General features: G+C 43.8%; 44 protein-coding genes (1 of these 44 running past the window's edge). 22 read left to right on the top strand and 22 right to left on the bottom strand.

Features of this window, described 5'->3' with window-relative positions:
- Positions 1–2,402: the 3' portion of an alpha-mannosidase gene (locus NG798_RS17075; RefSeq protein WP_261224896.1), read on the top strand. The gene continues 1,183 nt to the left of window position 1, outside the view; the window shows 2,402 of its 3,585 coding nt (coding positions 1,184–3,585); its start codon lies off the left edge, out of view; it ends in the stop codon at positions 2,400–2,402.
- 320 nt (positions 2,403–2,722) lie between these two features.
- Here the strand turns inward: NG798_RS17075 and psbN are convergent, their stop codons facing one another.
- A complete protein-coding gene (gene psbN, locus NG798_RS17070; RefSeq protein ID WP_261224895.1) occupies positions 2,723–2,854 on the bottom strand; it encodes a photosystem II reaction center protein PsbN in 132 nt (43 codons plus the stop codon).
- Between the two features lie 83 nt (positions 2,855–2,937).
- On the opposite strand from psbN, the gene psbH reads away from it, so the two are divergent.
- From psbH to NG798_RS17050, 4 genes are all read left to right on the top strand, one after another.
- Positions 2,938–3,141 carry a photosystem II reaction center phosphoprotein PsbH gene (gene psbH, locus NG798_RS17065; RefSeq protein WP_261224894.1) on the top strand — a complete coding sequence of 68 codons (204 nt, stop codon included), beginning with the start codon at positions 2,938–2,940 and terminating at the stop codon, positions 3,139–3,141.
- A 106-nt stretch (positions 3,142–3,247) separates the two neighbouring features.
- Positions 3,248–3,505 carry a TatA/E family twin arginine-targeting protein translocase gene (locus NG798_RS17060; RefSeq protein ID WP_261224893.1) on the top strand — a complete coding sequence of 86 codons (258 nt, stop codon included), beginning with the start codon at positions 3,248–3,250 and terminating at the stop codon, positions 3,503–3,505.
- A gap of 35 nt (positions 3,506–3,540) precedes the next feature.
- Positions 3,541–4,179, top strand: a complete 639-nt coding sequence (pth, locus tag NG798_RS17055) for an aminoacyl-tRNA hydrolase (protein ID WP_261224892.1) — start codon at positions 3,541–3,543, stop codon at positions 4,177–4,179.
- 144 nt (positions 4,180–4,323) lie between these two features.
- Complete coding sequence (locus NG798_RS17050; RefSeq protein ID WP_261224891.1) at positions 4,324–4,581, top strand: DUF3146 family protein; 258 nt, start codon at positions 4,324–4,326, stop codon at positions 4,579–4,581.
- A 27-nt stretch (positions 4,582–4,608) separates the two neighbouring features.
- Here the strand turns inward: NG798_RS17050 and ruvX are convergent, their stop codons facing one another.
- The 3 genes from ruvX to ntcA form a co-directional block, all read right to left on the bottom strand.
- A complete protein-coding gene (gene ruvX / locus NG798_RS17045; RefSeq protein WP_261224890.1) occupies positions 4,609–5,043 on the bottom strand; it encodes a Holliday junction resolvase RuvX in 435 nt (144 codons plus the stop codon).
- Between the two features lie 22 nt (positions 5,044–5,065).
- Positions 5,066–6,649 (bottom strand): DUF3084 domain-containing protein, encoded by a 1,584-nt coding sequence (locus NG798_RS17040; RefSeq protein ID WP_261224889.1) that lies wholly within the window; start codon positions 6,647–6,649, stop codon positions 5,066–5,068.
- Positions 6,650–7,207: 558 nt separating this feature from the next.
- Positions 7,208–7,879 (bottom strand): global nitrogen regulator NtcA, encoded by a 672-nt coding sequence (gene ntcA, locus NG798_RS17035; protein WP_261225038.1) that lies wholly within the window; start codon positions 7,877–7,879, stop codon positions 7,208–7,210.
- A gap of 304 nt (positions 7,880–8,183) precedes the next feature.
- Between ntcA and fabI the strand changes: the two genes are divergently transcribed.
- Positions 8,184–8,960 (top strand): enoyl-ACP reductase FabI, encoded by a 777-nt coding sequence (fabI, locus tag NG798_RS17030; protein ID WP_261224888.1) that lies wholly within the window; start codon positions 8,184–8,186, stop codon positions 8,958–8,960.
- Between the two features lie 247 nt (positions 8,961–9,207).
- Positions 9,208–10,731 carry a thioredoxin-like domain-containing protein gene (locus NG798_RS17025; protein WP_261224887.1) on the top strand — a complete coding sequence of 508 codons (1,524 nt, stop codon included), beginning with the start codon at positions 9,208–9,210 and terminating at the stop codon, positions 10,729–10,731.
- An 18-nt stretch (positions 10,732–10,749) separates the two neighbouring features.
- On the opposite strand, the gene NG798_RS17020 is transcribed toward NG798_RS17025, so the two are convergent.
- From NG798_RS17020 to NG798_RS17010, 3 genes are all read right to left on the bottom strand, one after another.
- On the bottom strand, positions 10,750–11,556 hold the full coding sequence (locus NG798_RS17020) for a circadian clock KaiB family protein (protein ID WP_261224886.1): 807 nt from the start codon (positions 11,554–11,556) through the stop codon (positions 10,750–10,752).
- A gap of 139 nt (positions 11,557–11,695) precedes the next feature.
- Positions 11,696–13,159: a type IV pilus twitching motility protein PilT gene (locus NG798_RS17015; RefSeq protein ID WP_317619610.1), complete on the bottom strand. Its 1,464-nt coding sequence runs from the start codon at positions 13,157–13,159 to the stop codon at positions 11,696–11,698.
- A gap of 6 nt (positions 13,160–13,165) precedes the next feature.
- Positions 13,166–13,444: a hypothetical protein gene (locus tag NG798_RS17010; protein ID WP_261224885.1), complete on the bottom strand. Its 279-nt coding sequence runs from the start codon at positions 13,442–13,444 to the stop codon at positions 13,166–13,168.
- Between the two features lie 622 nt (positions 13,445–14,066).
- Between NG798_RS17010 and wecB the strand changes: the two genes are divergently transcribed.
- Entirely contained in the window at positions 14,067–15,179 is a 1,113-nt protein-coding gene (gene wecB, locus NG798_RS17005) for a non-hydrolyzing UDP-N-acetylglucosamine 2-epimerase (RefSeq protein ID WP_261224884.1), read from the top strand.
- Between the two features lie 57 nt (positions 15,180–15,236).
- Here the strand turns inward: wecB and NG798_RS17000 are convergent, their stop codons facing one another.
- The 3 genes from NG798_RS17000 to NG798_RS16990 form a co-directional block, all read right to left on the bottom strand.
- Positions 15,237–15,734, bottom strand: a complete 498-nt coding sequence (locus NG798_RS17000) for a hypothetical protein (protein ID WP_261224883.1) — start codon at positions 15,732–15,734, stop codon at positions 15,237–15,239.
- Positions 15,721–16,221, bottom strand: a complete 501-nt coding sequence (locus NG798_RS16995; protein WP_261224882.1) for a TIGR00725 family protein — start codon at positions 16,219–16,221, stop codon at positions 15,721–15,723. The genes NG798_RS17000 and NG798_RS16995 overlap by 14 nt, the downstream gene beginning before the upstream one ends.
- A gap of 147 nt (positions 16,222–16,368) precedes the next feature.
- A complete protein-coding gene (locus NG798_RS16990; protein ID WP_261224881.1) occupies positions 16,369–17,253 on the bottom strand; it encodes a 4-hydroxybenzoate solanesyltransferase in 885 nt (294 codons plus the stop codon).
- Between the two features lie 143 nt (positions 17,254–17,396).
- Between NG798_RS16990 and NG798_RS16985 the strand changes: the two genes are divergently transcribed.
- Positions 17,397–19,043, top strand: coding sequence for a Ppx/GppA phosphatase family protein (locus NG798_RS16985; RefSeq protein ID WP_261224880.1), 1,647 nt, complete (start codon positions 17,397–17,399; stop codon positions 19,041–19,043).
- Between the two features lie 118 nt (positions 19,044–19,161).
- Here the strand turns inward: NG798_RS16985 and NG798_RS16980 are convergent, their stop codons facing one another.
- From NG798_RS16980 to NG798_RS16955, 6 genes are all read right to left on the bottom strand, one after another.
- Positions 19,162–20,331, bottom strand: coding sequence for a ferrochelatase (locus NG798_RS16980; protein WP_261224879.1), 1,170 nt, complete (start codon positions 20,329–20,331; stop codon positions 19,162–19,164).
- A gap of 99 nt (positions 20,332–20,430) precedes the next feature.
- Positions 20,431–21,945, bottom strand: a complete 1,515-nt coding sequence (locus NG798_RS16975; RefSeq protein ID WP_261224878.1) for a diguanylate cyclase — start codon at positions 21,943–21,945, stop codon at positions 20,431–20,433.
- Positions 21,942–22,550 carry a chemotaxis protein CheC gene (locus tag NG798_RS16970; protein ID WP_261224877.1) on the bottom strand — a complete coding sequence of 203 codons (609 nt, stop codon included), beginning with the start codon at positions 22,548–22,550 and terminating at the stop codon, positions 21,942–21,944. The genes NG798_RS16975 and NG798_RS16970 overlap by 4 nt, the downstream gene beginning before the upstream one ends.
- Entirely contained in the window at positions 22,550–22,996 is a 447-nt protein-coding gene (locus NG798_RS16965; protein ID WP_261224876.1) for a response regulator, read from the bottom strand. Before NG798_RS16965 ends, NG798_RS16970 begins: the two co-directional genes overlap by 1 nt.
- Positions 22,997–23,116: 120 nt before the next feature.
- Positions 23,117–27,037 carry a PAS domain S-box protein gene (locus NG798_RS16960; RefSeq protein ID WP_261224875.1) on the bottom strand — a complete coding sequence of 1,307 codons (3,921 nt, stop codon included), beginning with the start codon at positions 27,035–27,037 and terminating at the stop codon, positions 23,117–23,119.
- 221 nt (positions 27,038–27,258) lie between these two features.
- The gene (locus NG798_RS16955; protein WP_261224874.1) at positions 27,259–29,364 is read right to left on the bottom strand and encodes a diguanylate cyclase; all 2,106 of its coding nucleotides are present in this window, start codon (positions 29,362–29,364) and stop codon (positions 27,259–27,261) included.
- A 284-nt stretch (positions 29,365–29,648) separates the two neighbouring features.
- Here NG798_RS16955 and NG798_RS16950 point away from each other — a divergent pair, with 284 nt between their 5' ends.
- From NG798_RS16950 to NG798_RS16930, 5 genes are all read left to right on the top strand, one after another.
- Positions 29,649–30,254 carry a hypothetical protein gene (locus NG798_RS16950; protein ID WP_261224873.1) on the top strand — a complete coding sequence of 202 codons (606 nt, stop codon included), beginning with the start codon at positions 29,649–29,651 and terminating at the stop codon, positions 30,252–30,254.
- Positions 30,255–30,293: 39 nt separating this feature from the next.
- On the top strand, positions 30,294–31,553 hold the full coding sequence (locus NG798_RS16945; RefSeq protein WP_261224872.1) for an MFS transporter: 1,260 nt from the start codon (positions 30,294–30,296) through the stop codon (positions 31,551–31,553).
- Positions 31,554–32,049: 496 nt separating this feature from the next.
- A complete protein-coding gene (gene ilvB, locus NG798_RS16940; protein WP_261224871.1) occupies positions 32,050–33,963 on the top strand; it encodes a biosynthetic-type acetolactate synthase large subunit in 1,914 nt (637 codons plus the stop codon).
- Between the two features lie 369 nt (positions 33,964–34,332).
- Positions 34,333–37,959 (top strand): chromosome segregation protein SMC, encoded by a 3,627-nt coding sequence (gene smc, locus NG798_RS16935; protein ID WP_261224870.1) that lies wholly within the window; start codon positions 34,333–34,335, stop codon positions 37,957–37,959.
- Between the two features lie 133 nt (positions 37,960–38,092).
- The gene (locus NG798_RS16930) at positions 38,093–39,097 is read left to right on the top strand and encodes a PRC-barrel domain-containing protein (RefSeq protein ID WP_261224869.1); all 1,005 of its coding nucleotides are present in this window, start codon (positions 38,093–38,095) and stop codon (positions 39,095–39,097) included.
- A 106-nt stretch (positions 39,098–39,203) separates the two neighbouring features.
- On the opposite strand, the gene NG798_RS16925 is transcribed toward NG798_RS16930, so the two are convergent.
- From NG798_RS16925 to dacB, 3 genes are all read right to left on the bottom strand, one after another.
- Positions 39,204–39,401 (bottom strand): selenocysteinyl-tRNA(Sec) synthase, encoded by a 198-nt coding sequence (locus tag NG798_RS16925; RefSeq protein WP_261224868.1) that lies wholly within the window; start codon positions 39,399–39,401, stop codon positions 39,204–39,206.
- On the bottom strand, positions 39,401–39,577 hold the full coding sequence (locus NG798_RS28180; RefSeq protein ID WP_375338974.1) for a hypothetical protein: 177 nt from the start codon (positions 39,575–39,577) through the stop codon (positions 39,401–39,403). The genes NG798_RS16925 and NG798_RS28180 overlap by 1 nt, the downstream gene beginning before the upstream one ends.
- 112 nt (positions 39,578–39,689) lie before the next feature.
- Positions 39,690–41,177: a D-alanyl-D-alanine carboxypeptidase/D-alanyl-D-alanine-endopeptidase gene (gene dacB, locus NG798_RS16920; protein ID WP_261224867.1), complete on the bottom strand. Its 1,488-nt coding sequence runs from the start codon at positions 41,175–41,177 to the stop codon at positions 39,690–39,692.
- Positions 41,178–41,372: 195 nt separating this feature from the next.
- On the opposite strand from dacB, the gene NG798_RS16915 reads away from it, so the two are divergent.
- From NG798_RS16915 to NG798_RS16905, 3 genes are all read left to right on the top strand, one after another.
- Positions 41,373–42,437: a hypothetical protein gene (locus NG798_RS16915; protein ID WP_261224866.1), complete on the top strand. Its 1,065-nt coding sequence runs from the start codon at positions 41,373–41,375 to the stop codon at positions 42,435–42,437.
- A gap of 331 nt (positions 42,438–42,768) precedes the next feature.
- The gene (locus NG798_RS16910; RefSeq protein WP_261224865.1) at positions 42,769–43,353 is read left to right on the top strand and encodes an HPP family protein; all 585 of its coding nucleotides are present in this window, start codon (positions 42,769–42,771) and stop codon (positions 43,351–43,353) included.
- A 645-nt stretch (positions 43,354–43,998) separates the two neighbouring features.
- Positions 43,999–45,987: a CAP domain-containing protein gene (locus NG798_RS16905; RefSeq protein ID WP_261224864.1), complete on the top strand. Its 1,989-nt coding sequence runs from the start codon at positions 43,999–44,001 to the stop codon at positions 45,985–45,987.
- A 44-nt stretch (positions 45,988–46,031) separates the two neighbouring features.
- Here the strand turns inward: NG798_RS16905 and NG798_RS16900 are convergent, their stop codons facing one another.
- Both NG798_RS16900 and NG798_RS16895 read right to left on the bottom strand, forming a co-directional pair.
- Complete coding sequence (locus NG798_RS16900) at positions 46,032–46,178, bottom strand: hypothetical protein (RefSeq protein ID WP_261224863.1); 147 nt, start codon at positions 46,176–46,178, stop codon at positions 46,032–46,034.
- Positions 46,179–46,344: 166 nt separating this feature from the next.
- Positions 46,345–48,000 carry a transglutaminase family protein gene (locus tag NG798_RS16895; RefSeq protein WP_261224862.1) on the bottom strand — a complete coding sequence of 552 codons (1,656 nt, stop codon included), beginning with the start codon at positions 47,998–48,000 and terminating at the stop codon, positions 46,345–46,347.
- Positions 48,001–48,166: 166 nt separating this feature from the next.
- Between NG798_RS16895 and NG798_RS16890 the strand changes: the two genes are divergently transcribed.
- The 4 genes from NG798_RS16890 to NG798_RS16875 all read left to right on the top strand — a co-directional run bounded on the left by NG798_RS16890 (position 48,167) and on the right by NG798_RS16875 (position 52,284).
- Positions 48,167–48,340, top strand: a complete 174-nt coding sequence (locus NG798_RS16890; RefSeq protein WP_261224861.1) for a hypothetical protein — start codon at positions 48,167–48,169, stop codon at positions 48,338–48,340.
- Positions 48,341–48,473: 133 nt separating this feature from the next.
- Complete coding sequence (locus NG798_RS16885) at positions 48,474–49,280, top strand: DUF928 domain-containing protein (protein ID WP_261224860.1); 807 nt, start codon at positions 48,474–48,476, stop codon at positions 49,278–49,280.
- Between the two features lie 201 nt (positions 49,281–49,481).
- Positions 49,482–51,341, top strand: coding sequence for a ShlB/FhaC/HecB family hemolysin secretion/activation protein (locus tag NG798_RS16880; protein ID WP_261224859.1), 1,860 nt, complete (start codon positions 49,482–49,484; stop codon positions 51,339–51,341).
- 163 nt (positions 51,342–51,504) lie between these two features.
- Positions 51,505–52,284 (top strand): tryptophan-rich sensory protein, encoded by a 780-nt coding sequence (locus NG798_RS16875; protein WP_261224858.1) that lies wholly within the window; start codon positions 51,505–51,507, stop codon positions 52,282–52,284.
- Positions 52,285–52,477: 193 nt separating this feature from the next.
- Here NG798_RS16875 and NG798_RS16870 read toward each other — a convergent pair whose 3' ends face one another.
- Positions 52,478–56,911: a CHAT domain-containing protein gene (locus NG798_RS16870; RefSeq protein WP_261224857.1), complete on the bottom strand. Its 4,434-nt coding sequence runs from the start codon at positions 56,909–56,911 to the stop codon at positions 52,478–52,480.
- A gap of 92 nt (positions 56,912–57,003) precedes the next feature.
- On the opposite strand from NG798_RS16870, the gene NG798_RS16865 reads away from it, so the two are divergent.
- On the top strand, positions 57,004–57,671 hold a 668-nt coding region (locus tag NG798_RS16865), incomplete at its 3' end, for a calcium-binding protein (RefSeq protein ID WP_317619609.1).

Genomic DNA, 57,671 nt, shown 5'->3' with positions numbered 1-57,671 from the left:
GTGGAGTGGAGTTTTTTGTCACCCAAAAGTTGCGCTGGAATGATACGACTAAGTTTCCCTATGGGATTTTTTGGTGGGAGTCTTTGGATGGGACGCAGATTTTTAGTTTTATGTCGGCTTTGATTGGCGAGAGTATTGAGCCGGTGAAAATGGTTAAGTATGCACAAGAATGGGAGTCTCAAACCGGCTTAAAAAATTCGCTTTGGCTACCAGGTGTTGGTGATCATGGTGGCGGGCCGTCTCGTGATATGTTGCAGGTTGGGAATAGGTGGAAGTTATCGCCGTTTTTCCCTGATTTGAAGTTTACCCAAGTTGAGGATTTTTTGTTTGAGGTTTTTCGTGGATTGTCGGGTGTTGAAAATGCCGGTGTTTCTGGCTTAGCCGCATCTCAAACAAGCCAAAATTTACCCTCATCTCAAGCCAGCCAAAATTTACCCGAATTTGAAAACAGCCAAACCGCTATTTCTGAAACAGCCTCATCTAAAACAAGCCAAAATTTACCCTCCTCTCAACAAAGCCAAAATTTACCCGAATTTGAAAACAGCCAAACCGCTATTTCTGAAACAGCATTACCTCAAGCAAGCCAAAATTTACCCTCATCTCAAGCCAGCCAAAACATCCCGAAATCTGAAATCAGCCAAACCGCCGAAACAAGACTAAATCCCCTAATTGCTAACAAGCAAAATTCCGACTCCCCCACTTCCAACCCTATCCCTATTTGGAAAGATGAACTTTATCTCGAATTTCACCGGGGATGCTATACTACCCACGCCGAACAAAAACGAAAAAACCGGCAATCTGAAAACCTACTTTACCAAGCCGAACTATTTTCTAGCCTCGCCACCATCACCACCGGCAAAAACTACCCGAAAACCGAAATCGAACTAAGCTGGAAAAAAACCCTCTTTAACCAATTCCACGATATCTTACCCGGTTCATCTATTCCCGAAGTTTATACCGATGCCAACCAAGACTGGCGACAAGTTGAACAAACCGCAACCACACTATTATATAGTGCGTTAAATTCCCTCGCCTCCCAAATACAACTTCCCCAACCTCCCCATCCCAATGCAAAACCAATTGTAATTTTTAACTCCCTGAATTGGAAACGTTCAGAAGTCGTATCGCTTACCCTACCTGATACTCAAGGCTATTTTCAAATTTGCGATTTCTCCGGAAACCCTCTACCTTGCCAACTCTCCCACGACTCAAAAATTCTCTTTCTCGCTAACGATATCCCCGCCGTTGGTTATGCCCTGTTTTGGCTTACTCGCTTTAATGGCCCACAGGAACCTTCTTTTTTTTGCGCGCACCTTTTCCATTATGAGACAAGCATAACCAAATCTTCAGAAAATGTCAAGCAAAATTGGCAGATGGAAAATAAATTTTTGCGAGTAGACGTAAACCCCAAAACCGGCAATTTAGTCAGCGTGTATGACAAAATCAACCAAAAAGAGATTGCCGGCGAAGCTGAGATTAACCAAATACAAGCCTTTGAAGATAAAGGGCAATATTGGGATGCTTGGAATATTGACCCAAATTATGAAAATTACCCCCTACCGCCACCAGAATTAACATCAATAGCTTGGATAGAAACCGGCACAATAAGGCAGAGGTTGCGCGTTGTCCGAAAAATAGGCCAATCAGAATTTCAACAAGATTACGTTTTGGATGTTGAGACACCGATTTTGAAAATAGAAAATCGCGTAAACTGGCAAGAAAGACATATTTTAGTAAAAGCCGCTTTTCCCTTAAATTTAGAAGCCGACTTTGCGACTTACGAAATAGCAGCCGGTGCCATTGAACGAACAACCAAACCGCAAACACCCGCCGAAAAAGCAAAATGGGAAGTCCCCGCCATGCGTTGGGGAGATTTAACTCAACAAAACCCCGAAAAATATGGTGTCAGTTTGTTGAATAATTGTAAGTATGGCTATGATGCAAAACCGCATCAAATACGGTTAAGTTTGCTCAGAGGTTCCACATGGCCAGATCCAAAAGCAGATTTCGGAATTCACGAATTTATCTATGCTATTTACCCCCACACCGGCACATGGAAAGAAGCAAAAACTGTACAGCGTGGATATGAGTTAAATTTGCCTTTGTTGGTATGCGAAATATCGCCAAATGGAAATAACCAAAATTTGCCGGTGACTGGGAGTTTCCTAGATTTATCGGCGGATAATTTAATTTTAATGGCGTTTAAAAAAGCTGAAGATACCGCAGAATGGATATTACGCTGTTATGAATGTGAGGGGGAAGTGACAAAGTTGGAATTAAAGAGTGATTTAGAGTTGCAAATTTGCGGGCCGGTGGATATCCTAGAAAGAACGGTAGAAAATTCGGAATTTTTGACAATTCAGCCTTGGAAAATTGCCGGGTTTAGCGTAGTTCACCGTTAGAATCCACCGATTTTAATCGGTGGCTACACGAAAAAAGTCCTACGGACTAATGAGAAAATTTAGTTGAAAAATTAACCTATCTACTGAGCACTACAGGCTGCGTCCATCTGCGTTCATCTGCGGTTCAAAAAAATCCCCAACAAAAAGACTCACTAAAGGCATCAGCATTTAACCGGCTGATTTTAACCACCGGCATTTAACCACCAACAAAACCCTGCCCCAGATACCACATTTTACCCAAAATGTCAAGGATCAAAAAAAACTTAAATAGCCCGCGTTGGCGGGCTATGCTATATGAACCAGTTTAGAAATGAAAAGCCTTAATCTTCGTGGTCATCAAACGGATCGGCAAGTTCCTTAGACGGTGGGCCAAAAGAGGTGTAGATAGCGAAGCCGGTGAGGGCAACCAGGACGACGGCTATCGAAATGCTAAGAACTGTTGCAGATTCCATTGCGATAAATAAATTATGAGAGCTAATCTTATACAATTTTACAAAACGTTAAAAATTCTGTCGAGACTCTTCACAGGTAACTTATGGCACAACGGACTTGGTTAGGAGAAATCCTGCGCCCCCTCAACTCCGAATACGGTAAAGTCGCCCCCGGTTGGGGTACAACCCTCTTGATGAGCGTGTTTATCGGGCTGTTTTTCGTGTTTTTGCTGATTATTCTGCAAATTTACAACTCCTCCTTACTGCTGGATAGCTTCCAAGTAGACTGGCGTGCACCAGGCAGCTAGTCTCTGCTGATGGCCAAAAATGCGGAAACCCGCAAAAAATATTCCCGGCGAGGGCCGGGATTTTTTATAGTCTTATTAGTAGCCGTACATTACCAGAGGAAGTCTAATGAATATTTTCGGAATAGGTTTACCAGAAATGGCCGTAATTTTGGTCATTGCCCTCTTAATTTTTGGCCCCAAAAAACTGCCAGAAATCGGTCGTAGTATGGGAAAAGCCTTGAAAGGCTTCCAAGAAGCATCCAGAGAATTTGAAAGCGAATTTAAGCGGGAAGCCGAACAAATCGAGCAAGCGGCTAAAAACGGCAGTGTGGCAAAATCAGAAAAAGTCCCGACTGCTATTGCCGAGGACAAATCAAACAGCTAATCTCAACAACAGAATGGGGGAAGAAACAAACTAAAATGACAGACTCGACGAAACCAAAAACAGAACCCACCCTAGTTATCCCCCAAGTCATTGTTGGTTTAGGCAACCCCGAACCGAAATACGACCAAACACGGCATAATATTGGTTTCGCTGCTGTCGATGCTTTGGCGCGGGTGTGGGGCGTTTCCCTGGTGGAAAACCGCAAATTTCAAGGACTTTTTGGGGAAGGGATGGGGCCAAAAGGTGAGCGCGTCCGCCTGATTAAACCACTTACTTATATGAACCGATCCGGACAATCGATCCGAGCCGTGACGGATTGGTATAAATTGCCGGTAGAGTCGGTGTTAGTGATTTATGATGACATGGATCTGCCGGTGGGCCGGATGCGAATGCGCTTATCGGGATCTGCCGGTGGGCATAATGGTATGAAATCTACCATAGCTCACCTTGGAAGTGATAATTTTCCCCGCCTACGGATAGGCATTGGCAAGCCGGTTAAAACCCAAGGAGATCCAACCATTTCGCACGTTTTAGGCAAATTTTCCCCCGAAGAAAACGCGCTTATGCCTGATGTTCTTCAATTGGTTATCGAGGCTATAGAACTCAGCCTTAAGCAAGGTGTCGAGAAAGCGATGAGTTTGTACAATAATCGTACAATCAGTCAGAAAACTTAATTAAAACTTCCCTATTCCCAACAATATTATCAAGCCCGCCTGCGGGCTTTGTTTTTCACAAAAAAACAGTTTGCCAAAAGTCAATCGTCAATTTTCATTAGTTAACTGCAACCCTTAATCCCCAAACAAAAATCTAAAATCGTTATGGGTCGTCTGCCAAAAACTACTGCTCATGTCCGCGTAACTCAACAATCTTGGCAAAGGGGTGTTTTGCAAGGAGAAGTGACCGCCGGCCCTTATATTTGGCATTTTGAATGGCGTTTTCGCCAAGGTCATTTAGCCATTGAACCTTCCTGCGGACGTGCTTTAATTCAAGAACCTTTAGGCCGGTTTCTGGAAAAATGCGATTATCAATTAGAACCGGGTGGCGATTATTCTTTTACTATCCGAGCCCAATTATAAAGCATTGCCGAATCTTTTTTAACCGGCTTACGCGGAAGGAGAAAGACAATTCAAATATCTTTCAATTAAAACAATTGCCACAATATCATCTACTGGACGGGGAGGCTGGCGCATTCCTTTGGGAATTAACTTTGTTAGGCCGGTGGGGGGGTACAATTCCCAGTAGCGATCCCTAGCTTCTAAACTGCTGTAACGTTCATCTATTAAGACAACTTTAACAGTATCGGGTAAAACGCTAGTAATTTGTTTTTTCCAAGTTTTTGAAGTTGTTTGATCTCCCATCACTAAGAGATTAAAATCATACTGCCGGTGAAGCGATTGTAACCGAGTCAAAGCTTCTTCTGAGGAAACAACTTCATGGGAAATTAATTGCCGGCTTGCCGTCATCACTGCTAAACCACACTTGAGCCGGCCCGGATCAAAACCTACAACAATAGATGAATCTGATTGAATATTCTTCATAGCAAAAAAGTTAAAAATAAAATTAAAAATTGGGGGGACGAAAAGAAGTTTGAAAAACAATCTGACCATTACGAATTGCCACCAATTCCAGTTTAAGAGGGCCAGAAGTATAAGTCAAATCCGCAGCAACAGCGCGAATATCAACCGGCTGACTTTGTTGTTCAAGCAGCGAAAGAAAATTAATAATCGTTTCTATCTTACCATCAGCCACCTGAGTATCACCTAAAATCCCCACATGACGAGCACGAAAAGAAGAAGCTTGTAATAACTGTTCAATGCGTTGCCGGCTTTGTTGAACACTCATTCTTTGAGGATCAACAGAAGTCGCAGCCACAACTTCACCTGGTTGAAATACAACCCGATTTAACACCGCATCCGCAAAAACTTGAACTTGTTTTTCACCGGCAACATAATTAGCAGCCGAAATAATTCTTACCACATAATCTTGACCATCATCAATTTGATTAACAAGTCGGTCAAGTTCTGCCTGAGTCATAGAAATTACTTGCCGAGTAACATCTTTTTGGCCTAATTGAGTTGCTTTAACAACCGCTTCATTGGCTTCTCTTAACAAACGATCAACTGCATCACCGGCCACAGCAGGATTAAGCACACGCACCACACTCGCCACAATCACTTGATTGCGACGTAGCACAATTGTTCCTTGCTGTAACTCCTTAACTTCTCTCCCTAAAACCTCCACTTCTTGCTCCAAATAAGCCTGCTGACTTTCCAACTCTTTAAACCGGGTTTCTTGTTGAGAAATAACCGTATTTTTCTGCTCAATTTCCCTAACTTTTTGTTGAATTTCTAAGGTTTTTTCTTCAATCTCATCTGTCTTTTTACTAATTACTACATTCTTCTGATCAATTTCTAAATCTTTCTCTTGTATATCTTCAGCTTTTTCTGCCAACTCTTGATCTTTCCGTTCCACTTCCAGAGCTTTTGCCGCTAATTCTTGATTTCTCTGAGCAATTTCTTCAGCTTTTTGGGCAATTGCTTTATTTTTTGTCTCAATAGTCTTATTCTGTTCAAAAATTTGCGATTTACCTTGTTCAAGCTGTTGAATCAAGGCTTGACGTTCCGCTTGTCTGTCCTCGATTTCTTGTTGCAAAGCTTGCTTTTGAGAAACGGTTTCACTTAACTGGCGCTGCGCCGTTTCTAAGCGTTGCTCTTTGCGAGCTTGTTCAGCAATTGCTTCATCAAGTTTTTGTAAAGCTCCTTGCAAAGAGCGGTTTGTTTGATCGAGATTCGCTTGAGCTTGTGATTGGTCATTTCTGGCCTTATTTAACTCAGCTTCAACAACATTTTTTTCCGTATTTGCTTTTTCTAAATCGCGGCGAATTTGCCTTAATTTTGCCTGAGTTTGGTCATACTCAAATACACCCTTGCGGAGAGGTTTGCTCGTAGCAAATAATATTCCTAGCGTAGTCGCCGAAATAGAAACTCCCGTGATAATTGTTACAAGAGTAGCCGTTTTCTTAGGACGGAGATTAAACAAACTTAATCGAGCCTTGCCAACTTTCGTACCAATGCGATCACCGGCAGTGGCAAGAACACCTCCCAAAATCAGAATAGATACAATTAAAATAATACCAATAGTCATTTTTAGATTTTAGATTTTTAAATTCGGCAAGTTTCTCTTTTAAAATTCCGGCGAACTTCTATTTTTAACTAACTCCTAATTTCTAGGCTATGGCCAGTTAATTTCCCGGTAAATAGACTTATTGGCCTTAAAGTTTCTAATTACAACAGCCCTCAAACAACCTTGAGAGAGCAATTATTTTGCCGTTCTTTAATCAGCACATCAAAAAGCCTTCGTTCCGCATTTTCCTCACCCCTGAAATATACTTAAGATTCCTAACCAAACAAATAGACAAATTTAACAAAATTGTTGAAGCAAAAAAACAGGCTTCCCCAAAAAATTTAACTTAATCAACCAGAAATCTAAAATTGTTACATACCACCACCTAAAGTTTTGCCCTTAAAGCATAAGTACGCTCTTTGGGTGAAAGCCAGAGACAAACACATATTAATTGTACCTGCAATCGTTATCACAAAGCAAACAAATAAAGCAACCAAGAAGAAAAAAGAGTTACACCGGCACTTGGTTTAACCCTCAATTCTAGCTATTTTGATTATCCCCACCCCCGCCAAGAAAGCCTCAAGTAAACTGCTGGCTCAAAGTCACAGGGTTATGGACAGTAATTTTTTTCTTGTGGATAGAAATCATCTTATCTTCGCGTAAATCGCCCAACAAACGAGTCACCGTCACGCGAGTAGAACCAATCGCTTCCGCAATCGCTTGATGAGAAAGCTTCAAATCAATAGTAATTCCTTCAGGAGTAGGAACGCCAAAATCGCGGCACAAAATTAACAAAAAACTCACCAAACGCGAACCCATATCCCGGTGAGCAAGCGTTTCAATCATCATTTCCGTCTGCAAAATCCGTGAAGAAAGACCGCGTAACATCACCATAGACAAGTCGGGATCTTCTTTAAGAGCTTTTTCGACCTGTTCAATCGGAACCGACAGCAATTCCACCGGCGTAAAAGCAACCGCATGATAAAATCGGTCAGAACGATGACCAGTAATCAAAGAAAGCACACCAAACACACTATTTTCCCGCAGCAGAGCCACCGTAATTTCCTCGCCTGCTTCATACACCCGCGAAAGCTTCACAGCGCCTTTGAGCAAAAAATAAACCCGTTCTGCCGGGTCACCCGGAAAGAAAATCGTCTTCCCACGTTCGTAGGTTTCCACCACCGGCGGAAATGCACCGGTGCCCATCTGACGAAATACTGCTGCTAGTGGTCTATCTTGCGTCATCACCATATCCATTCCCCTTGTGTCTTGGCCTAAGTCTTCAACAGATAACAATCGTTATTGTGATAAGTCTGTGACTTTAGAAAACATAATGCTACGCTTTTGTGGATTTTTTGTACAATGCGATACATAATTTTTGCCAAACCTTTCCAGTAGAGACTCACAGCCACACAACCAGAAAGCTTGAGATTGATTGTAGCGATAAGATGACATCAGTGGGGAAGCAGCCAATAGTGGAGTCGAGACCCCATCTCAGGTATAGTGGCTTTCTGGGCGTATTATGCCCTATGCAAGACTTCTCCCCTGGATGCGTATGCTCGATTTAACTGGAAAAAACGCCCTCGTCACCGGCATTGCCAATAACCGCTCAATTGCCTGGGGTATTGCCCAACAACTGCACCGGGCCGGTGCTAACATCGGCATTACCTACTTACCGGATGACAAAGGCCGGTCTGAAAAAAAAGTTGCCGAACTCGTCGAACCCCTAAATCCTTCTTTGTTTCTTCCCTGTAATGTCCAAGATGACAACCAAGTACAGGAAACCTTTAACACCGTCCGCGACAAGTGGGGCCGGTTGGATATCCTCATCCACTGTCTTGCTTTTGCCAACAAAGATGACCTTTCTGGTGATTTTAGCAAAACTTCGCGCCCTGGGTTTAATTTAGCCCTTGATGTTAGTGCGTATTCTCTCATTGCCTTGGCCGGTGCAGCCAAACCGTTAATGACAGAAGGAGGCAGTATTGTCACCTTAACTTACTTAGGCGGAGTCCGAGTAATTCCTAACTACAATGTCATGGGAATTGCCAAAGCAGCACTAGAAATGAACGTCCGTTATTTAGCCTCAGAACTCGGCCCCCAAAATATCCGAGTCAACGGCATTTCAGCCGGCCCCATTCGTACATTAGCATCTTCCGCAGTCGGTGGAATTTTAGACATGATCCACCACGTCGAAGAACTAGCACCTTTGCGGCGAACAGTAACCCAAACCGAAGTAGGAAATACCGCCGCCTTTTTATGTAGCGATCTTTCCAGCGGCATCACCGGCCAAATCTTATATGTAGATGCCGGTTACGAAATAATGGGAATGTAACCTGTAGGGTGGGTTGTTCCCACCCTTAAACCCCCAATCCCAAACCCTCCACCAAACAGAAAACCCCTCCGCGTTAATCTGCGTTAATCTGCGGTTAAAAAACCCTTTAATATTACACCAAACAGAAAACCCATCCGCGTTAATCTGTGGAGCAGGCATCTTGCCTGCTATAAATCTGCGGTTAAAAAACCTCCTAACCAAAAACCCAAACATCCCAAAAAACCCCCTATAAATAGATTATTAAATCATGGAAATCAAAAACCGAGTTAGAGCCCCCGAACTCCCGCAAAACAGCCCTTGGTTAAACACAGACCGGCCCCTTAGCCTAAAAGAACTAAAAGGCCGCATAATTATCCTTGACTTTTGGACATATTGCTGTATAAACTGCCTACATATTTTACCAGACCTAAAATATCTCGAACAAAAATACAAAGAAAACCTAACAGTAATCGGAGTTCACTCCGCCAAATTTGAAAACGAAAAAGAAATAGAAAACATCCGGCAAGCCATATTACGCTACGACATAGAACACCCTGTTTTAGTAGATAACGGCTTTAGCGTGTGGCAACAATACGTCGTCAAAGCATGGCCGACCTTAGTATTAATTGATCCCGAAGGATATTATTTAGGAAGTGTAGCCGGAGAAGGAAACCGCGAAGCCTTAGACGACATCATTAGCCAAATAATCGCCGCTTACAAAGACGAAAACATCCTCAAAAAAGAAGAACTTAAACTAACCCTAGAAAAACACCAGCAACCGCTGACCACACCCTTAGCCTTTCCCGGTAAAGTATTAGGAACAAACGAAGGCTTATTTATCGCCGATACAGGACATAATCGAATTGTTTGGACAACAAAAAAAGGAGAATTGCTTGATATAATCGGTTCAGGAAAAGCCGGATTAAAAGATGGAAATTACCTAGAAGCCCAATTTTTTGCCCCTCAAGGAATGACCTATGACGAAGAAAATTCCGCCTTGTATGTAGCCGACACAGAAAATCATGCCATCAGGAAAATAGACCTCAAAACAAAAACCGTAGAAACCATCGCCGGCACCGGCACCCAAAGCCATAACATAAAACCCCACAGTGGCAACACCAAAGAAATACAATTAAACTCACCTTGGGACATAGAATTAAACAAAAAATGCCTATATATAGCAATGGCCGGCCCCCATCAAATATGGCAAATGGAAATAGAAACCGGCAAAATAGGAACCTACAGCGGCACCGGCGCAGAATATTGTGTTGACGGACAATTAAACGAAGCCGCCTTTGCCCAACCCAGCGGCATAACAAGCGACGGAAACGAACTCTTTATAGCAGATAGCGAAATCAGCAGCATCCGAGGAGTCGGACTAGGGAAAAACACCCTTGTCAGAACAATTTGCGGTAGTGGAGAATTATTTGGTTTTGGCGACAAAGACGGACACGGAAACGACGTCTTATTACAGCATTGTTTAGGCGTAGACTATGCCCAAAATTATCTCTGGATAGCAGATACTTATAACCACAAAATCAAAAAAATAGACCACAGAACCGGCCTATGCAAAACCATGTTAGGAGATGGAGTGGCCGGTTTTATCGATGGAGTTGGCACCCAAACCCGATTTTTTGAACCCAGCGGTTTAAGCGCCATTGGAGCTCATTTATATGTAGCAGACACCAACAACCACGCCATCCGGCACATCGATCTCAACACCTTGAAAGTAACAACCCTAGAAATACCGGGGTTGTGTACACCCGATCTCTGTATTCCCAACAACCCCTAATACCCAGAAACCCTAACCTCATTCAAGAGTGCTAAGGATGCGTAAAATATCCTCAACATTATCCAATTCCCCGACAATACGGCGGACAGGTTTAGGCCAAACCTTGAGGAGAGTAGGAGTAGCAGAAACCTGATCTTCCTCAGCTTGATCCGGGTGTTTCAAAACATCAATAACCTTGAGAGTGTAAGGAACAGTAAGCGTTTGTTCGAGTAAATGATGCAAGCGTTCCAGCGTCCGCTCAGTTGCAGCAGAAGTACCCGAAACAAACAAGCGCAAGACATATCCTTGATTTATAGCGTCCTCCCGCCAAGAAGCGCTATCAGCATCAGAGTTGTGATCAGGTGATTTGGGCATATCTGGCACCCCAGGAATATGAGAGTTAATATGCCATCTTGTTTGATCAAACCGCATCACTAATTCATGTTCCTCCCAAAGTTGGGGAAACTGAGAGCGGTAAGTGGCCAAAACCAGAGGACTATAGCACTCTTCCGAACAATAAGCCATTTCCCACCTTAAGTCGCCGGTACCAAAAACAGCATTCAGCAAAGCTTGATGGCGTATCACCGGCCCAAAAGCTTCCGCTGAAACCTTAAGTTCGCCGGTGTACGGGTCAATCCAGCGGTCAATCGTTGCAGTGTAGGCCGGCACCAAAAAATGCGGAGGTTCTGGCAATCCCAGCAATTCCTGCAACAAAGCACACAAATGTAAATGCCACCGGCTTTGTTTACTGGGATCAACGCAATACACCAGATCCCCAGCAGGAGTAAATAAAGCAATCCCCTTATACACCGCAGAAGATGTTTCGAGGTTCTCTTGTAAAGGCAAACGGTCAGAATTCAACGAAAAAAACAACAAAAATAAGAGGATAAATCTATTTTGACACCATGCCGGACTTTCACAAAAAACAAAAAAGCGAACACACTTGTGTATGTTCGCGTTTCCAACAGCCAAAAAGACGCAGCCTTTAAATCCGGCCTCGGAGAAATTGAGCCATTTCGTTTGGTGTTGGCGACATTTCCAGAGCAGTTTCCTCTGTAATCCGGCCTTCACTGTAGAGTTTATAAAGCTCTTTATTCATCGTTGTCATGCCATCAAACTCTGCTTTGAGCATCACCGCGACAATTTCATCCATATTGCCTTTAATGATGTATTCCTTGATGGCCTCGGTATTAATTAAGATGTCGTGGAAGGCTGCCCGTTTGCCGTCGGTAGTTTTACACAACCCTTGAGCAATAATACAAATCAGCGATTCAGCAATAGCTACCCGCAGGGGCCCTTGTTCGGAAGGCGGGAACATCCCCAAAATCCGCTCAATGGTTTTAACTGCACTATTAGTGTGGAGGGTTCCCGCCACTAAGTGACCAGTGGAGGCGGCTTTAAGAGCAATATTCATCGTTTCTTGGTCGCGGATTTCTCCCACCAACATCAAGTCAGGGTCTTGACGGAGAGCGCCTTTGAGGGCGTTTTTAAATTCGAGGGTATGCCGGCCAACTTCCCGGTGTTTAATCAAACATTTGCGGCTAATATGCACGAATTCCACCGGGTCTTCAATGGTGATAACGTGCTTGGCCATCGATTTATTGATGTAATCAATCATCGCCGCCATTGTCGTTGATTTCCCTGAACCGGTTGGCCCTGTTACCAAAAGCAAGCCTTTGTGATAATGACAGACATCTTTAAACACCGGCGGCAGTTTGAGTTGCTCCATTGTCAAGATTTGAGCACCAATCAAACGCAAAACCATTGAGGGGCCGGCCAAGGAATCAAACAAGTTAATCCGAATTCGCACAAATCCATAATCGGCCACTGCATCAAAGTCTAAGGTGTCTTGGAAGCGGCGAATTTCCTCATCGGTTAAAATTTCCCGCAGCCAACTCATAAAGGTTTCGAGATCCGTGACCGGCCACTCGGTGGGTGTGACATCTCCTCGTTTGCGGAAACGCGGTGCTTCATTTACTCCAACGTGAATGTCAGAAACCCCTAATTCGTTGGCTGTCCATACCAAATCTCTTAGTCGTGGTTGTCCGGGGCTTGGCCCTGGCCCTCTGACTTGGGGTTGTGGGTCAGGTGCTTTTAAGCCTTTGATCGGGGGTACATCAGAGAATTTCAGCGCTGGGTTAATTAAACCCTCGTATTCTGATTTTGGTGCTACCCCTGGTGGTGTTAGTTCTGGGAAGGCTGCTGGGGGTGGGGACGCTTTGGCGGCTGGGGCTGGGGCCGGTGCTGGGGCTGGTGCTGGGGCTGGGGCCGGTGGTGCGGTTGGAGGGGGTGGGGTGGCCGGCATTGTTATTGTTTGTCCGCTTTGCCGTTGGGCCGGTGTTCCTGTTACGGGAATGCCTGGGGGTGGCATAGGGGGACGTCCGGGTGGCGGTGGCATAGGGGGACGTCCGGGTGGCGGTGGAACAGGCGGGCGGTTAGATTGTGTCATAGAGGGCTATTTTTGAATGACGGTAAATGCTTCTAGTGAGATGGAACTTAACTGATTTGAGTTAACAACAACAAAACCCCAACCAGGAATGATTGCACCGGCCCACTTAATTACCTGTGGTGTTGCCGATTTCTCCCAGTATTCCCCATCCTCGGAGATATTTTGATAGATGGCGGATAAATTTTTTAGTTCGGAGGTACTTTTTGTTTGGCGCCGGTCAGTAAAACTGCTGCTGAAAGCAGCCTCTAGTTTGCGGAAGAGGGGGTTACTGTATGTTTGTAACATATAGCGGTTTTTTGTTGTATAAACTAGAGAACAAGATTCTAAAAACTTAATGGCCGATAAAGTTACCGCGTTTTTCTGCCCGACAGCCATCAGAAAAACGCTATAATTCCCCCCTGTCTGAGTTCGGATCTGTTCACCCCCCTAGACGAAAGCCACAGGTTTACTGGTCGGCATTGGTCGGATAAATATTACACTTGTTGCTGGCTATGTACGTTTTAATTTTTTCACAACCCCAAATAAACACTATTACACCACCGCCAAAAATCACAAGTCATACTAATGACTGCTAGTAAGTAAGTCAACTTAATTAAACTCTGGGTGTAATGTAGGTTGGGTAGAGGAACGAAACCCAACACTCTCCAGGCTTTGATGGGTTTTGCCTTCGGCACGCTACGCGTAACGTAGTGCGCGATAGCGCTACGCTTACGCTCTACCCATCCTACAAATAATTAAGTGCTTCTACTTAATTGGCCGCATACTCATCACTTTTTTTGGGTTTTCAAAGAGAGAGTTAAGGACTTTTGGGGGATTGGCTTTGCAAAATACTGACAACAGTTAAACTTTGTGGGATGATAAAATTTGATAGGCAGCGGCAGCCGTTATTAATCAAGTATCAATTGTTATGAAAAATTCTCGAATTTCTGTCTGCATTACTTTGGGAACTCGACCAGAAGCAATTAAACTGGCACCAGTTATCCAACAATTCAAACAAAATTCCCTGTTTGAAACTCGTGTAATTTTAACCGGCCAACATCGAGAAATGGTAGACCAGGTTATGCAGCTTTTTAACCTCACGGCTGACCGAGATTTGGCAATTATGTTACCCCGGCAAACTCTCACGGATATTACTTCTCGCAGTTTACAAGGTTTAGAAGAAGTTTTTAAAGAAAATAAGCCCCATTTAGTTATTGTTCAAGGCGATACAACTACTGCTTTTGCTGCCGGTTTAGCAGCATTTTACCAACAAATTCCGGTGGGTCATGTTGAGGCCGGTTTGCGAACCGATGATTTATTTAATCCCTACCCAGAAGAAGCCAACCGCCGCTTAATTTCTCAAATTACTCAATTACATTTTGCCCCCACTTCTTTAGCTGTAGAAAATTTAAAACGTTCTGGTGTCACCGGCGCCATTCACCAAACCGGCAACACTGTTATTGATGCCTTACTTGCGGTTGCCAAACAACAACCGATTTGTGATATTCCGGGGTTAAATTGGAATCAATATCGCGTTCTTTTAGCAACGGTTCATAGGCGCGAAAATTGGGGAGAACCGCTACAAGAAATAGCGGCGGGTTTCCTACAAATTCTCGAACAGTTTCCCGACACTGCCTTATTATTACCACTTCATAGAAACCCGACTGTTAGAGAACCCTTGCAGCAAATTTTAGGCAATCATCCGCGAGTGTTTTTAACGGAACCTTTAGATTATGCTCAATTAGTCGGTGCTATGCAAAAATGTTATTTATTATTAACAGATTCCGGCGGATTACAAGAAGAAGCACCGGCATTAGGTAAACCTGTTTTAGTATTAAGAGAAACTACAGAAAGACCAGAAGCAATTGAGGCCGGTACTGCAAAATTAGTGGGAACTGATGCTAAAACAATAGCTAATTTTGCCTTTGAACTTTTAGGCAATCAAAAAGCCTATCAACAAATGGCAACAGCCGTTAACCCTTTTGGAGACGGTCATGCAGCAGAACGTATCCTTAAAATCGTGCAGGATTACTTTAGTTAATTTGCGGTTAGGGCAGAAATAAAAATCTGCCCTGCTTCGACTTTTTATGGGTAGAAACTATCGACTGTGATTTGGAGGTTCCACTTTATTTTTAAAGTTTTGCTCTCCTTTGTAATTAGATATAGTCGATAATTCTTTAAGAGACTTCATCCCCGGATAAAACTTGCCGTTAATTTCCCAAGTAGGAAAGCCTTTAATATTAGCTTGCCGGCACATTTCAGGCTTAGCATTTCTGCCTTTGGGGTCACATTCAATATAGTTAATGCTGGCAAAAGCCTCCTTGCCAAAAAGATCCTTTTGAACATGACAATAAGGACACCAATAGGCGGCATACATTTTAGCATTAAGGCTTTTAAGATGACGACCTAAAGCAAGTTCGGAAGGGCCGGAAGTTGTTTTAATAGCTGGGCCGGTTTCTCCTTGGGCAAGCTGAAGTGGGGAAGAAGATTGAGGCAAAGAGATTTTGAGAGAACCGGCAGAAACAGCCATAGATCCCAAAGTTAAAAAACCAAGGGCTGCGCCTCCAAGAAAAAGGGAAATTTTAGAAACTTTCATTTGTGATAATTTTGTGGATGAGGTGGATAACATCTTGGGGAGAATTGGCCAAAAAAACATAATCTTTTGAGAGAGATTGAAAAAAAAGTTTAGATTCTTCCCCAGTATTTAAGAGGATAACATTTTTATTGGCTTTGAGGGCAAGCCCGACTTCTGAAGCAGTACCGGCACCCATACCGCAAGCAACGACGACATCAGAGGAAAGAATATTAATATTGTTGCGGGCGTTTCCCATATCGGTAAAAATGGCAATATCAACGGCTGGGGAAACAGAATTAGGATCGGTTGTGGGGAGGATACCAATGACGAAACCGTTAGCTTTTTTTGCACCTTGACTGGCTGCTTCCATGACCCCAGAATTTCTGCCGCCGGTGAGTAAAACCCAATTTTGTTGAGCGATTAATTCACCGAGTTGGTGAGCGTTTTGGAGGTTTGTTTCGGTGGCACCGGCACCGGGGCCCATGATACCAATAACAATTTTTCGCATCGGTTTTTTTTTTAATAAATGGGCGTGGTAGGGGCGGATTATTTTAGATTTATTGGACTAGGAATCTATGATAAACCGGCCCCTACGGACATTTAAACAACCAACAGACGGCTTTAATAAATCGACCCCTACAAAACTGATTGGTGGTTATAAAAGAATCCCTAAAATCATCCCCACAAGTAAAATAAAACCGATCCAAACATTCTGGCCGAATATTTTTCCGTAGATAGGTTTGGGGAGGTTTGTTTGACGGAGGAAAGTATATTGCCAAGTCCAGAGAATGAAAGAAATAAGTAGAGTGATCCAGAAGGGGAATTGTAGGTGTAAAATGCCGCCTAGAGTGGCGAGGGCTCCGACGGTGCCGGCGAAGAAAAGGGCGATGGCTTCGGGTGCGTATTCGCCAAAAAAGATAGCGCTGGAGTTGATGCCAATTTTGAGGTCGTCTTCGCGGTCGCTGAGGGCATATACTGTGTCAAAGCCGAGTGTCCAGAGTACGGTGGCTGTCCAGAGGAGCCAGGTGGCCGGTTGGATGTCGTCGGTGACGGCACTCCAGCTTATCAAAACGGCGAATCCCCAGGCGAGGGAGAGGACGAGTTGGGGGATAGGGAAGACTCGTTTGGCGAGGGGATAGAGAATAATGAAGGGGAGGGCGGCGACGCAAAGCCAGAAGGTAAAGGGGTTGAGGTAGAGGGCGAGAATACCTGAACAGATAAAGGCGACGAGGGCGACGGCAAGGCCAATTTGAAGTGAGAGGGCTTTGGAGGCGAGGGGACGGGTGCGGGTGCGTTCTACTTGGGGGTCTATGTCTCTATCCCAGAGGTCGTTGACGACGCAGCCGGCGGCGCTGGTGGCTAAACTGCCAAGGACGATGACGGTAACGAGGGGGGCCGGTGGGGTGCCGTTACCGGCCAGAAATACGGCCCAGAGGGCGGGTATCATTAGGATGAGCCGGCCGGCGGGTTTGTCCCATCTCAGCAGGCGGATAATGGTGAGCAGTAGGGGTTCTTGTAGAGGTTGTTGTGTTCTGAGCATTTTTGGGTTTTATGTGTGGGATTTTTGATTTTTGATTTTATTAAATTTTAAGTTTAAGGGTGACTGATAGTATCGCACAATAGTCTTAATAAGATATTCTGATTTTGTCGTTTTAGAAGGGGTGTATTCCCTGATACAGTGCAATGGTTAATTCAATGGCGTTGGTGGATATATCTGATTCTTCGGACAAGCGTGACCGGATTGTTGCTGCGATTGATTTGGGGACGAATTCTCTGCACATGGTCATTGTGCGGATTGAACCAAAGTTGCCGGCTTTTACGATTATTTCTAGGGAAAAGGAAACGGTGCGTTTGGGGGATCGGGATGCGGCTACTGGGGATTTAAAAGAAGCGGTGATGAAACGGGCAATTACGGCGTTGCGCCGGTTTCAAGAAATTGCCAAAAGTTTGAATGTTGAACAGATTATTGCGGTGGCGACGTCGGCGGTGCGGGAAGCTCCAAATGGGCGTGATTTTTTGGTAGAAATTGAGGAGCAGTTGGGGTTAGCTGTTAGTTTGATTTCTGGTCAAGAAGAGGCGCGGCGGATTTATTTGGGTGTGCTATCTGGGATGGCTTTTAATAATCAGCCTCACGTTATTATTGATATTGGCGGAGGTTCGACGGAGTTAATTTTGGGAGATGGTCAAGATCCGCGTTTTTTAAATAGTTCTAAGGTGGGTGCGGTTCGCTTAACTTCTGAGTTTGTTAAAACAGATCCGATTAGTAATTCTGAGTTTCAATATTTGCAGGCGTTTATCAGGGGGACTCTGGAGAGGCCGGTGGATGAGTTGCGGGCTCTTTTGAATGTTGGTGAACAAGGGCGTTTAGTGGGAACTTCGGGAACAATTGAGACGGTTGCTAATATTATTGCGCGGGAAAAAACAGGGGCGGTTCCTAGTCCGCTGACCGGCTATCAATTGATGTTAAAAGATTTGCGAGATTTGGTAAACCGGCTCCGAAGAATGACTTATGCGGAACGGTTGGCTATTCCGGGGATGAATGACCGGCGCAGTGAGATTATTTTGGCCGGTGCGCTGATTTTGCAGGAGGCTATGGGACTGTTAGGGGTGGATTCTCTGACGGTTTGTGAGCGGTCTTTGCGTGAGGGTGTGATTGTTGATTGGATGCTGACTCATGGGTTAATTGAAGACCGGCTTCGTTATCAAAGTTCGGTGCGTCAGCGGAGTGTTTTAAAGATTGCTCAAAAGTATGAGGTGTTTTTGGATTATGCGGATCGAATTGCAATGTTTGCGGTGAGTTTGTTTGATCAAACAAAGGGGATTTTGCACAATTGGGGTGCTGAAGAAAGAGAGTTACTTTGGGCGGCTGCTATTTTACATGATTGTGGAATTCATGTTAGCCATTCTTCGCATCATAAACATTCGTATTATTTGATTCGGAATGGTGAACTTTTGGGTTATACGGAGAGGGAAATTGATTTGATTGCGAATTTTGCGCGGTATCATCGCAAAAGTCCGCCGAAAAAGAAGCATGAGAATTTTCGGACTTTGCCGAGTAAGCAATCTCGTTTGATGGTAAGTCAATTGAGTGCGATTTTGCGGTTGGCTGTGCCTTTGGATCGCCGGCAAATTGGAGCGGTGAAGGCGGTTAAATGCGAATTTAAGGCGGATACTAGAGAGTTTAGATTGTTTTTGGTGCCGGCTTTTGAGAATGATGATTGTGTGTTGGAGTTGTGGAGTTTGGATTTGAAGAAGGATGTTTTTGAGGCTGAGTTTAATGTGCGGGTTGTGGCGAAGTTGGAGCAGCGCTTGGGGGTGCCGGTGCGTTGATTTTGTTTGTCGGTTAAGTTGCGGGCATTCAAGCCAAAGGTTTAGGGCAGAATGAAGAATATTCTTTCCTAAACCTTCTGGGCTCTTTGATTCTAGCTGTGCTAGATGTCGTCAATTTTTAATGATGATGGTGATGTCCACCATGATCGTGATGCTGATGGCCGTGATCATGGGAATGCTTTTCGTGAGAGTGAGTGCCCGCCAATTGCAAATTAACTGCAAGGGCTTGTTCAGCAACCAACGCCTCTATCTGGGGATGTGCCCATTCAGCGGCCATTTCCAAGAAATCATCCCGCTCATTCACGCAAGGCATTTGCACATAAGTTACATCGGCATAACGACGCTGTAGCCCTTCAATAATATGCTCTACATCCAAGAGTGTCTCGTGATTTTCGGTAGCAAAACCAATAGGCATCATTACTATCGCTTTTGCACCCAAATAAATCAAGTTGTTGGCGGCTTGTTTGGCATCGGGTTGAGTCCATTCAATCAAAGGCGTATCATGGTTTAACCAACCGACAGAAATCAGAGGGAATTTGTTAATTAATCGTTCGCGGACTCGTTCATAAAGCGCCTCACTTTCGAGAATTCCAGAGGTATAACCTTTGGCTTTGTGGGGGCAACCGTGATTCATTAAAACAATGCCAATTTGGGAAGGTAGATATTTGTCTGCCAAATCAGCCGTAACTTTTTCTTCCACCATCCGAGCCAACAAATCGATATAAGCCGGCTCATTATAAAATGAGGGAATATAGCGCTGTCCTTTTACCCAGTGTTGCTCACCTTCTGCTTTAGCTAAGGCGTTATTAACTTGTTCAACAGCAATGCCGCTGGTGAAAATGGAATCAACTACTAACAGCGGATAAATCAGAATTTTGTCAAAGCCTTCGGATTTAATTTCTGCTAAAACTTGGTGGGGCAAAAACGGAGCGCAAAAGTTAAACGCTTTAAAGACTTTAACTTTGTTTCCCCAGCGGTGTTGGAGGTGATGTTCAATACCGGCCCGTTGTTTTTCAAAAATGGCATTATGGGGGGAAATAAAATCGTGATGAGTATGTCCCCATTCGTGCCGGTCAAACATTGCCAAAAGCCGCGCCAAAGGGGGATAAATCCAAGTTGGTACCGGCGCAAATTTGGCGGTCAGCAAATTTAAAGCTTGTTCGTTATAGTTAGCGAAATCTTCGTAGGATTCAACCTCACCATAGCCCATTAGCAAAACAGCAACGCGGTCATTGCCGGTTGCTTCTGCGTGGGAATGTGTATGTAATTTTTCAGGAGTTGCAACCACTTGAATATCCTCGAGTAAGTGTATCGCCCAGACACACAACCAGGGGTATTTGGCAGAGTGCCGGCTTCAAAGGTTGCCAGCAAAGTGTGTCTGTCGAATTTATTTTAGCATCCCAGGGGGGGGGATTGGGGTATTGGTTCCAGAAAAAACAACAACTTTATCTCGGCCTTCTTTTTTGGCCCGATAAAGGGCTGCATCGGCTGAACCCAAGACAGCAGAAGAATTTGCGCCGTGTTCTGGAAAACAGGCGACACCTAAAGAAAGGGTAATTGAACCTAAAAATTGACCGCGTTGTTTGACATTCAAATGCTTAACGCTTTGGCGCAAATGTTCTGCTCGCTGCCTCGCCACTTCCAAAGGCGCATCGGGCAAAATTAAGGTTAATTCTTCACCGCCATACCGGCAGGCAATATCGGAACCCCGGATATTTTTTTTCAGAAATATGCCTAATTCTTGCAGGACTAAATCGCCGGCTTCGTGGCCAAAAGTATCGTTAAAAATTTTGAAATTATCGACATCGAGCATAATGATGGATAGGGGTTTTTTGGCTCGAAAGGCGCGGAGAAGTTCTTGGCTTAAAAATTCTTCCATATAACGCCGGTTATACAAGCCAGTCAGGGGATCACGAATACTTTGATTTTGTAAAGTTTCTCGAAGTTTTAAGTTTGCTAAAGATAAGGAAATATGCTCTGTAACAGTTAAAGCGAGTAATTGTTTAGCTTGGGTTAAAACGCCTGATGCGTGGGAAACCAAATATAACATTCCTAAAATTTCTCCCTGGGCGAGTAAAGGAATGCAGCAATATTGGGCCGAAGTTTTGTTAAAATGGCTGCAAACCGCACAAGGTTCAGTATTAAAAATAACCATTGGTTTTCCTCGCTGCACAGCCCAACATTGATTAGCTGGAAATACCATTTTGGTTATTAAGAGATTGCCCCAACTTGCTACAGCTTCCACTATTTTTTTCTCTTGATTGAGCAGAAAAAGGCCGCCGCTTAAGTTGGGAAACAAAGATTCTGCGGCATTGGCAACGACGGTATAAGCTTCTTCAACGGTCAAACAAGCTTGTAATAATTCGCTCATTTGACTTAGGCGAGTTAGTTCAAAATTGCGTTGTTCAAGTTCTTTTGTTTTTTCATATAAATCTTGTTCTGCCTGCTTGCGTTCCTCAATTTCTGCCAAAGCCCGGTCTCGCATTTTGCGATAATCTTGAATGCGGTTTGTTAGATCCGTTACATCTTCGATGATTAAAAGGGCATAAAAACCGCTGTCGTTGAACCGGCGGATCGCTGTTACGGTAGTATGCTGAATGCGTAATTTTTCATTGGGTAAAGTAGATGGAATAATGTGTTTATGAAGCTGAGACGAAAAAATTGTTGGCGGGCCTCCTTCAAAAACTTGTTTCAACCGGCTCAAATATTTCGGCGAATTCAAGTGAGGATAATGCTCACAAATGTTGCTTCCTATAATTTGGTTTTTGCTGATTTTCGTCCATTCTTCCAAACATTTATTCCAAAAAACCACGCTCAAATCTTCCCGCAGAACACAAGCGCCTACAGGTATTTGATCGAGAATTTCTAACTTATTGTTAACAGTGTTTATTTCCTCGTTCATGCCTCCCCATACACCTGTTTTATGGCTAAAAGCAACGCTTCAAAAGAGCCTACCTTAAAAATTAAAACAATGTCGCCTTCAATTTGTAGCTGTTCAACAGTAAAACGAGCTTGAGCTAACAAAATTGTGGCTTGAGAGTCATAGCCCTTTTCATTTAAAAGCTGTGGCACAATTCCCTCAAGATAGGCAGGCAAAGAATAATTAAAATCTTGTTTGAGTAGATTACTTATTGCCCCCATCACCCCGCTAATAAAAATATTACCTACCTCAGTGATTGCTCCTATTTTGAGAGAATCGAGGTCATCGTTGCCCAAATCTTCATTCATAATAGCCGCAACAAGTTTAGAGGCGCTATCTGTCGGAAAAATCAGTTGAGCATTGCCGCTTAAGGTGCCGGTGAAACCAAGCCGCACAGCAGAAAGATACTCTTCTCCCAACCGTTGCGAAAGTGCCTCAACCGCCTCAGTCGGAGAGAGAATGGTAATATAGGGAATCTGCAAGCAAATGTGAGAGTTTATAACTTCATTCAAAACACTCGCAGCCCTACCAACTCCCATATTAACCACTTCTGCGAGAGCATCGACTTCATAGGCTGTTAAATTCATCAGTTTGCCTCCTTGTTTAAAGCCAGGGCTTTTTGAATAACCTGCTGAAGTTCTGATAGTTTTGGAGGCTTATTGACAACCGCCAGCGCACCCAAACCCAGACACTTATCGCGGGTAGTGTCTTGAGTGTCAGCAGTAATAAAGATCACGGGAATTTTCGAGCCTTTCTCATTCAACGCCTCAATAACTTGCCAGCCATTGAGTTCGGGCAGTAATAAATCGAGCAAAATACAATCGGGTTGGTGAAGAAGCGCCATATCTACCGCTTTTCGACCGTTATCTGCCTCTAAGGTTGTATAGCCTTGCCCTTGGACGATTTTGCGGATCACCGTTCGTGTAATCAGCGCATCATCCACAATTAAAATTAAAGCCATTGTTTTTTCTGTGAGTAACGTTTTTCTAGGCTGGGCCACTTGCTCAGCATGACCTATCTTGCTAACAATCATAAATGCTAATTGCAACTCGCTTTTCGCAACCAAGGCACAGGCTGCTGGCGCGAAGTTTTTTGAGCGAGAGTTTTAGCCTTGTTTGATTGGCCAACAAATTCACGAATCCGTAACAGGCAATCAAGACGCCGTAACCGTACAATCGCGCCCTTGTTTTTTGGCTCGATAAAGTGCGGCATCGGCAGAGCGAATCAACAACTCGCCATGAGTACCGTGAGTGGGGAAACAAGCCACCCCTAAAGATAAAGAAATGCGCTCTAGGAACTGACGCCGGTGCTGTACCTGAAGGTTTTTTACACCTATACGCAAATCTTCGGCTCGCTCGCGCGTAGACTCCAGACAAGACTCTGGGAAAATTAGCGTAAATTCTTCCCCCCCATACCGGCAAGCAATATCGGTAGAGCGAATTGAGGACTGCAAAAATATGCCCAACTCTCGCAACACGGCATCGCCGGCATCGTGACCAAAAGAGTCATTAAATTGTTTGAAATGATCAACATCAAGCATAATTACACTGAGGGGCTGACCAGAGCGAATTGCCCGGTGAATTTCTCGGTCTAAAGATTCTTCTAAGTAACGGCGGTTAAACAAGCCGGTCAAGGGATCTCGGATACTTTGATTTTGCAAAGTTTCGTGTAATTGTAAATTCGCCAGCGCCATACTAACTTGCCGCGCTACTGTCACAGCAAGCTGCTGTTTTGCTTTTGTTAATTGCCCCTTGTCTTGATAACTAAAATAAAACACTCCTGTTGCTTCACCGGCAGCCATCATCGGAATACAAAAACTTGCCTGCGGTGCCGGTTGCACCAAATGTTTGCAGACAAAATTTTTCTGGGGGTCTTCCACCAAATGAGGCTGACCCCGCCGCAATGCCATACAATCATGGGGCGCAAAAATTTTATGCGTTGTTTCAGCGTTTCCCCAAAGCGTCTTTGCTTCTACCAAATTTCTCGATTCACTAATCTTAAAAATCCCGCCGCTACTATTAGGAAATAACACCGGCATCATTTGTGTAATCACCGCAAAAGCTTCTTCCAAAGTCAAACAAGCTTGCAGTAAATCACTGGTATGACTAAGTAGCGTAATTTCCTCGTTGCGATCTTCCAATTCATTCACCCAATTGGTAAGCTGGTGATTGAGTTGCAGCCATTTTTCTTCAACTTCCTTGCGATCTGTAATATCGGTAGCCGTTCCTAAAATTTCCTTTGCTTTACCATCGGCTGTTTTTGTAAACACCGTATCCCGGCTCAAGAATCGGCGCCATTCACCACTTTTATGCTGAAGCCGATATTCAAACTCAAAAATCTCTCCTTCCCTCGCGGCGAAAAAATGTTTAAAATAATCAGGAAGTTTTTGCAAATCTTCTGGGTGCATCAAGTGATCCATAAACACCCCATTCATCTGTTTAACTTCTTCGGGAGTATAACCCAAACTCCCCAGCACTTCCCGATTAATATAAAGATTCCTGTTCTCTTGAATATCATACAAATACAAAATATTTGGCGTCGAATCAGCAAGACGTTGAATAAACCGTTCACTTTCGCGCAAAGCCATCATCGTCTCCTGACGCTCGGTAATATCCCTTAACACCACCAAACACGCTAATTCTCCATTAATTTCAATGGAAGTTGCAGCCACCTCCACATCAACTGTTTTGCCATCTAAGCGGAGATATTTTTGTAATAATAAGGGCGTATCTTGCTGTAATTCCTCTAGTTTATGCAGCCTTTGTTGGGCAATGAGGCGATAGTCTGGATGAATAAAATTAAAAATAGATTTCCCCACCAAATCTTTCTCACTTACACAGCCTAAAATATTCACCGCCGCACTATTGACAAATTTAATAATTTCTTTTTGAGCAACATAAATCCCATCGGGGCAAAGATCCACCAACCGGCGATATCTTTCTTCGCTGAGTTTCAAAGATTCTTCGGTGCGTTTGCGGTCGGTAATATCCGTATGAGAGCCAACCATCCTAACAGGATTACCTTGTTGATTCCAAACAGCTTGTCCTCGGTCAAGAATCCATTTATAACTACCATCCTTGCATAAAATTCGGTGTTCAGAAATATAAAAAGGAGTTTTTTTCGCAAAATGTTCCTCTAGTAACTTCTTGACAGGAGCAATGTCTTCGGGGTGCACTCGTTTTGCCCATTCGTCCAACTGATTTGGAATTTCCTTATCTTCATAACCCAACATTTCTTTCCAGCGAACCGAGAAAAAAGTTTCATTGTTTTCGATATTCCAATCCCAAATTCCATCATTATTTCCCCGTAATGCTAATTGCCAGCGATCTTCACTGAAACGAAGTTTTTCTTCTACTAATTTCCGGCGCGTGATATCGTGACTTGCTCCCAGTAGGTGCGTGCAAATTCCCGCCTCGTTGAAAATGGGAGTCAGCGTAGTTTCAAAAATTAAGTATCCTTTTGGCACATCCGCAGTTTCTTCATATTGCAAAGGCACAGCTTGACGCACCGCTTCCTGATATTTACTTAAAACAAAATTTACTGCTCCTTCGCCGGCAATTTCTTCTATTTTTTTGCCTATCAAATCCTCTTCTTTTAATCCAGTAGCTTCTAAATAAGCCTTATTGACGGAAACGCATTCATAAATATTATTTTCTTCAACTTTCATCAAAAAAATTAAATCAGAAACCGTGTTATAAATCAGCGATAACCGACTTTGACTGGCTTTAATTGCCTCCTCCATTTGGACTCGCTCTGTCACATCTTCGACGATATAAGAAAACTGGGCATGGCTATCCGCTTCTCTAAAAATAGGGCAAACCGTCACCGACAGCCAGCGCCGACCGGCCTCAGTATCGTGGAAATATTCAAAGCGCACCGGCGCGGATTTTCTTTCACTTTCCAGATAGTAACTCACCCATTTTTGTCTATTTTCCTCAGAAACTCCCATTTCGCTTGCTAATTTCAAGTGCATTGCTTCAGTTGTCGTGCCAAAAAAATCGGCTGTGGTGGCATTATCAGAAATATGTAAAATATCTTCCCCAACTATTTCTACCACTCCCATCATCATCGGAGCGCTATCATAAAAACTTCTTAGCATCGATTCTTGTTCGCGCAGAAACTTTTCTACTTGATGTCTCTGAAAAATTTCGTGTTGCAACTGTTGATTAATCTCTTCAACTTCCCAGGCGCGAAATTTCGATTTTTGTGCTAAGTGAACCATCCCTCCTGCCATCAAACTCAGAAAAGTGCCGGCTCCCCATACTACGAGGGGTAGCTGACTTTTTTGTTCACTTAATAGTTTCTGATTCGGCCATACTTCTAAACGCCAATCCAGCGCCTCAAATTCAATTCTTGCGCTTTTAATAAAATCAGAATTTTTGGATTTTTCCAGTACATTTTGACGATAAATCTCTTTGTTGCCCTCATAAATAATTTGGGCATAATTGCCGGCAATTTTTGGATGTAAAATGTCCTTAAAAACCTCTTTAGCCTTAAAAACCCCGACAACAAAACCAGTTAAATTCTGGGCTTTAATAATTGGAACGCAAACAAAGAATTGTGGGCCTTTACCCTCCTTATTCATAGTAGGAGAAATTTTAGCCTCTCCCGACCGAGCCTTCAAACATTCTGCACCGTTTTGTTTCAACAAATGTTTTAAATTTGTAGCCGCTTCCGGGCGATTTACCGGCATCCCAGAGCGAATCTTAAAAGAAGAATCAACAAGCCAAATCGAATCGTAACCTTCAAAGTGTTCGAGATAAAGCTGTGCATCCGCTTGCCAATTTTCTTGGAAATACTTCGGTGCTTTTTCCCCGCGTTGCGCCAGCCGCACCAGAGCCAAAATTCGCTGCTGCATTTCCTGGTGCAGTTCGCTTGCCAGCACCGCCACTTCAGTTGAAGTTGTCTGTTGAATTTGAATAGCTTCGCGTAGCTTTATTGCTCGCCCCAAACCCACCGACGCACTTAAAACTCCCACCCCCACCACCAAAGGAAGTACACGCCAAACAAACCACGGGCGCCTTGCCATCCCCCCAACAATTGCCAAACCCCTCAAAACGCTTTGTTGCTTCATAATTAACCAGATTCACCAGCCACGATAAACGCAGAGCCGATCTATAATGGGGAGGTTATTTGCATCTTCAAAGGCAGCAACCCAAAACCCCGCTACTAATTTTTACTCACCCCTTGCTGCAACTCAAAATATAAAAAAATTCTTAATAATAAATCATTTAAATTGTCAGGGATATAATCTACGATACCTATTATATCTTTAAAACAAGCCTCTAAGCGTTTTTAAGAAGCAATTTGTACACGATCTCGTCCAGCACTTTTTGCTTTGTATAAAGCCTCATCAGCGGCTCTCAAAACCGCGCTGGCGCTAGAAGCCTGAGCGGGAAAAGATGCAACCCCCAAAGATAAAGTAATCCTGCCTATAGGCTGTCTGCGGTAGTGAACGTGCAAATGCTTCGCTCCCTCGCGTAATTGTTCAGCCCGTTGTTTAGTCACTTCCATAGTCGCTTCTGGCAAAATCAGGGTAAATTCTTCTCCGCCATACCGGCAAGCAATATCCGAAGCGCGAATTGAACCCTGCAAAAACACGGCTAACTCTTGGAGTACGATATCCCCGGCTTCGTGACCATAGGTATCATTTAATTTTTTAAAATGGTCAATATCAATCATAATCACACCGACAGAATGCTTTTGTCGTTCAGCCCTTAGCAATTCCCGTTCCAGAGATTCTTCTAAATAACGACGATTAAATAAACCCGTCAAAGGATCGCGGATACTTTGATTTTTCAGGGTTTCCCGCAGACGTAAATTAGCCAAAGCTAGAGCAATATGTTCAGCCACCGTAAGGGCAAGCTGTTGTTTTGCTTCGGTAAATTTTCCTCTTTCTGGTGCTTGCAAATAAAACAAACCAAGGGTTTCACCTTGAGCCATCATAGGAACACAATAACATTCTTCGGCTAGAGGTTGGGTAAAATGAGAGCAGGCTAAACCGCTGTAAGTATTTTCAAATAAATGTGGCCGGCCACAGCGAATTCCCCAACAATCATTAGGACTAAATACCAATTGACTGGCTAAATTATTGCCCCAAGTTGTCGCAGCTTCTACGATATTTCCCGAAGCAGAAATTGTATAAATAATGCCGGAGTGGAGGGGAAATAATTTCTGCACTAAGCGGGGAATAACAGAATAAGCTTCTTCTAAACTCAGACAAGCTTGCAGTGCGTCACTGATGCGACTGAGTGAGCGAATTTCAAAATTAGCTTGGCTGAGTTCTTTTACTAATTGCTCAATTCTCCGAGAGTGCTGTTCGTATCTCAACGCATAGACGGCTAACGAAGCGGTGAGGGATAAACCGCCGACTAAAAACACCCAAGACAGCCAAAGTGTACTTTCCCCAAAGTATTGCTCGGTGGGGAGAAACTCTACCGACCACAGCCGATTGCCTACCTTAAACTGGCGGAGACAAGTATCTTTTTGACAGAGCCATTCTCTGTAAGAACTCGTAGTTATTTCTTGGTCGCTTTCTGTTAAAACTTTACCAGACTCGGAATCATAAAAAGCCAGAAACCGCTCTTGTGAGCCGACTGTTTCATCATAAAACACCAAATTAATATTCTTAGCATCTACATTTCCCAAAACGCTTTTAATAAAATTGGGAAAAAGAAATAACCCTACCGCAAAGCCTTTTAAATTAGTGCGGCGAGCTTCTAAAGTATTCAAAGACTGGTTGTTTTGATAAACCGGCATCACCAGCAAAAAACCAGCTTTATTGTTAGAAAATCCCAGCCGGCCTGTCGTTGCTAAAGTTCCCCGATCACGGGCTATTTCTAGGGTAGAGCGTCGTTTTTCTTCACTGCCCAAATCAAAACCAAAGGCTAATTCATACTGATTAAAAGGTTCAATATAACTGATCGGAAAATATTCAGAGCGTACCGAGGAGCGCACCATTGTTCCTTGCGTCTGTTGTTCATAAATTTGATAGTTCTTATAGCCTTCATTTCGGATGGCAGTTTCAAATGCCTGTCTAGCAGGGTTGGGGATGCGTGGTGTCCAGGCTAACAGTTCAATACTGGGATGACGCAATAAAAGTCTCTTAGCTAAGTCGCTGAATTCTTGCCTAGAAACTTCTGCTGTAGAGGCGCTGTAAAAATCATTCACCGCCAGCAGAGGCTCAAAATTGCTGTCGGTGTTTTTTTGCAGGGATCTTACCACTTCGTCAACTTGTTTTTGCAGTTGAGTGTTTAGTCTTGTTGTTTGCCAATAACGAGCACTCAAAAATGCTATCACTGTGCTGACAACGCCGGCGCAGACAATGATGCTCACACTGAAGTACCGAGACGCAAAAAAATGCGTTTTGGCTGCTTTAAAGGGTTTGCGCTTCGCCATCATTGGAAGAACCTGCTGGATGTTTAATCCAGATATAGAGCTTCGGAACGGTTTCAACTGCGGCACAGATCACATCTTAACTTATACTTTGTACAGCCACTTTGGCCGGCTAGAGTCTAAGACTTTAAAACCTGGCCATTTCAAGCAATATTCTATCGTTTGATTATAAATTTGCATCAGATTAGAACCTATGCGTCCAAAGAATGATTCGTTACCGGCAGTACGGAAATTATGCACTTAAAAAGTTATCTTGTTTAAAATAACCTTGATTTCTGCCATCCATACCGATGTGTTCTGCCGTTATTTGTCTGATCTGTGGGGGGGAACACCGCCCTGAACTCACAGACAGCTTTGTTAAACAAGTGTTTCAAGCGGCCCCCTCAGCCAGCCTACCTTCCAATGTAATTATTTTTCCCTCTACCTGTGGGCCGGTGTGGTCGCCTTTTCACGTTCTCCAGTTTTTAGAAGCCTCCCTAACTTCGATGCCTTCTGAGAAATTGCCTGCGGTGATTTTTATCAGTTTTAGTGCTGGGGTGGCCGGTGCGATTGGGGCTGCTTGGGGTTGGCAGCAACGCGGTGGCAAAGTGGCCGCCTTTTTTGGCCTGGATGGTTGGGGAGTGCCCTTAGCAGGCGATTTTCCTATTTATCGTCTCAGCCACGATTACTTTACGCACTGGACATCTGCTTTACTCGGAACAGGGGATCAAAGCTTTTATGGGACAGGGGCGACATCACACTTACAACTTTGGGATATGCCACAAACTGTTCAAGGTTGGTGGTACAACTCAGCCAGTTTTGGTTTGTATCCTGTTCGGCCTACAACAGCAGCGCTATTTTTAGTTAGTCTATTAGAGCGTCATGGTGCTTTCCTCTCACCCACGCGCCGAGGATGAATAATTCTCTCTTACCCTCCCAAAGGCTAAATTTCTCTTATGCTTCCAGCCAGTAGCAGCCCTCCTCCTTCTGGTAGCGGCTTTAACGCTTTATTCAAAAATAAGTCTTTTTTGGTGCTTTGGTGCGGACAAATTTTGTCCCAAATCGCTGATAAAGTTTTCCTAGTTTTGCTTATTACTCTGTTGGTAGACTATCGACCGCCGAATGCTCTCAAAAATTCTATGAATTCGGCGGTGATGTTAGCAAATACTCTGCCAGCTATTGTCTTTGGTTCGGCGGCGGGGATTTTTGTTGACCGCTTTTCTAAAAAGCAAATTTTATTTTTTTCTAATTTCCTGCGGGGCCTATTAATTCTCTGTATTCCTTTCCTTCCTAAAGATTTTATCTTCCTTTTGGCCATTGCCTTTTTGGAATCGATTCTTACTCAATTTTTTGCCCCGGCAGAATTAGCTGCAATTCCTCTGGTGGTGCCAAAACAAGGCTTAATGACTGCCAACGCCCTTTTTACAACAACGATGCTGGGTTCTCTGATTGTTGGTTTTGCGGTGGGTGAACCTTTGTTTAGTTTTGTGAAAAATTTTGCCGGTGATTACAGTCAAGAAATTACGGTGGCTTTTCTTTACCTCTCTGCATCGGCGGTGTTTTATTTCCTCCCCCTAAAAGAAAACCCAAGTGCGGATGCTTTGGCAAAGGTGAATCCTTGGCATGATTTTAAAGAAGGTTTGCGCTATCTGAAGAAAAACCGTTTAGTCAGTAATGCAATGCTGCAATTAACGGTGCTTTATTCTGTATTTGCAGCTTTAACAATTGTGGCAATTAATTTAGCCAAAGATATTGGATTAAAAGAAAATCAATTTGGCTTTTTGCTGGCGGCGGCGGGAATAGGAATGGTTTTGGGGGCGGGGATTTTAGGTCACTGGGGCGAACGTTTCCACAATAAACCTTTGCCGTTAATTGGTTTTTTGATGATGGCGTTTGTGTTAGGTGTTTTTACTTATACTCAAGACCGTTGGCTGGCTTTAACTTTGAGTGGAATATTAGGTTTAGGAGGTTCTCTCATAGGCGTACCTATGCAAACTCTCATCCAGCAGCAAACTCCTGAAGCTATGCGGGGTAAGGTGTTTGGTTTTCAAAATAATGTAGTCAATATTGCTCTTAGTTTGCCCCTAGCGATTGCCGGCCCACTTACGGATGCGGTGGGTTTACGGGTGGTGATGTTGGGGATGAGTTTGGTTGTGGCGATTGCCGGTATTTGGGCTTGGTTAAGTACCCGCAAGGTTTTGGAGGATGTGATTTAAGTTTGCTATTCGTCAAAATTCCCTTATTTTTTAAGGCAAAAGCCGATTCTTACTTTTTTGTTAAAAGTCAATGTAGAGGTTGTCATAGAACTTACACTTACCTACTTCTATGACAACCTGTATAGGTTTCCAGCAAAAAATCCTGTTGAGCATCCCTGAACGTAAATCTCAAACAAGAAATGCTGAGAAACGCGGTCTTTTTGAAAAATATAGTGTTTTTTAGGGAAAACTACCCGAAAACGAAACAAGATGATACAAGCGCTAATTAAGGCATCTGGGATGAAAAGAAAAAGCAGCCGATCTCAGATAATTGGCAAGCGGCGAGATTCCACCGCTGGCTAGAGTATCACCTCAAAAATACATAACATCCTGACTTTCCTCACCATCCCATCTCTGCTGACTTTTGCTTGCTCTCCTTGGCGAGGTAGGGGGGAGAGACTTTTACCTGCAAGTGTCAAGCATAAAAAAGATTAAAAATTTTGAAGTTTCATCAGACATGAAGCATAGAATTAAAATAGACAGATTAATGAGATTAAGACGAGGTTTCCCGGTGCTGTCGCAAAGTAAGCCAGACAATAAAGAGTTAAGACCCACTCCCACCCGCAAAAGTGGTGGCTATGCGCTGATTGATACGTTGAAGCGTCACGGAGTAAAACATATTTTTGGCTATCCGGGTGGCGCGATTTTGCCGATTTATGATGAGCTATATAAATTTGAGGCCGCTGGTGACATTCAGCATATTCTAGTTAGACACGAACAAGGTGCTGCTCATGCGGCTGATGGCTATGCTCGCGCCACCGGCCAGGTGGGAGTCTGTTTTGGCACGTCTGGGCCCGGTGCGACAAACCTGGTAACGGGGATTGCTAATGCTCACATGGATTCTATCCCGTTGGTGGTGATCACCGGCCAAGTTTCGCGGGCGGCTATTGGCACTGATGCTTTCCAAGAAACGGATATTTACGGGATTACGCTACCTATTGTCAAGCATTCTTATGTGGTGCGCGATGTCCGTGATATTGTGCGGATTACAGCAGAAGCTTTTCATATTGCCAGTACGGGACGCCCAGGGCCGGTTTTGATTGATGTGCCGAAGGATGTGGCTCTGGAGGAATTTGATTATTTTCCGGTTGAACCGGGTTCTGTGAAAATTCCGGGCTACCGGCCAACGGTGAAAGGTAATCCGCGTCAGGTGAACCAGGCAATTTGTCTGATTCGAGAAGCAAAACGACCTCTGCTTTATGTGGGGGGTGGTGCAATTGCTGCTTCTGCTCATGCAGAGATTCAGGAGTTAGCAGAATATTATCGTGTGCCGGTGACAACAACGTTGATGGGTAAGGGCGTATTTGATGAAAATCACCCGTTATCTCTGGGAATGTTGGGAATGCACGGCACGGCTTATGCTAACTATGCTGTGAGTGAGTGTGATTTGCTGATTGCGGTGGGGGCACGGTTTGATGACCGTGTTACCGGCAAGCTGGATGAGTTTGCTTCGCGGGCAAAAGTAATCCATATTGATATTGACCCTGCTGAGGTTGGTAAAAATCGCGCCCCGGATGTGCCAATTGTCGGCGATGTGCGCCAGGTTTTGATGGATCTGTTGCGGAGAATGCGGGAAATTAACGAGCCGGCAGACCCAGAACAAACGCGGGTATGGCTTGAGCGGATTAGCGGCTGGCGCAAAGATTATCCGCTGGTGGTGCCACATTATGAAGATGTGATTGCACCGCAAGAGGTAATTTCCCTGATCGGGCAAATGGCACCAAATGCCTATTACACAACAGATGTGGGCCAACATCAAATGTGGGCAGCGCAGTTTTTGAAAAATGGCCCCCGCAAATGGATTTCAAGTGCCGGTCTTGGTACGATGGGCTTTGGAGTGCCGGCGGCGATGGGTGTGAAAGTGGCGGTACCGGATGAAGAAGTGATCTGTATTTCTGGTGATGCCAGCGTGCAGATGAATATTCAGGAACTCGGAACCTTAGCACAATATGGCATAAATGTCAAGACCCTTATCGTAAATAATGGCTGGCAAGGAATGGTGCGGCAATGGCAGCAAACGTTCTACCATGAGCGTTATTCGTCATCAAATATGCAGCCAGGGATGCCTGATTTTGTGAAGTTGGCTGAGGCGTATGGCATTAAAGGGATGGTGGTAAATTCCCGTGATCAGTTAAAAGATGCGTTGACAGAAATGCTGGCGCACGACGGGCCGGTGCTTTTAAACGTCTTTGTCAAACGGGATGAAAACTGCTATCCAATGGTAGCGCCTGGAAAGAGCAACGCACAAATGCTGGGTTTACCTGAAATTAACAAACTAGAAAAAGCCGCCGAAATAATTTATTGTACCGGCTGCGGCGCAAAAAATGTTTCCAGCAGCAAATTCTGCCCTGAGTGTGGGACAAAACTGTAAACCATTGTGGGGCGGGCATCTTGCCTGCCATACATCTGCGGTTAAAAAAATCTAATCACCCTGTAAAAGATGCGAAAACCAGCATCTTTTTTTATTGAAAACCGAAAAATTCTTGTCACCGGCACATCAACAAACCAGCCTTAATATCCATCCTCAAAAAACTCATAAGCAAACAAAACTAACGCATGATCAAAAACCCATTTAACCCAAAACAAACCACTTAAATTATAATTATTTCCAACCCAAACCCCCGCTCATCCTTGGCGAAGCCCTGCATCTTACCGGCTAAATAGCGTGATAACCTGTATAGACCGCTAAACTAAGTAATAACCTCATCATTTCTGCAAAACCCAGGCCAGCCAGCTTTACATGGTTCATATTAAGCGAGTCGAACTTACCAACTTTAAATCATTTGGCGGCACAACGAGCGTGCCGTTACTGCCGGTGTTTACCGTTATTTCTGGCCCAAATGGTTCAGGAAAATCAAATATTCTCGATGCTTTACTCTTTGCTTTGGGCCTTTCTTCGTCCAAAGGAATGCGGGCCGAACGCTTACCCGATTTAGTGAATAACCAGCAAAATTCTCGCGGTACCATCGAAGCCAGCGTGACTGTAACCTTTGATTTATCAGATTCTCCCGATATACTTGCAACAACGGAAGAAGCCCAAGAATTTTGGGGAGAAGAGGTAAATGGCAATGGTAACAACTCCCAAGAACCGGTCAAAAACCAATCCCTCACAGAATGGAGTGTCACCCGAAAACTGCGCGTCACCAAACAGGGCACCTACACCTCAACCTATTACGCCAATGGTTCGCCTTGTACGCTGACAGAGTTACACGAACAACTGAACCGGCTTCGCATTTATCCAGAAGGCTATAACGTTGTTTTACAAGGCGACGTTACCAGCATTATCACCATGAACGCCCGCGAACGTCGAGAAATTATTGATGAGTTAGCTGGGGTGGCGGCTTTTGACCGCAAAATTGTTCAAGCCAGAAATAAACTTGATGAAGTTAAGGATCTTGAGGAAAAAGCGCGTATTGTTGAACGAGAATTAATTGCTCAGCGCGACCGCCTCGCCGCAGATCGCGGGAAAGCAGAAAAATATCAAAAATTACGGATAGAATTTCTGCAAAAAGAACAGTGGCAAATTGTTTTAGTTTACCGGCAATTGCAACAACAAATCTGGCAATTACGCGAACATATTGAGGCCGGTGAACGCAGCGCAAATGACCTCAATCAACAGCTAACCAACCTCAACGCTGAGATTTTGCAAGCTAATGCCGAACTCGACCGGCTCAATGCAGCAGTCAAAGCAATGGGAGAAGAGGAACTCATCGCTGTACAAAGCACATTAGCCACCCAGGAAGCAGAAAGCCGACAACTACAAAACCGGCAACAAGAACTACAAACCCAACAGCGGGAAATTGAAACCGCCCTATCACAAAGCCAGCAAAAAGTCAAGGAATATGAGCAAACTTTGACTCAAACCTTGCAGCAAATTTCTGTGCAAAGCGTCGAAGTCAGCCATAAGCAGGCCGGCAGAAATGAAGTTCAAGAAATTCTCACCCAATTAAAGCAACAATCAGCCCAAACTGCCGACGCTTCTGAGGCTTGGGTACAGCAGCAAACAGAATTGCATCGACAAATTGAAACGCTGCAACAAATTCTTGACCCGCAACGTACCGAACAAGCGAGACTGCGGGAAAGAGTTAATGCTTTGGATAGCCAAATTCAAGAAAAATCGCAAACTTTGCAGAATTTAGAGGAGGAAATTAGCAAAAAACAACAGCAGCAAAGCGAAACCGGCGAAAATCGCTCTCAAGCTACGGCGCAAGTGGAATTGCTGAGTCAGGCTCTCGCGGAAGCCGAACGGGAATTACACACTCAACAGGAAACACAAAAACGCCTGCTCAATGAACAACGGGAAAAACAACGGCAATTAGATAAATTAGAAGCCCAAGCGCAAGCAATGCAGGAAGCCTCCGGCACCGGCGCCACCCAGGTTATTGTTCAGGCAGGCTTAAAAGGACTCTGCGGCTTAGTTGCACAATTGGGAAAAGTTGAACAACGCTATCGGCTGGCGTTGGAAATTGCGGCTGGGGGAAGATTAGGAAATTTAGTAGTTGAAGATGATAGCGTTGCGGCGCAAGCTATTGAAATTTTGAAGCAAAAACGGGCCGGTAGAGCAACATTTTTACCCCTGAATAAAATTCGGCCTTCACGATATAATCTGACAGTTCCTAATGGAGTTCAAGGATTTGTTGATTATGCGATACACTTAATAGAAACAGATGCAAAGTATCTCGATATTTTTGCTTATGTATTTGGCAATACAGCGGTTTTTGATAATATCAATAATGCTCGCCGGTATTTGGGACAGTATCGCATTGTTACCCTGGATGGCGAATTGCTGGAAACCACCGGCGCCATGACAGGGGGAAGTATCGGAGGATCAGGTTCTCGCTTACATTTTGGCACCGGCACCAACACAGAATCTGCGGAAATTCCACATTTGCGAAATCGATTACAAGAAATTGAGCTAATTTTAGAACAATGTAACCGCAAAATTGCTGAGGCAAGTAATGTGGTGAAACAAAAAAATCAAGAATTACTCGAAGCAAAACAACAACAACGGGAAAATCAGCGGACTGCGGAACAAATAGAAACCGAAATTAAAACTGCTCAAAGACAACAAGAACAACTCCACACGCAACTTTTAAAAGCTTCCCAAGAATTAGCAGAAGCAGAAAACAGGCTGGCTATTTTAGAAGTAGAATTACCAGCAACCGAAGCGCAACTACAACAAAACAGATTTGCCTTAGCCGAGTTAGAGCAGTCACAGACTCATAGTGAATGGCAACAAATCCAAATCCGTATTCGCGCTGAAGAAGCACGCCTAGCCGAAGGCGAAAAAGCTTTGCGTTCAGCCGAACAAAAACTGCAAGACTTGGAAGTGCAACGCCAGCGAACCGAAGAAAAAATCACTGAAAGCCGGCAACGCTTGGCAGAATATGAAACGCAGTTAGCCGGCGTTAATAGCCAGTTGTCAGGCGTGAGAGAAAATTTGTCTACAATTGTAGATAAAATTAACGAAAGCAAAATTAGCCTAGCAGAATTAGATCATAAATTAGGCTCGGAAAAAGTTGCCCGCGACAGAGCAGAAACGCAGTTAAATCAACGCCGCAATGCCAGACAGCAACTTGAATGGCAAATCGAAAAACTGCAAAATATCCAGCAGGAACGCCGGCAACAGTTGGAAAGCTTACAGCAAAGTTTAGAAGCTAAACAAATTGAATTGCCAGAGCCGGTGCCGGTGGTTCCAGAAAATATACAATTAGAAGAACTAGAAAAAGAAGTTAAATCTTTGCAAAAACGCTTGCAAGCAATGGAGCCGGTGAATATGCTGGCTTTAGAAGAGTATGATCGCACCCAAGCAAGACTTGATGAATTAAGTCAGAAATTGGCAACATTAGAAGGCGAAAGAACCGAATTGCTGCTGCGAATTGAAAACTTTACAACCCTACGCCTGCAAGCTTTTAAAGAAGCTTTTGATGCGGTTAACCTAAACTTTCAAAGTATCTTTGCGGAATTATCCGATGGCGATGGGTATTTGCAACTTGATGATGCGGAAGATCCGTTTAGCAGTGGCTTAAACTTGGTGGCGCATCCCAAAGGTAAGCCGGTGCAGCGTTTAGCTTCCATGTCTGGCGGCGAAAAATCTCTCACGGCGCTGAGTTTTATTTTTGCATTACAGCGCTACCGGCCTTCGCCATTTTACGCTTTTGATGAAGTAGATATGTTTTTGGATGGGGCAAATGTGGAGCGATTAGCTAGAATGATTAAACAACAGGCACAACAAGCCCAGTTTATTGTCGTGAGTCTACGCCGGCCTATGATTGAATCGTCCCAACGCACCATTGGTGTCACCCAAGCCAGAGGCGCCTACACGCAAGTGATAGGATTAAACCTACAGCAGTCAAGCAATCAGTAACGGCTATTTTAAATAGAGTTCCAATCAGTCAAGCGTCATCGGTCAAAAAAACTCCACCTACTTGACAAATGACAAAGGACAAAGGACAAATGACAAACATAATTTAGGTTTCGAGAGCAGGACTTCTCTAAGAATGACATCTGAACAAATACGGCTACGCTCAGATTTATTAAACACCCAAGTGATCACCCGCGACACCGGCAAACGACTGGGGGTGGTTAAAGAGCTATTGGTAGACATTGACCGCCGGGAAGTCGTGGCACTCGGACTGAGAGACAACCTGCTCTCGATAGCCGGGATGCCGCGTTTTATGCTGTTGACCAGTATCATCCAAATTGGGGACGTGATCCTGGTAGAAGATGAAGATGTAATTGAAGATATCGACGTTGATGCCTATAGTGCCCTCATTGGCAGTGAAGTGATCACGGAAACCGGCGAGATGCTGGGAAAAGTTCGTGGTTTTAAATTTAACCAAGAAACCGGCACTGTCTTATCGTTGATTATTGCATCGTTCGGCATTCCCTTCATTCCCGACCAAGTGGTAAGCACTTATGAGTTACCCATTGAAGAAATTGTCAGCAGCGGCCCAAACCGCTTGATCGTTTTTGAAGGTGCCGAAGAACGCTTGATCCAGTTAACTGTGGGAGTGTTGGAACGTTTAGGTATTGGCCAACCGCCTTGGGAACGGGAAGAGGAAGAAGTTTATTATCCGCCGGTGGCGCGTCCAGAAAATCAATTAGGCACCGGTGTGCCAATAAAAGCAGAACCAGTCCGTCGCAGTGAGCCGGTGGCCCAATGGGATGCGGATGACTGGGAAGAAGAAGAACGCGAGCCCGTCCGTCCGCCGATTCGCCAACAACCGCCGGCCAAGGCCATGTATTATGAACCAGAAGACTTGGAAGAAGAGGAAAACTGGAGCGAACCACCGGCCCGCAGCAATTACAACGAAAGCTACACCCCACCGCGCAAACCGCGTTATGAAGAGCCGGCCTACGATGAGGAGTATGATGATTATGAAGATGATATCGAGGCCGATGCTTGGGCGGATGATGAATCCCCGAAACCTTACAAAGCACCCCGCGTAAACATTCCCGAACGCACTAAAACCCGCGAATACGAAGAAGAACCGGGTTATTAAATCTCAAAAACTTGTAAGCAAAAACCCGTTTTCTTTGAGAAAGCGGGTTTTTAAAAACTTAATTTTTCGTTGTTTCAAGGCTGATTAAAAGATTAAAAAATAAGGATTATTGACTCATTTGCTCAAGGATAGAGGCTTTAATTTTAGCCTCAAAATCGTTATCATCTACCCTAGTAATGATTGGAAGAGAACGCTGACGACGACGTAATAGATAAGCTTCCAAAGCAGCTTTATCTTGCCGGTGGCTAAGAAAGTAATGCTTTAACTCTTCATCTGACATAGCGGCGTAATCAATTTGACTCATCAGAATACCTCCCCCTGGCGTGTAATTTCAAATTGTATATCTTCATTATGCCCTGCCAAAATAAATAAATTTTGAGTTCTTCCGTCAATGCAAATAATGTGGATAGGCTGAAACATCAAAAAAGTTAACTGATAGCCTATTATATATAAAGCCCTCATTTGCGGCTCAGTGGGCATCTGCTGATTCCTTTTTGTTGATGATTCCTATATATAGCAATTCCTGTGGTAGCCGTCAAATTTAATCTCAAAAACCCGGTTTTTTCAGGAAACCGGGTTTGTACAAACTTAATTAACACCGGCGCAGACGAGACAAAAGCACGACAATATCATCAATACTGCGGCGAATTGTCGATGAAGTTAAATCCGATTGATTGACAATAATACTGAAAACCAACGGCTCATAATTGCGATTATTGAGATAACCAGAAAGCGAAGCAACACCCGAAAGAGTGCCGGTTTTTGCTTGAACAATTCCCTGGGCCGGTGTATTACGAAAACGACTTGCCAAGGTACCACTAACCCCCGCCACCGGCAGAGAATTTCGATACATATCAGCCACCGGCGTACTCGCCATTACTCGTAATAAATTAACCAAAGCTTCAGGGCTCGTTAAATTGTGCCGAGATAACCCAGAACCATCAGCCGGTTTATAAGATTTCGGGTCTAAACCTAATTCTGCCAGCGCATTTCTAATTGTATCTAAACCCGCATTTGCTGTTTGAAATTGTGCTGCTTTCGTATTATCTGAAACTGTCCCCAACAATCGCAAAAGCACCTCTGCATAAAGATTATCACTGTCTACATTGGTGCGATTAATTAACTCAATTAACGGCGGAGAACTAACCATTGCCAACTCAACTTCATCAGCATTTGGCGTGCCATCTTTTATAACTTTTGTACTCTTGACCCTAATGCCTTCTGCTGCTAAAACTTGACGAAATTTCTGTAAAAAATTAGTAGCCGGTTGTGTGATTGCCACCGAAGTAGATTCCGGTTCAGAACCGGCCCGCAATTGACCGCTTACATACAAAACAGGTTTAGTCAAATCGCGTCCCACATCGATAAATTCCTCTTCATTTGAAGTAACCGTCATCGATGTATTTTCAACTTCCCAACTTGCTCCCTCTTGGGAATCATCCCATTTAACTAATAGCGGCTCGCCGGCTTGTTGAGGAAACAAAGTAAAATTGACGGCGTTTTGATTGAGGATTAAGCTATTAACCGGCGCACCATAACCGGCCTGGATATCCTCAAATTCCCAGTTAGCATTAACTAAATCGCCTCGAAAAAAACCATCATCAATTACCAACTGATTAACATTCCGAATTCCCCAATTTTTTAACTGTGTTGCCAGAGATTTTAATTGAGCAGTTGTAAGGCTGGGGTCGCCGCGTCCAACAACACGCAACACCGGCACACTATCACCGTTTACAGGATTAGCATAAACGGAAGTGCGGATGCGATAATCGGGGCCCAGTTTGAGTAAAGCAGCGGCGGTGGTGAGTAGTTTGGCGTTAGAAGCGGGGATGAAATACTTTTCAGCTTGCCGGTGATAGAGGGGCGTGCTGGTGGCGAGGGGTTCGATGGAAATACCCCAGCTTGCACGGCGGAATTCGGGCCGGTTGGTGATGCTGTCAATGGCTTTGGGCAATTGGGCGGGGCAAATGGTGGAGGCTTGGGCGATTTGGGGCGGGTTTACGGGGGCTGTTTGGGCGTGCAGGGGGGTTTGGGTGCTGAGGGCGAGTAGGATAGCGCTTAGGGATTTTTTGAAGTTCATCTTGGCTGTTTTTTGCGGTTTGTTTTTTTTTATTCGGGTATTATCATAGGGTTTCGGTATTTTTTTTCACAGCAGAGGGCGCTGAAGGAGCGGCGCAGGATCACAGAGGTAGGTGGGGTTTGTGTCTTTTGGGAGAGGGTTTTTGGGATGGGTTTGGTTAGAGTTTTTTTAGCTTTGTTGGTTGAAGGTTGTGTTATGAAAACTGGGAATAGAAGTAGGGTAGAAACAGTAAGCGCTGCTCCTGAAACACGGCGGCGTGGCAGTCATTTGAATAGCTTTTTAGCGGGGATAGCTACGACGCTGGCTTTGCTATTGGCGGGGGGTGGTTATTGGTTTTACCGCATGGTGCAATCGGGGAGTGTGAGTAGTCCTTTGGTGGCGGAAACTCAGACAAGAAATAATAGAGAAGTGCTGACGCCAACGGAACCACAAAATGATGTTAAACAAGGAGAATTTGTGATTCCAGCAGCAGGAAATGATGCGCGGTTGGAGTTGCTTTCTGTGAGACGAGTTGCGGGGGTTCCTGATGAGGTGGTTCTGGAAATGCGGGTAACTCGTTTGGCGGATACGTTAACAGGAAATAGTGTGATTAATTTTGGGGAGATTACGGCACGTCATCCGGTGACTTATGACGTTTATTCTCCGGTTTCTGGGCAGATACCACCTTCTGGGAGTGTGTCTTTGTTGAATATACGGCGGGGGGATTCGGTGAATGGTTCTACGGTGTTGAAGGTGCCGCCTTCGGTGGATAAGATTGATATTTTTGTCGAAAATGGTGGGGCGTTTAAGAATGTGCCTGTTGGTGTTGCGGAGGCGGTTAATAATGTGCCGGTGACTCAGACACAAACGACAACAACAGTTAAAACAATTACGCCTATTAAACCCGGAGATTTTGTTCAAAAGGCTTTTGGCAGAAAGGGGGAAGTTGAGTTAATTTCGGTGAAGCGAATTCAAGACCCAGAAACGGGCAATCGTGATGTTGTGAATGTGCAAATGCGTGTTCGCAGGCTGGCTGAAGATGTGGCTGGTGGTGATATTATTCAGGTGGGTAGTTCTACGGCAAGAAATCCTCAAACTACCGAAACTTTTAATGCGGTTGATGTTGTGAAACGTTCGACGGGTTCTGTTTCTTTATCTCAAATTCGTTCAGGTGCTTCTGCGGATGCTTATGTGTGGTTAAGGGTTCCCGAAAGTGTGTCGGTTTTGGATATTTATGTGCCGGAAACTGCGGCGTTTAAAAATGTGCCGGTGGGGAATTAGCTAGTGATTTCTGATTGATAGGGTGCACTAACACTTTGCCGCTATAGGATGGGCAATTAAAGTTTTTTGCGTTTAGAGTCGAGCAGTTTTATCTGCTTGGCTTTGCCGTTTTTTGGCTTGAATAATAAAGTTTACTTATATTTAGCATAAGTTATTTTTGGGGTGATTTTTGTAGCGAACTTTACAGATTTTTAGGATTTGGATCTATCCTAGATTCAGTTCAAGTTTTTTCTACCGCTCGTTTGGTGCCGGTAAATAAAGGCGCTAAAAACTTGCTAAGCGAAAAAATTTCTGTTAATAAAACCTGAATTTATAAGTGTGAGATAAAGCGATGAAAAGCCAGCGCTGCCAAGGTAAAATCGGTGTGTTATATCTGCCAAAATTTGTTTATTTAAAAAGGTTTCGCCGGCGTTCCAAGTTATTAAAAAGTAAGCTTAATCAGGCTAATTTCTTTGCCAGCCGTTATGCTCATATTGCTTTGTCTTTTTGTGGCAGTTTTTTAGGTATTTCGGCGCTGGAAAACATTTCGGGGATTTTTAATTATCCGTTGATTGTGGCACCTTTTGGGGCGACTTCTGTGCTGGCATTTGCGATTCCTGAAAGTCCGCTGGCTCAACCTCGGAATATTATTTGTGGCAATTTTTTAGGGGCTTTGGTTGGGTTAAGTTTTTTTCATTTGTTTGGATCTCAGGGCTGGGTTATGCCAGCGGCGGTGGCAACAGCAATTGCGGTTATGCAAATCACGAAAACTTTGCATCCTGCTGCGGGTGCGGTGGCGTTGGTGGCGGTGATGAGTAAGGCGTCTTGGGATTTTTTGTTGAGGCCGGTGTTGTTGGGGTCGATTATTTTGGTAATTTGTACGGTGCTTTTTAATAATTTTGTGGCGCGAAAATCTTATCCTAAGCAATGGTTATAAGGTTTCAGGCTTTTTGCCGGTGATTAGGGCTTGTTTCCTGTTTGGGTAGGACATTGTTATGGGTCAATTCCCCAATTTACCCAGGTTAGCGCTTGTGTTGCTAGATTGTACATCGGGGGGGACTCGCAAGGGGTGGCCGGTGCTTGATCCAGTCAATTTGATATAGCTGCGCTTTCCCATCGTTGATGCGGTGTTTGTGGCCGGTTGCTTCGCTTTTTGCTAATGTTAGATGGGGCAAATTTAGACCATTTTTTCGGGAATTTTTACTAAAATTACTTGACTTTGTTGAAGTAATTTTAGGGCTTTTTATTTTAAAAATTTAAGTAATTTGTTCTAAATAAACGGTATTATAGAAGACATTGATTCCATCAATTATTACTTAAAAAGTCTAGTTATAAAAGGCTCGTTTTTTAAGAAACTTGGGCAGGGGATAAACACTAAAAACATCACTAATAATTAGGCTAGTTATAGCCTTTTTAAAGTTGGCGGCCAAACCGGCCCCCCTGAAAAAATGCCCTTCGGCTAGTTCGGTTCCCGATCCCGACAGCGCAAACCTTAAACAACCCTAAACTATTTTCCGGCACCTTAAGCTACGCTATAAAGTCGCAAGTAATATAGAAAATGTTACAAGGAGCAAACTTGAACATGGCTAACTTAGAATTAACTACCCAAATTGTCGCTTTAATTAATTTACAGCGCAGTCGCTTCGGCCTGTTACCGCTGGCGATTGATACCCAACTTGGCAATGCAGCGCAACTACAAAGCACAGATATGGCGCTGAATGACTTTTTTGCTCAGAATGGCTCGAACGGTTCCTCACCGGCCAGTAGAATTAAAAATGCGGGCTATGATTTCACAACTTATGCACAAAATATTGCTGCCGGTCAAACCACCCCAGAAGAAGTTGTAAGTTATTGGTTTAGTAATGCCGAAGGCGCTAATTTACTTAAACCTGATGTTGATAATATTGGCGTGGGATTTTATTTACTTCCCAACGACACCGGCACATTTAACCGCAGCTATTATTGGACAGCAGTTGTTGCCAAACGCGCCGTTTCTGACACCGGCAACGTTATTCCTGGCAACCCCACAGATCCAAACTCTCTCACCGGCACCGAAGGCGCTAATAGCATTGTTGGCGGACAATTAAATGATACCCTGGCCGGCAATATTGCCACTGATTATATCCTTGGTTTAGCTGGTGATGATTTAATTGATGGTCAACCAGGAGATGATACTTTAGGAGGAAATCAAGGCAACGATGTCATTTTTGCCGATTTAGGAAATGATATTATTTTAGGCGGCCAAGATAACGATGTTTTGAATGGCGAACGCGGTAATGATTCGATTTATGGTAGCAACGGAGATGATACAGCTTTTGGTGGTTTAGATAGCGATTTTATTGATGGTGGAGATGGCAACGATCGGCTGGAGGGCGATTTAGGTATTGATACAATTTTAGGACAGGGTGGCAATGATTTTCTGGCCGGTGGACAAGATAACGATTATCTTGATGGCGGTGAGGGAAATAATGCTGTATCTGGCGATAGCGGCGATGATATTTTACTTGCTAGAAGTGGCGATGATAATTTGCTAGGAGGTAGCGGTAATGATTATATGGATGCGGGAGAAGGAACCGCCAATTATATACAAGGCGATGATGGAAACGATACGCTTTTAAGCGCTGCTGGAAATGATGTTTTGGTGGGCGGAATTGGTGGTGATTATGCCATTGCCGGCGGCGGGAATGATGCTGTAAATGGTTCTGCCGGCAGCGATACTTTATTTGGAAATCTCGGCATTGATACGATTTTAGGAGAAGGTGAGGATGATTTTTTGTTTGGCGGAAAAGATGGCGATTTAATTAATGGTGGCACCGGCAATGACCTTTTTAATGGCAATCTTGGTAATGATACCCTGTTTGGTGCAGACGGAAATGATCAAGGTTTTGGCGGTCAAGATGCCGATCTTTTGTTTGGTGAATTAGGCGACGATACCCTCAGTGCCGGTCAAGGAAATGATACCATTATTGGCGGTTCAAATAACGATAATTTATATGGAGGAGATGGCAACGATTTAATTTATGGCAATTATAGTGATGATACAATTATTGCCGGTTTAAGTAATGATTCTGTCGCCGGAGTTGTTGGTAGCGATACCCTCTATGGGAACTTGGGAGATGATACCCTTCGCGGCGCTTCTTTAGGAGATGTGTTTTATGGCGGACAAGGCAATGATAGTATTTTTGGAGAGTCTGGAAATGATACAATTTTTGGCGATGTAGGAAATGATTCTATTATTGGTGGTGATGGAAGTGATACGATTGCCCTTCAGGTTGGCGGTGTAGATCGAGTGGAAGATTTCTTGCGGGGCGCTGACTTTTTCTATTTAGGAGATTTAACCTTTGAAAATTTAGTTTTCCAGCAAGGAAATGAAGGGGCTTCTGAAATTTATGTGAAAATTCCCATTGAAGCTACTCTCCCTGGAGGTGGAAAAAATAACCAACCTGCTGAACCTCAGTTTAGAAATGAATTAGTAGCAACAGTGGTGGGGGTACAAGCAGCAAACTTCTCAGAAAGTGACTTTATTAAGACTTTCGCTGATACTATGAGTGGTTCAATGACTCCGGCTTAAGACAAAAATAACCCGGTTTTTATTCAAAAAAACCGGGTTGAAAATTAGGCTTTACGACGTTCTTTTTTCTCTTTCATTTGGCGCCGACGATCTGTCCATTCCGCCGCCGTTAAATAAGCAACTCCGCAGGTGACGATTAGCATTAAACCCAAGGCTAAATAAACCAAAACAGAAAAAGTTGTATTCTCCATAATATTTGGGGATTTTTGATTGTTGTCCGGTGAGAGTTAGGGTAGTGATTGTTTATTTGTGTAGGCTATGCCCACCACTCTCAATTATATTAAAAATCCACTCTATTATCCCACCGGCTTTTTAAACTTTGCCCACCATTATCAGGCCGGTGGGCAAAACATCGCCCTACAGCGGCGGTATTTCTTGTAAAATTTTGAAGCGGACGTGATTGATTGCCAGTTCACCAATTGAGACATTTTCCTTATCCACCGGCCCGCCATTGATTGTTAAACCGGCAAATTTTAAGCCTTTGCCAATTTCAATATGATACCAGGCTAACCCCATAAAAAACCGCAAAGGATAAGGGCCGCCTTCTTGGATATCATCAGGGTTTGATTCCATTGGAACCCAACCAACATCAGGCAGATAAAATTCTATCCACACATGATTATAATCTGGCATCAATGGCACCAAAAATCGATCCGCATAGGGGGGACATTTATACCTGCCAATTGTTCGGCAAGGAATGCCATTTAAACGCATCAATGCCAGTAAAATTCCCACATATTCGCCACAGGAACCCACGCCCCTTTCTAAGGCAATATCCGGGGTATCTATGTGAGGTTTGATGCCATAGGAAAGCTTGTCATAAACATAATTACGAATGCTCAAAACTTTTCGCAACAAATTAGTTTCGGTGCCAATGGCTTCGGCGGCGGCGCGGCGGACAGTTTCCGTATCCATTGCCAAATTATCATTATCCACCAAATACCGCTCAAAATTTGGCGGCAAGGATGACTGTTTTTCGACATCACGGGGAGTGAGGTTATACTTAATGCTGTGGACTTCAATTAAGGCTTTCCATCCAAATAATCGCGCTTCATTTGGTTTGAGAGTATTAAATTTAAAAACAGCGATTTTTTCCCCATCAACAATTTCTTCTGTAAAGGGCATCCCCACCGCTTCAATATGCCGGACTTTTTGCCGCAAAGTGTTAGATGGAAGGGCAATTCGCCATTCTAAATTTTCGAGAAAAATTTCTTCGAGGGGAGAGAGTTCTTCGACGTAGGATACTTCAATTAAATATCCATTGGAAAGCCCAACTTTATTGGCTTTGTCGTAGTGACAATAAAGCGGGTGAATAAACGTGCGGTCGCGGAATGTAAGCTGGTGGGGATCGGGAGAATTTGGATCATCTCGGATATAGGCTTCTTCGCCGGCATAGGCCACATAAAGTAAATTTTCATGGTTTTGGCGGTTAGGATAAAATGCGAGGCCGGTGGGCGAATCAAAAGGCGTTAAAACGCTGTAAATAATTTCGCCGGTGGCCCGATCCATGCAATAAACTGTTTGTTCTGTTTGGTCACTTACCCACAATTCTTCACCCCGGACGGTGATGTTTTCTCTGCCAATTCCGGGGGCATAAAATTTTGTGATTTGGGTGCCGGTTTTGCGGTTAAATATGAAGATATAACCTGCTCTTTGACAGGTGACATAAACGGTAGATTCCCATACTGCTACCCCATCTACACGGTAGGGCAAACTGGCAAAAACTTGCGGTTGCAAATCTGATAATTTGGTGAATAATACTTGCTCGTCGCGGGTGTACCAGAGGGTGTCTTCCCAAAGAGCAATGCCGGTGACATCGGTAAAGTCTGCGGCCTTATAGGGGTTTAAAATCGTTGTGTTTTCGGTGGTAATATCGATTTCTAAAAGATAGCCGCGTACTGAGTCTATAGCAATTAAATTATCTCCCGAAAATGTGATGCCTTGCAGTGCATAGGCACCATAGGGTCTAATGGTGCCAAAAGGGGGGTTTTGTTTGGGGGAAAAATAAGCCATTTTAACCTGATGGGTGAAGGTGAAAAATAAGTCATCGAATAAAAAAGCGTTAGTTGGGCCGGTTGGGTTGAGTTTTATGAACCTTTCCTGCCTATTTTAGTTGAGCCTTGTAAGTGGCTGGTTTGACAACTCTCTAGCCATGATATCGTCTTTGCGAATATGTTGAGTGGCGGTTGTTACGGACATGGTGGGACTCAAGGCTTTAAAATTTTCTAAGTATGGTGCATGGGTAAAATTTGTCAATAAGCAAAAATTATTGCAAATCTCAGGGACAATGGTAGCAGGTTGCAGACAATTTTTTTTGAGTCGGGGTGCGGGTGTGGTCGGTGTGGCGGCTTAAAATTTGGGCTTGACCCTTCAGGAAATCGAGTTAGTATTGAGGTAGTTGATTGCAATGCCTCAGTAAAATGATTGTCTGGAATCCCGCGACTGTTTAAAATTATTACGATTCAGCTAAAGGCTGGTATTTAATTATGGCTAGGACGAAATCTCTTTTGCAATTCATTCCTCTGTCGTTGGCCGTTTCCTTGGGAGTCAGTGTCAGCACAGGTTTTTCTACGGTTGTACTGGCACAACAAGCTTCACAATCTACTTTAATAAGTCAGCAAATACGGGGGAATTGGAATGCTTTTAACCCGCCAAATCGGGGACTGCCGGGGGGCCGGCAAGAAGGCGGCGGTGTGCGAGGCCCTTGCCCGAATGGTTCGGAACAGCTTACGGCCCTCAGCCCCAAAACTGACGCGGGGATAACGTCTTTGGGACAGCCTTCTTTTTATTTGTATGTGCCGGAAGGAATTGCTCTGCCAATGGAGTTTACTATCTCGCAATATCCCGATGCAAATAATCCCCAAACAGAGGAAAAGGAAGTTTATAAAACCACTTTCAATCTGACAGGTAAAAGCGGGATTATCAGTGTTACTTTACCGGAAAAAACGGCGGCGTTGGAAGTAGGAAAAAGTTATTATTGGTCGTTTGCTTTGGTCTGCAAACCAAATGCACGAGAAGCTAGTATTATTCGGGGTGGATGGGTTCAACGTCAAGCGTTAAGCGGTTCTCTGGAACAAGAAATTCAAATGGCTGCTAAAAATACTCCTGAAAAGTTGCCTGGATTATTTGAGCGGGAGGGAATGTGGTACGATGCGGTGGCTGCTCTTGCCCAATTAAGAAGCAAAAACCCCGGAAAAGATAACATTGAAAAAGAGTGGCAAGCACTGCTCAATTCTGTGGAGCTTGGTAATTTGGCGACTGCGGAGTTTATCAATTATAAGGCATCCAATTGATGGGCAGAAGATAGAAAGCAGGCTTCTGATCAAATGGGAGAGAATGTCTTGAGAAGTAGGTAAGCTTTTGGGGTGCGTTATTTAACGCACCCTGCTGTTTGTAAAAAGGGATAATTAGGCTGGTTTTTAATTATCTGAAGGCTTGAATAATTTTAAGATGAGTTGTAAAACAAGTTTAAAAAAAAGGGGTAAAAAAATTAGATGCACTGGCGTTCAAAGGTTGGTTTGGTTGGGTGTGTGGTGTCTGTAAATAGTGGAGTTTTGCTCACCGGCCTGAGTGTAAAGGCAGCTGTGCTGAATGCTGAGTTTGAGGAATCAAAACTGCTAATAAAGACCCCAAAAATTGAGGCTTTTGAGGAAAATGATAATCACATATTTGAGAAAGTTTTAAATAATGAAAATCGCCAATTTGCTCAACAAACGCCACCGGCACCACCGATAAATCCAGGGCCAGATCCCAACCGTGACCGCTTCCCGCAACCGCTTCCTGAACCTTCTCAACCGTCTGAACCTCAACCGCCGCTGCAAACGCCGCCGCCGCTGCAAACGCCGCCTTCGGGGGATGTGCAACGGGTGCAAATTAACAAAATTGAAGTGACCGGCAGTAGTCTTTTTGGGCCGGAAGAATTGAATGCTATTACGGGGCCGGTGGAAGGTACGGCGGTTACGCTTGATGAATTGAGAAAAGTTGCTGACGCCATCACTCAGCTTTATTTGCAACGAGGTTATATTACGTCTCGTGCTGTTTTGGACGCGCAAACTATCAGAAATGGGGTGGTAAATATTCGGGTTATCGAAGGCAGTTTAGCCCGAATTGATGTGGAGGGAACCCAACGTTTAAATCCTGAGTATATCCGTTCGCGTTTGATGTTGGGGGCGGCGAGTCCTCTGTCAACGGCGGCTTTAGAAAATCAATTGCGGTTATTACGAATTGACCCACTTTTTGAAAATGTAGAAGCGAGTTTGCGGGCCGGTGAAAATGTGGGGGAAAGTATTTTAACGGTGCGGGTGACTGAGGCTGATTCACTAATTACTAATTTTAGTATTGATAATTATTCGCCGCCTTCTGTGGGTTCTGAACGAGTTGGGGCGAGTTTGCTTTATCGCAATGTTACGGGAATTGGTGATGAATTTGCTGCGTCTTATTATCGGGCTTTGGGTGAGTCGAATGTTTATGATTTGAGTTATCGGGTGCCGGTTAATGCGATGAATGGCACTCTACAATTTCGCTTTGCACCGAATAATAATGCGGTAATTCAAGAGGAGTTTCGGGAGTTTGATATTCAAGGCAATTCCGAACTTTATGAAATAAGTTATCGCCAACCTTTGGTGCGTTCACCGATAGAAGAATTTGCTTTATCTGTGGGTTTTAGCCATCAAAAAAGTCAGACATTTTTGGCCGGTGTTGGTTTTCCTTTTGGCAGTGGGCCCGATGAGGAGGGAATTACGCGCACAAGTATTTTTAAGTTTGGTCAAGATTATATTCGCCGGGATATTTCGGGGGCTTGGGCGTTGCGTTCTCAGTTTAATTTGGGGACGGGTTTGTTGAATGGGACTGTGAATGATGAGCCGGTTCCTGATAGCCGGTTTATCAGTTGGACGGGGCAGGTGCAAAGGGTGCAGCGTTTAAATGAAAATAATTTGTTGATTTTGCAAGGGGATATTCAGCTTACTCCTGATAGTTTGTTGCCGTCTCAACAGTTTGTAATTGGGGGGGGTTTGTCGGTGCGTGGCTATCGGCAAAATGCTCGCTCTGGGGATGTTGGGTTTCGTTTTTCTGCGGAAAATCGGATTACGATCCAACGAGATGAAACCAGCGGTTTGCCGGTTTTACAAATTGCTCCTTTTGTTGATTTAGGTGCGGTGAGAAATGTGGGAGGAAACCCGAATACTTTGCCTTCGCAAAAGTTTATTGCGGGGGCTGGTGTGGGGGTTTTGTGGGAGGTATTGCCTGGTATGTTTGTGCGCCTTGATTATGCTTTACCTTTGGTAGATTTAGATGATCGTGGAAATAATGCTCAGGATAATGGGTTTTATTTTAGTGTGAATTACTCTCCCTAAAGACGGAAGTTGAAGTTAAGCAAAGAAACGGGTTTTATATGACAAACTGTAGATTTTAAAGGAAATATTTACAGTGAAACCGGGTTTCTCACCTAAGAGGGAAGTTGAAATGGGGCCGGTGGTGTGAAGATGAAGTTGAGGTTCGTCAAGATAATAAATGTATATGAATACACTTTCTGGACGTTTTAATTCGGAAATTCTGCGCCGGTGGGTTAATTTTTTGGCGATTCTCGCTGCTTTTGGAATGAATATTTATTCCAATCTTGCGCCTCCAAATGGGGTAAATATTGGGCAAATTGCGAATACGACTTTTAGAAATGTTTTGTTTTTGCCGGCAAATTATGCGTTTGCTATTTGGGGGCTGATTTATTCCGGGTTGATTTGTTTTGGGGTTTATCATTTGTTGCCGGCGCAACAGCAAAATTATCGCTTGTCTCGCGGCGGTTATTTGATTACGCTGGCAAGTGTTGCTCAAATTGCTTGGGTGTTTTTGTTTCAATATAGTTTTTTTGCGGCTTCTGTGGTTGCAATGGTGGTGATTTTGGGAGCTTTGATTGCCCTTTATCAGCAGCTTAAAATTGGCAAAGAGAGGGTGGGAAATAAAGAAAATTGGCTGGTTTATATTCCTATTAGTATTTATTTGGGTTGGATTAGTGTAGCTACGATTTTAAATGTGGCTTCGGCGCTTTATGCGGCGGGGTGGAATGGGGGGGGAATTGCCCCGGAAATTTGGACGATTATTATGTTGCTGGTGGGCGCTTTTTTGGCTGGATTTGTGACTTTTAAGCGAAATGATATTGCGTTTAATTTGGTGTTTGTTTGGGCGTTTGTGGCGATTGCAGTGCGTCATGCTGCGGTTGTGCCGGTGGCGCTGACGGCGGTGGGTTTGGCGGTGGGTTTGGGGTTGTTGGCTTTGTGGCGTAGTTTTGGAAAACAGCGATAAGTAAGTCAACTTAATTAAACTCTATATGTAATGTAGGTTGGGTAGAGGAACGAAACCCAACACTCTCGACGCTTTGATGGGTATCGCTTACGCTCTACCCATCCTACAAATAATTAAGTGCTTCTACTTAAATGAGGGCGGTATCTGTCTACATAGCAAATTTAAGCCCTAATTCCTAATTACCAATCTCGCATCACCAAGGACTACCAATGAGGGTAAAACCTGACCAATAAAAAGGATGACTAAAATTGATGTTTTCTAATTGGGCTAATTCGGGGGGCAATGTAACAGAATTAGGCAAATCTGGAATAAATAACCGGCCTTTTTCAATGCGAACATCACCGCGAATTAAACTTAATTGTGCCTGACGTAATGCCTCAGCTTTGATAGGATTTTGATTAAGTTGGCGATAAAATTCAAGCATGAGTGCTAAGGTGCCGGCATCGGAAACATACCATAAACTCGCCAATGCACTATTAACGCCACTTTGCACAGCTAAACCGGCAAAACCCAATTCGGCTTTTTCGTCTCCCAAGGCGGTACGACAAGCGCTTAATACTAATAAATTCACCTGCGGACTATTTAACTGCAATTGTCGTAAACGATCTAAACTAAGTTGGGTATCCCAGAGTTGAATATAGGAGTTTTTTGGCTCTCCGGGTTCAAATTCTCCATGTGTGGCTAAGTGAATAATGCCATAATTGCCGGTTTCATGTTGGCTGCTTAAATTTTCTAAAGTAAAGTTTTCATTAATAAATTCTTTGCCGGTTCGCAGTTGATTTGCAATAGCAGATACCTCCACCGGCACTGCTGGCAACTGCGGTAAGGTTTGAAAATTTGATGCACCCATTGCCAAAACAGGGCTAGATTTGATATCAGTAATACGGGTATTGGTTAAGTTTAAACTTGGCACTAAACTAAGGCGATATTTCTCTATTAAAAATTGCTGATTATCGTGGAGTGCGGCAACCGGCACAGAACGCAGTCTGCCATCCATTGATAGTAATAATGTGTCAATTTGTTGGCTTTGTAAAGATGGTTCGATGGGTGCAATTAACAAGTTATAAAGTTGTTGACTGCTGGGTAAATAATTCTGGGTTCTTAGTTGTAGTTGGTTAGAAATTGCAGCCCTAAATTTATCAGCAGCTTGAAAAAGTGTTTCTTCATTGGCTTCTGGCACACTTTGATGGTACACTTGACCGTTAAATGTTACGGCAACTAATTCTAATTGTTTGTTTCCCACAAATGAATAAATAATTGCCGGTTTGGTGCCGGTTTGTGCAGCCAATTCTCTCAGTTTATCTCGAACGCTGTTGATGGTTTCTATGCTAAAACTTTGTTCAAATAAGCGATTAAAGTGTTGTTCAAATTCTTGGCGACGTAATTTTTCCAGCAATACAACTGCGTCTTCTGGTTGATTTTGTTCAAGTAAGTTTTCAATTTCCAAGCGCAGAATACTTCTACCCAAAATAGCATTTTCTTCAAAATTCCTTAACCCTCTTGCTTGCAAGTTTTCTAGGGTTGATAAATCCAAGTTTCGATACAGGGGAATGGGTTTACCTTCAAAGTCTATTTGAAATTGATTTTGGGTAATATTTGCCTGGTTATTTGGGGGATTTTCTATGGGTTGGGGTGATGGATTTGGTGTGGGTTCTGGTTCTGGTTGTGGGGGAGTGGCGGTAATAATTGCGATATTGCCTTGGTTGTAAGTTTCGTTAAAAATTTGCACCGGCAAGATGCTATTTTGGGCACTGGTTGTTATCGCACCTTGAGTGCCATTTTGGGCGTTTAATCCGATGAAAAAAGGCGCGGTGGGAGTGCAATTAATTTCGCCACATCCGCCGTTATGACGGATTGTAATTGATCCTTGGGTGGTAGTGCCCGCCGCAGAAATACTGGCAGAAATGTTATTTTGATCTTGAAATGTTCCACCGGCACGAAATAAGCCAGCAGTACCAATTATAACGTTTCCTCCAATTGCGCCTTGAGCATTAATTGTATTAACCAAAATGTTAGAATTTGAACTAAGAGTAATATTTCCTCCTCTGGAAGTGACATTTTCTAAAATTGGGTTAATCGCGCTAACATCCAGGTTTCCTAATGTTGCCGGTTCTATCGAAAAAACTCTGATTTCTCCGCCATTTATGCCGGTGGCAAAAAGGTTGCCGGTGTTGACTGCGCCGCTATTACTTTGCAAGAAAATACCAGCGGCGTTGTTGTTTTGAGAATTGGCGTTTATATTGCCGGTTGTTATATTTCCGGGTGCGGTTATGATAATATTTCCGCTGTTGCCGGTGGCAGAAGATGTGTTAAGAATGCCTCCGGTTGTATCAATTTCATTGGTGGCAGTTAGGTTGATATTTCCCCCTTCGGCAGTTAAGGTGTTTGTGAAGATATTAAAGCCGCTATTGATAGTAATTGAATTTCCGGTTATGGAGTCTTTTCTTGTATCAATATCTCCCGCTGCTGTTGTTAAATTAATATTGCCGGATCTGCTAATAATCGAACCGACAGAAAGGTTTATTTCTGCGGCAATTGTAATATTGTTTCCGCTGAGAGTGCCGGCAGTTGTGTTAATTGAACCGTTGTTACTGGTTAAAACAATATCTCCCTCGTTGCTAGATATTCCGGCGGTGTTTAAATCGTTTTCTGATGTCAGAGAAATGGTGCCGGTTTGGGTGGTGAGGGTGCCGGTGGTGGTGTCGATGCTGTTGGCAGAAATGGTAATATTGCCGCTGTTGGTTAACAAATTGCCGGTGGTTAAGTTTTGGGCGCTGTTAATAGTAATATCGCCGCCACCGTTAACAGATGTGGTGTCTAAATTGCCGGCTTTTGTATCAATTGAACCGCTACTGGTGAGGGTTAAATTTGCGCCGTTTGTGAAAATATCGGCTAAGGTAATATTGTTTTGGGCGCTAACTAAAACATCGCCGCCACCACTGTTTAAACTAGCGGCAATTTCCAAGGTACTATTAGCACTATTGAGGTTAATTTCTCCGCCTTTGCTATCAATTGAAGCGGCGGTAATGGGCCCTTTTGCGGAAAAAATAACCGGCCCACCAGGGTTTTCTGGAGTATCTGGATTATTGATGATAATATTGTTAACAGTAATGCCGGTTGTAATTGGTTGTTCTGTTAAAGTAAAGTTTGGTTGAGGGGAAATTTCTGCATTATTAGGAGTGAAGTTTTCGACATCAGAACGTAATATTAATGCTGGCCGGCTGGTTAAAATTTCAATGTCTGGATCTGTGGAAGAACCGGCAAGAGTTAGATCGGGTGCAGTGATGGTAATATCGCCGCCAGTAATGCTTCCTTTGGCTTCAATTTTAAGAGATACTCCCGTATAATCTCCAAAAATAACATCGCCATTAGCGCGAATAATAGGGTCATATAAACTTACAAATTGGCCGCTATTTCCTGATAGATTTAATATTGAAAAATTGCCTCCTGCGGCAAAATGTGAATCCCCGGAAATTGCCCCGTCACTCACTAATGTGAGATTTCCGCCGCTTTGAAACGGTATCCCCGGATGATTAAGTGCTAATATATCTATACTTTCGTTACCCTGAATCAATAAGTCGCCTCCCGCCTGGATGCTGAGGGGAGAAGTGGCGCTGTCTCTAATTCGCACAGTATTAGCGGCTTTGAGGCTGAGGTTGCCGGTGGTGTGGAATTGTAAGGTGGCAGGCAAGATGCCTGTCGCACTTAATGTGAGATTTGAGGTTGATAATAAGTGGGCATTTTGTGCCGACAAATTTTGTGCGAAGATATCACCAGGCTGAATAAAAACATCAGAATTTGTTAATTGAATGCTACCATCGGGATTGATTTTGAATTGATTTGCTTGCAAAATATTACCGCCGGTGAGCAACTGTGGTAGCGATTGGGGATTGGGGATTGGGGATTGGGGATTGGGTATAGAAGAAGGATTTAATTCTAAGCTTAAAAGATGTCCTGGTTGCGAAATTTTAAGAGTATTTTGACCGGCAACTGTAGCGATGATAAGATTACCTTGGGGTGCATTGAGGGTGCCGGTGCTTAATACGGTTCCCGCCAATAAATTTAAATTATTTTGGGTGGCAATTGTTAAGTTTCCTAAATTGACAATTGGGGCCGGTTGTGATAAAGCAAAATAAAAGCTATTTGGTGTACCAATCAGTGCGCTGTAATTGTTTGTGTCGCTGCTATCAAACCAACCATTATTAAACCCGATAGCGGTAGCAGTTGTGGCGGTAAAATCTGCCGGCACATTCAAAGCAGCGCCTTTGCCAAAGACAATACCGGCAGGATTCATTAGGAACAAATTACTATTTCCGCCAGTCAGTTGAATGATTCCATTAATATAGGAGACGTCCCCGCCATTGATGCGCGTTAAAATATTTTGGATTGAAGGATTGGAAACAAAATTTGCTACCTTTCCGTAATCCACATTAAACCGCGTGAAGCTGTGAAAAAGATTAACGCCATCCGCCGATAACTGTCCGCCAGTAATGTTAAATTGGTTGACAGAAGAATTGATGGATGTGCCGGTGCCATCGGGTGCCGGTATTAGGGGTTGTGATTGCGCGATATCGGCAAAAAATAACCCCAAAAATGGTAAAAATGCCCACTTTGTAGCGACATTCATTTTTATTTCTCCCCTGTATTGTATGCCGATCCTCTGCCCACCGGCATGATTTGGTGGGTTATACTCACCCTACCCAAAAATAACACAAAATTATGGCAATAATCACCGGCACCCAAAATTTTGACTCTCTCCTCGGTACCGCAGAAAGAGACGTTTTTTATTGCAAAGAAGGTGACGATACTCTCACCGGCGATAGTGGAGACGATATCATTTATGGCGACGGCGGATCAGACTTAATTTTTGGTGGATTAGACAGCGATATTTTGCTAGGAAATACTGGCGATGACAGCCTCGAAGGCGGCAAAGGAAATGATGTTTTATATGGAGATTTAGGCAATGATTACTTGCGAGGAGGTTTAGAAAATGACCGGCTTTTTGGCGGTAGCGGAAAAGACACATTAACTACAGATAGCGGTGCCGATATTCTCAGCGGTGGCGCAGACGAAGACACCTTTATTTTTGGCAAAAATAGCGGTGGTTTTACCCTTGCAGAAGCCGCGATTATTACCGATTTTAATTTTGGTGTTGATCTGCTTTCTTTAAGTGATGGTTTAACTTTTGAAGACATAAAAATTTATCAAGGAAGCGAAAAAAATAGCGCTGACACCATCATTTCTTTAGTGCGAGAAGACGACAGTGAGCAATTTTTAGTTATCTTAAAAAACGTAGATAGTCGTCTATTAGTTTCCCCCTCTTCTTCCCCAATTTTTACTGCCACACCAACACCCACACCAACACCCACACCAACACCAGATCCCAT

Origin of the sequence: Ancylothrix sp. D3o, assembly GCF_025370775.1 — a bacterium.
Taxonomy (GTDB): Bacteria; Cyanobacteriota; Cyanobacteriia; order Cyanobacteriales; family Oscillatoriaceae; genus Ancylothrix.
This window is presented reverse-complemented; position numbering and strand designations above follow the sequence as displayed.

Excerpts from the sequence above, each read along its gene's own strand:
- psbN (WP_261224895.1), bottom strand. The coding sequence starts at position 2,854 with ATGGAATCTGCAACAGTTCTTAGCATTTCGATAGCCGTCGTCCTGGTT.
- NG798_RS17025 (WP_261224887.1), top strand. The coding sequence starts at position 9,208 with ATGGAAATCAAAAACCGAGTTAGAGCCCCCGAACTCCCGCAAAACAGC.
- dacB (WP_261224867.1), bottom strand. The coding sequence starts at position 41,177 with ATGAACTTCAAAAAATCCCTAAGCGCTATCCTACTCGCCCTCAGCACC.
- NG798_RS16915 (WP_261224866.1), top strand. The coding sequence starts at position 41,373 with ATGAAAACTGGGAATAGAAGTAGGGTAGAAACAGTAAGCGCTGCTCCT.
- NG798_RS16945 (WP_261224872.1), top strand. The coding sequence starts at position 30,294 with ATGCTTCCAGCCAGTAGCAGCCCTCCTCCTTCTGGTAGCGGCTTTAAC.
- NG798_RS16885 (WP_261224860.1), top strand. The coding sequence starts at position 48,474 with ATGGCTAGGACGAAATCTCTTTTGCAATTCATTCCTCTGTCGTTGGCC.
- NG798_RS16975 (WP_261224878.1), bottom strand. The coding sequence starts at position 21,945 with ATGAACGAGGAAATAAACACTGTTAACAATAAGTTAGAAATTCTCGAT.
- NG798_RS16880 (WP_261224859.1), top strand. The coding sequence starts at position 49,482 with ATGCACTGGCGTTCAAAGGTTGGTTTGGTTGGGTGTGTGGTGTCTGTA.
- NG798_RS16970 (WP_261224877.1), bottom strand. The coding sequence starts at position 22,550 with ATGAATTTAACAGCCTATGAAGTCGATGCTCTCGCAGAAGTGGTTAAT.
- NG798_RS17060 (WP_261224893.1), top strand. The coding sequence starts at position 3,248 with ATGAATATTTTCGGAATAGGTTTACCAGAAATGGCCGTAATTTTGGTC.
- NG798_RS16930 (WP_261224869.1), top strand. The coding sequence starts at position 38,093 with ATGACATCTGAACAAATACGGCTACGCTCAGATTTATTAAACACCCAA.
- NG798_RS16870 (WP_261224857.1), bottom strand. The coding sequence starts at position 56,911 with ATGAATGTCGCTACAAAGTGGGCATTTTTACCATTTTTGGGGTTATTT.
- NG798_RS16990 (WP_261224881.1), bottom strand. The coding sequence starts at position 17,253 with ATGCTCAGAACACAACAACCTCTACAAGAACCCCTACTGCTCACCATT.
- psbH (WP_261224894.1), top strand. The coding sequence starts at position 2,938 with ATGGCACAACGGACTTGGTTAGGAGAAATCCTGCGCCCCCTCAACTCC.
- NG798_RS16900 (WP_261224863.1), bottom strand. The coding sequence starts at position 46,178 with ATGGAGAATACAACTTTTTCTGTTTTGGTTTATTTAGCCTTGGGTTTA.
- NG798_RS17010 (WP_261224885.1), bottom strand. The coding sequence starts at position 13,444 with ATGTTACAAACATACAGTAACCCCCTCTTCCGCAAACTAGAGGCTGCT.
- NG798_RS16950 (WP_261224873.1), top strand. The coding sequence starts at position 29,649 with ATGTGTTCTGCCGTTATTTGTCTGATCTGTGGGGGGGAACACCGCCCT.
- ntcA (WP_261225038.1), bottom strand. The coding sequence starts at position 7,879 with ATGGTGATGACGCAAGATAGACCACTAGCAGCAGTATTTCGTCAGATG.
- NG798_RS17015 (WP_317619610.1), bottom strand. The coding sequence starts at position 13,159 with ATGACACAATCTAACCGCCCGCCTGTTCCACCGCCACCCGGACGTCCC.
- NG798_RS17000 (WP_261224883.1), bottom strand. The coding sequence starts at position 15,734 with ATGAAAGTTTCTAAAATTTCCCTTTTTCTTGGAGGCGCAGCCCTTGGT.
- ruvX (WP_261224890.1), bottom strand. The coding sequence starts at position 5,043 with ATGAAGAATATTCAATCAGATTCATCTATTGTTGTAGGTTTTGATCCG.
- NG798_RS16985 (WP_261224880.1), top strand. The coding sequence starts at position 17,397 with ATGGTTAATTCAATGGCGTTGGTGGATATATCTGATTCTTCGGACAAG.
- NG798_RS16905 (WP_261224864.1), top strand. The coding sequence starts at position 43,999 with ATGGCTAACTTAGAATTAACTACCCAAATTGTCGCTTTAATTAATTTA.
- fabI (WP_261224888.1), top strand. The coding sequence starts at position 8,184 with ATGCTCGATTTAACTGGAAAAAACGCCCTCGTCACCGGCATTGCCAAT.
- NG798_RS28180 (WP_375338974.1), bottom strand. The coding sequence starts at position 39,577 with ATGCCCACTGAGCCGCAAATGAGGGCTTTATATATAATAGGCTATCAG.
- NG798_RS16895 (WP_261224862.1), bottom strand. The coding sequence starts at position 48,000 with ATGGCTTATTTTTCCCCCAAACAAAACCCCCCTTTTGGCACCATTAGA.
- NG798_RS17040 (WP_261224889.1), bottom strand. The coding sequence starts at position 6,649 with ATGACTATTGGTATTATTTTAATTGTATCTATTCTGATTTTGGGAGGT.
- NG798_RS16875 (WP_261224858.1), top strand. The coding sequence starts at position 51,505 with ATGAATACACTTTCTGGACGTTTTAATTCGGAAATTCTGCGCCGGTGG.
- wecB (WP_261224884.1), top strand. The coding sequence starts at position 14,067 with ATGAAAAATTCTCGAATTTCTGTCTGCATTACTTTGGGAACTCGACCA.
- NG798_RS16960 (WP_261224875.1), bottom strand. The coding sequence starts at position 27,037 with ATGAAGCAACAAAGCGTTTTGAGGGGTTTGGCAATTGTTGGGGGGATG.
- smc (WP_261224870.1), top strand. The coding sequence starts at position 34,333 with ATGGTTCATATTAAGCGAGTCGAACTTACCAACTTTAAATCATTTGGC.
- NG798_RS16965 (WP_261224876.1), bottom strand. The coding sequence starts at position 22,996 with ATGATTGTTAGCAAGATAGGTCATGCTGAGCAAGTGGCCCAGCCTAGA.
- pth (WP_261224892.1), top strand. The coding sequence starts at position 3,541 with ATGACAGACTCGACGAAACCAAAAACAGAACCCACCCTAGTTATCCCC.
- NG798_RS16955 (WP_261224874.1), bottom strand. The coding sequence starts at position 29,364 with ATGATGGCGAAGCGCAAACCCTTTAAAGCAGCCAAAACGCATTTTTTT.
- NG798_RS16910 (WP_261224865.1), top strand. The coding sequence starts at position 42,769 with ATGAAAAGCCAGCGCTGCCAAGGTAAAATCGGTGTGTTATATCTGCCA.
- ilvB (WP_261224871.1), top strand. The coding sequence starts at position 32,050 with ATGAAGCATAGAATTAAAATAGACAGATTAATGAGATTAAGACGAGGT.
- NG798_RS16925 (WP_261224868.1), bottom strand. The coding sequence starts at position 39,401 with ATGAGTCAAATTGATTACGCCGCTATGTCAGATGAAGAGTTAAAGCAT.
- NG798_RS16995 (WP_261224882.1), bottom strand. The coding sequence starts at position 16,221 with ATGCGAAAAATTGTTATTGGTATCATGGGCCCCGGTGCCGGTGCCACC.
- NG798_RS17050 (WP_261224891.1), top strand. The coding sequence starts at position 4,324 with ATGGGTCGTCTGCCAAAAACTACTGCTCATGTCCGCGTAACTCAACAA.